Annotated in this window: 49 protein-coding genes and 5 pseudogenes (2 of these 54 running past the window's edge); 22 read left to right on the top strand and 32 right to left on the bottom strand. The window is 63.6% G+C overall.

The annotated features are described in order from the left end of the window. The 4 genes and pseudogenes from JG739_RS04590 to JG739_RS04575 form a co-directional block, all read left to right on the top strand. On the top strand, window positions 1-264 hold the 3' portion of the coding sequence (locus tag JG739_RS04590; RefSeq protein WP_202365446.1) for an ABC transporter substrate-binding protein. Its footprint begins 771 nt before the window's first position; the window shows 264 of its 1,035 coding nt (coding positions 772-1,035); its start codon lies off the left edge, out of view; it ends in the stop codon at window positions 262-264. A gap of 216 nt (window positions 265-480) precedes the next feature. After that, window positions 481-1,989: pseudogene (locus JG739_RS04585) on the top strand (sugar ABC transporter ATP-binding protein); the annotation flags it as partial. A gap of 25 nt (window positions 1,990-2,014) precedes the next feature. Next, a complete protein-coding gene (locus JG739_RS04580; protein ID WP_202365445.1) occupies window positions 2,015-2,986 on the top strand; it encodes an ABC transporter permease in 972 nt (323 codons plus the stop codon). A gap of 253 nt (window positions 2,987-3,239) precedes the next feature. Further along, on the top strand, window positions 3,240-4,220 hold the full coding sequence (locus tag JG739_RS04575; protein WP_202365444.1) for an ABC transporter permease: 981 nt from the start codon (window positions 3,240-3,242) through the stop codon (window positions 4,218-4,220). A gap of 107 nt (window positions 4,221-4,327) precedes the next feature. Here the strand turns inward: JG739_RS04575 and JG739_RS04570 are convergent, their stop codons facing one another. The 3 genes and pseudogenes from JG739_RS04570 to JG739_RS35215 all read right to left on the bottom strand — a co-directional run. Further along, entirely contained in the window at window positions 4,328-6,181 is a 1,854-nt protein-coding gene (locus tag JG739_RS04570) for a hypothetical protein (RefSeq protein WP_202365443.1), read from the bottom strand. Next, a complete protein-coding gene (locus tag JG739_RS04565) occupies window positions 6,133-7,977 on the bottom strand; it encodes an SIR2 family protein (RefSeq protein WP_202365442.1) in 1,845 nt (614 codons plus the stop codon). The genes JG739_RS04570 and JG739_RS04565 overlap by 49 nt, the downstream gene beginning before the upstream one ends. A 452-nt stretch (window positions 7,978-8,429) precedes the next feature. After that, window positions 8,430-8,662: pseudogene (locus JG739_RS35215) on the bottom strand (ATP-binding protein); the annotation flags it as partial. A 39-nt stretch (window positions 8,663-8,701) separates the two neighbouring features. Between JG739_RS35215 and JG739_RS04560 the strand changes: the two are divergent. Next, window positions 8,702-8,863 (top strand): annotated as a pseudogene (locus JG739_RS04560) (AraC family transcriptional regulator); the annotation flags it as partial. Window positions 8,864-9,043: 180 nt separating this feature from the next. Here JG739_RS04560 and ampH read toward each other — a convergent pair. The 14 genes and pseudogenes from ampH to JG739_RS04490 all read right to left on the bottom strand — a co-directional run bounded on the left by ampH (window position 9,044) and on the right by JG739_RS04490 (window position 21,661). Further along, window positions 9,044-10,168 (bottom strand): D-alanyl-D-alanine-carboxypeptidase/endopeptidase AmpH, encoded by a 1,125-nt coding sequence (gene ampH, locus JG739_RS04555; protein WP_244749698.1) that lies wholly within the window; start codon window positions 10,166-10,168, stop codon window positions 9,044-9,046. A gap of 469 nt (window positions 10,169-10,637) precedes the next feature. Next, window positions 10,638-12,137, bottom strand: a complete 1,500-nt coding sequence (locus JG739_RS04550; protein WP_202365440.1) for an ATP-binding protein — start codon at window positions 12,135-12,137, stop codon at window positions 10,638-10,640. Window positions 12,138-12,410: 273 nt separating this feature from the next. Then, a complete protein-coding gene (locus tag JG739_RS04545) occupies window positions 12,411-13,637 on the bottom strand; it encodes an MFS transporter (protein WP_202365439.1) in 1,227 nt (408 codons plus the stop codon). Continuing rightward, window positions 13,634-15,022, bottom strand: a complete 1,389-nt coding sequence (locus JG739_RS04540) for an NAD(P)-binding domain-containing protein (protein ID WP_202365438.1) — start codon at window positions 15,020-15,022, stop codon at window positions 13,634-13,636. The genes JG739_RS04545 and JG739_RS04540 overlap by 4 nt, the downstream gene beginning before the upstream one ends. Window positions 15,023-15,070: 48 nt before the next feature. Continuing rightward, on the bottom strand, window positions 15,071-15,391 hold the full coding sequence (locus tag JG739_RS04535; protein WP_202365437.1) for an ArsR/SmtB family transcription factor: 321 nt from the start codon (window positions 15,389-15,391) through the stop codon (window positions 15,071-15,073). Window positions 15,392-15,548: 157 nt separating this feature from the next. Then, a pseudogene (gene arsH / locus JG739_RS04530) lies at window positions 15,549-16,213 on the bottom strand (arsenical resistance protein ArsH). A gap of 52 nt (window positions 16,214-16,265) precedes the next feature. Continuing rightward, complete coding sequence (gene arsC, locus JG739_RS04525) at window positions 16,266-16,688, bottom strand: arsenate reductase (glutaredoxin) (RefSeq protein ID WP_202365436.1); 423 nt, start codon at window positions 16,686-16,688, stop codon at window positions 16,266-16,268. Then, a complete protein-coding gene (locus tag JG739_RS04520) occupies window positions 16,685-17,374 on the bottom strand; it encodes an aquaporin (protein WP_202365435.1) in 690 nt (229 codons plus the stop codon). The genes arsC and JG739_RS04520 overlap by 4 nt, the downstream gene beginning before the upstream one ends. A 4-nt stretch (window positions 17,375-17,378) precedes the next feature. Then, the gene (locus JG739_RS04515; protein ID WP_202365434.1) at window positions 17,379-17,885 is read right to left on the bottom strand and encodes an arsenate reductase ArsC; all 507 of its coding nucleotides are present in this window, start codon (window positions 17,883-17,885) and stop codon (window positions 17,379-17,381) included. Window positions 17,886-17,901: 16 nt separating this feature from the next. Then, window positions 17,902-18,234: an ArsR/SmtB family transcription factor gene (locus JG739_RS04510; RefSeq protein ID WP_202365433.1), complete on the bottom strand. Its 333-nt coding sequence runs from the start codon at window positions 18,232-18,234 to the stop codon at window positions 17,902-17,904. Window positions 18,235-18,389: 155 nt separating this feature from the next. Beyond that, the gene (locus JG739_RS04505; RefSeq protein ID WP_202365432.1) at window positions 18,390-19,361 is read right to left on the bottom strand and encodes an energy transducer TonB; all 972 of its coding nucleotides are present in this window, start codon (window positions 19,359-19,361) and stop codon (window positions 18,390-18,392) included. Further along, window positions 19,361-19,819, bottom strand: coding sequence for a TonB system transport protein ExbD (gene exbD, locus JG739_RS04500; RefSeq protein ID WP_202365431.1), 459 nt, complete (start codon window positions 19,817-19,819; stop codon window positions 19,361-19,363). Before exbD ends, JG739_RS04505 begins: the two co-directional genes overlap by 1 nt. A gap of 15 nt (window positions 19,820-19,834) precedes the next feature. Then, a complete protein-coding gene (gene exbB / locus JG739_RS04495; RefSeq protein ID WP_202365430.1) occupies window positions 19,835-20,809 on the bottom strand; it encodes a tonB-system energizer ExbB in 975 nt (324 codons plus the stop codon). 28 nt (window positions 20,810-20,837) lie between these two features. After that, window positions 20,838-21,661 (bottom strand): annotated as a pseudogene (locus JG739_RS04490) (ATP-binding cassette domain-containing protein). Window positions 21,662-21,861: 200 nt separating this feature from the next. Here JG739_RS04490 and JG739_RS04485 point away from each other — a divergent pair. Genes JG739_RS04485 through fhuB form a run of 3 tightly spaced genes read left to right on the top strand, consistent with a single transcriptional unit; the run spans window position 21,862 to window position 26,925 of the window. Next, window positions 21,862-24,033, top strand: a complete 2,172-nt coding sequence (locus JG739_RS04485) for a TonB-dependent siderophore receptor (protein ID WP_244749694.1) — start codon at window positions 21,862-21,864, stop codon at window positions 24,031-24,033. 25 nt (window positions 24,034-24,058) lie between these two features. Then, window positions 24,059-24,922 carry an ABC transporter substrate-binding protein gene (locus tag JG739_RS04480; protein ID WP_202365428.1) on the top strand — a complete coding sequence of 288 codons (864 nt, stop codon included), beginning with the start codon at window positions 24,059-24,061 and terminating at the stop codon, window positions 24,920-24,922. After that, the gene (gene fhuB / locus JG739_RS04475) at window positions 24,919-26,925 is read left to right on the top strand and encodes a Fe(3+)-hydroxamate ABC transporter permease FhuB (protein ID WP_244749692.1); all 2,007 of its coding nucleotides are present in this window, start codon (window positions 24,919-24,921) and stop codon (window positions 26,923-26,925) included. Before JG739_RS04480 ends, fhuB begins: the two co-directional genes overlap by 4 nt. 158 nt (window positions 26,926-27,083) lie before the next feature. On the opposite strand, the gene JG739_RS04470 is transcribed toward fhuB, so the two are convergent. Continuing rightward, complete coding sequence (locus tag JG739_RS04470; protein ID WP_202365427.1) at window positions 27,084-27,239, bottom strand: hypothetical protein; 156 nt, start codon at window positions 27,237-27,239, stop codon at window positions 27,084-27,086. 203 nt (window positions 27,240-27,442) lie between these two features. Continuing rightward, window positions 27,443-27,835 (bottom strand): hypothetical protein, encoded by a 393-nt coding sequence (locus JG739_RS04465; protein WP_202365426.1) that lies wholly within the window; start codon window positions 27,833-27,835, stop codon window positions 27,443-27,445. A gap of 280 nt (window positions 27,836-28,115) precedes the next feature. On the opposite strand from JG739_RS04465, the gene JG739_RS04460 reads away from it, so the two are divergent. Then, complete coding sequence (locus tag JG739_RS04460) at window positions 28,116-30,266, top strand: DUF294 nucleotidyltransferase-like domain-containing protein (protein WP_244749691.1); 2,151 nt, start codon at window positions 28,116-28,118, stop codon at window positions 30,264-30,266. Window positions 30,267-30,271: 5 nt separating this feature from the next. On the opposite strand, the gene JG739_RS04455 is transcribed toward JG739_RS04460, so the two are convergent. Next, window positions 30,272-30,904 carry a hypothetical protein gene (locus tag JG739_RS04455; protein WP_202365425.1) on the bottom strand — a complete coding sequence of 211 codons (633 nt, stop codon included), beginning with the start codon at window positions 30,902-30,904 and terminating at the stop codon, window positions 30,272-30,274. Between the two features lie 303 nt (window positions 30,905-31,207). Here JG739_RS04455 and JG739_RS04450 point away from each other — a divergent pair, with 303 nt between their 5' ends. The 4 genes from JG739_RS04450 (at window position 31,208) to JG739_RS04435 (ending at window position 34,084) form a co-directional block, all read left to right on the top strand. Beyond that, window positions 31,208-31,462, top strand: a complete 255-nt coding sequence (locus tag JG739_RS04450) for a DUF4212 domain-containing protein (RefSeq protein ID WP_029349195.1) — start codon at window positions 31,208-31,210, stop codon at window positions 31,460-31,462. Window positions 31,463-31,476: 14 nt separating this feature from the next. Beyond that, window positions 31,477-33,342, top strand: coding sequence for a sodium:solute symporter family protein (locus JG739_RS04445; protein WP_202365424.1), 1,866 nt, complete (start codon window positions 31,477-31,479; stop codon window positions 33,340-33,342). Between the two features lie 108 nt (window positions 33,343-33,450). Beyond that, the gene (locus JG739_RS04440) at window positions 33,451-33,759 is read left to right on the top strand and encodes a YggT family protein (RefSeq protein WP_202365423.1); all 309 of its coding nucleotides are present in this window, start codon (window positions 33,451-33,453) and stop codon (window positions 33,757-33,759) included. 4 nt (window positions 33,760-33,763) lie between these two features. Beyond that, window positions 33,764-34,084: a hypothetical protein gene (locus tag JG739_RS04435; protein ID WP_202365422.1), complete on the top strand. Its 321-nt coding sequence runs from the start codon at window positions 33,764-33,766 to the stop codon at window positions 34,082-34,084. A 19-nt stretch (window positions 34,085-34,103) separates the two neighbouring features. Here the strand turns inward: JG739_RS04435 and JG739_RS04430 are convergent, their stop codons facing one another. From JG739_RS04430 to JG739_RS04395, 8 genes are all read right to left on the bottom strand, one after another. Further along, the gene (locus JG739_RS04430) at window positions 34,104-35,048 is read right to left on the bottom strand and encodes an ABC transporter permease (RefSeq protein ID WP_202365421.1); all 945 of its coding nucleotides are present in this window, start codon (window positions 35,046-35,048) and stop codon (window positions 34,104-34,106) included. Next, complete coding sequence (locus JG739_RS04425; RefSeq protein ID WP_202365420.1) at window positions 35,045-36,100, bottom strand: ABC transporter permease; 1,056 nt, start codon at window positions 36,098-36,100, stop codon at window positions 35,045-35,047. Before JG739_RS04425 ends, JG739_RS04430 begins: the two co-directional genes overlap by 4 nt. Next, window positions 36,100-37,590: an ABC transporter ATP-binding protein gene (locus JG739_RS04420; RefSeq protein WP_202367336.1), complete on the bottom strand. Its 1,491-nt coding sequence runs from the start codon at window positions 37,588-37,590 to the stop codon at window positions 36,100-36,102. The genes JG739_RS04425 and JG739_RS04420 overlap by 1 nt, the downstream gene beginning before the upstream one ends. A gap of 264 nt (window positions 37,591-37,854) precedes the next feature. After that, window positions 37,855-38,886, bottom strand: coding sequence for a BMP family protein (locus JG739_RS04415; RefSeq protein ID WP_202365419.1), 1,032 nt, complete (start codon window positions 38,884-38,886; stop codon window positions 37,855-37,857). 172 nt (window positions 38,887-39,058) lie between these two features. Beyond that, window positions 39,059-40,348, bottom strand: a complete 1,290-nt coding sequence (locus JG739_RS04410; protein WP_202365418.1) for an NAD(P)/FAD-dependent oxidoreductase — start codon at window positions 40,346-40,348, stop codon at window positions 39,059-39,061. Further along, on the bottom strand, window positions 40,348-41,700 hold the full coding sequence (locus JG739_RS04405; protein ID WP_244749689.1) for a glutamine synthetase family protein: 1,353 nt from the start codon (window positions 41,698-41,700) through the stop codon (window positions 40,348-40,350). Before JG739_RS04405 ends, JG739_RS04410 begins: the two co-directional genes overlap by 1 nt. Before the next feature lie 37 nt (window positions 41,701-41,737). After that, complete coding sequence (locus tag JG739_RS04400; protein ID WP_202365416.1) at window positions 41,738-43,021, bottom strand: glycosyltransferase; 1,284 nt, start codon at window positions 43,019-43,021, stop codon at window positions 41,738-41,740. Between the two features lie 17 nt (window positions 43,022-43,038). After that, complete coding sequence (locus JG739_RS04395; protein ID WP_202365415.1) at window positions 43,039-43,977, bottom strand: GntR family transcriptional regulator; 939 nt, start codon at window positions 43,975-43,977, stop codon at window positions 43,039-43,041. Window positions 43,978-44,202: 225 nt separating this feature from the next. Between JG739_RS04395 and JG739_RS04390 the strand changes: the two genes are divergently transcribed. The 9 genes from JG739_RS04390 to JG739_RS04350 all read left to right on the top strand — a co-directional run bounded on the left by JG739_RS04390 (window position 44,203) and on the right by JG739_RS04350 (window position 53,474). After that, the gene (locus JG739_RS04390; RefSeq protein WP_202365414.1) at window positions 44,203-45,267 is read left to right on the top strand and encodes a polyamine ABC transporter substrate-binding protein; all 1,065 of its coding nucleotides are present in this window, start codon (window positions 44,203-44,205) and stop codon (window positions 45,265-45,267) included. 239 nt (window positions 45,268-45,506) lie between these two features. Continuing rightward, complete coding sequence (locus JG739_RS04385) at window positions 45,507-46,349, top strand: ABC transporter permease (RefSeq protein ID WP_202367335.1); 843 nt, start codon at window positions 45,507-45,509, stop codon at window positions 46,347-46,349. 247 nt (window positions 46,350-46,596) lie between these two features. Continuing rightward, complete coding sequence (locus JG739_RS04380) at window positions 46,597-47,760, top strand: IS4 family transposase (protein ID WP_202362951.1); 1,164 nt, start codon at window positions 46,597-46,599, stop codon at window positions 47,758-47,760. A gap of 81 nt (window positions 47,761-47,841) precedes the next feature. After that, the gene (locus JG739_RS04375) at window positions 47,842-48,633 is read left to right on the top strand and encodes an ABC transporter permease (RefSeq protein WP_202365413.1); all 792 of its coding nucleotides are present in this window, start codon (window positions 47,842-47,844) and stop codon (window positions 48,631-48,633) included. Continuing rightward, a complete protein-coding gene (locus JG739_RS04370) occupies window positions 48,630-49,703 on the top strand; it encodes an ABC transporter ATP-binding protein (RefSeq protein WP_202365412.1) in 1,074 nt (357 codons plus the stop codon). Before JG739_RS04375 ends, JG739_RS04370 begins: the two co-directional genes overlap by 4 nt. A 16-nt stretch (window positions 49,704-49,719) precedes the next feature. After that, window positions 49,720-50,994 (top strand): glycosyltransferase, encoded by a 1,275-nt coding sequence (locus JG739_RS04365; RefSeq protein WP_202365411.1) that lies wholly within the window; start codon window positions 49,720-49,722, stop codon window positions 50,992-50,994. A gap of 232 nt (window positions 50,995-51,226) precedes the next feature. Then, on the top strand, window positions 51,227-51,577 hold the full coding sequence (locus JG739_RS04360; RefSeq protein ID WP_202365410.1) for a cupin domain-containing protein: 351 nt from the start codon (window positions 51,227-51,229) through the stop codon (window positions 51,575-51,577). Between the two features lie 24 nt (window positions 51,578-51,601). Further along, a complete protein-coding gene (locus tag JG739_RS04355) occupies window positions 51,602-51,946 on the top strand; it encodes a cupin domain-containing protein (RefSeq protein ID WP_202365409.1) in 345 nt (114 codons plus the stop codon). 19 nt (window positions 51,947-51,965) lie between these two features. Then, window positions 51,966-53,474 (top strand): aldehyde dehydrogenase family protein, encoded by a 1,509-nt coding sequence (locus JG739_RS04350; protein ID WP_202365408.1) that lies wholly within the window; start codon window positions 51,966-51,968, stop codon window positions 53,472-53,474. Between the two features lie 35 nt (window positions 53,475-53,509). On the opposite strand, the gene JG739_RS04345 is transcribed toward JG739_RS04350, so the two are convergent. The 4 genes in view from JG739_RS04345 to JG739_RS04330 are tightly spaced (at most 33 nt apart) and all read right to left on the bottom strand, a layout consistent with a single transcriptional unit that may run on beyond the window. Next, window positions 53,510-54,457: an ABC transporter permease gene (locus JG739_RS04345; protein ID WP_202365407.1), complete on the bottom strand. Its 948-nt coding sequence runs from the start codon at window positions 54,455-54,457 to the stop codon at window positions 53,510-53,512. Between the two features lie 4 nt (window positions 54,458-54,461). Continuing rightward, on the bottom strand, window positions 54,462-55,442 hold the full coding sequence (locus tag JG739_RS04340; RefSeq protein WP_202365406.1) for an ABC transporter permease: 981 nt from the start codon (window positions 55,440-55,442) through the stop codon (window positions 54,462-54,464). Between the two features lies 1 nt (window position 55,443). Further along, window positions 55,444-56,958, bottom strand: a complete 1,515-nt coding sequence (locus JG739_RS04335) for a sugar ABC transporter ATP-binding protein (RefSeq protein WP_202365405.1) — start codon at window positions 56,956-56,958, stop codon at window positions 55,444-55,446. Window positions 56,959-56,991: 33 nt separating this feature from the next. Next, window positions 56,992-57,241, bottom strand: partial view of a substrate-binding domain-containing protein gene (locus JG739_RS04330; RefSeq protein ID WP_202365404.1) — the final stretch only. 764 nt of this gene lie beyond the right edge of the window; 250 of the gene's 1,014 nt are visible here — the last part of the coding sequence; its start codon lies beyond the right edge, outside the window; it ends in the stop codon at window positions 56,992-56,994.

Here is a 57,241-nt window from a genome sequence, read left to right as displayed (position 1 = left end):
GGCGCGGCGGTGACCAACCCCGGTTCGATCGGCGGCGCCGGCGTGACGCTGGCGCTGCAGATCCTGAACGGCAAGAAGCCGGCGGAGCAGACCGTGCTGGTCGAGCCGCAGCTTTGGGAGAACGTCACCGAGGAGGGCAAGGCCAAGCTGAAAAGCGTCGCCGATCCGTCGCTGAGCCCGGAATGGCCGGTCTCGATCTCCATCCCGGACTGGACCACCTATACCAAGGACCAGATCATCGCCTGCAAGGGCCCGGGCGAGTAATTCGCTGCTTTGACGAGCCGCGCTTCTGCCTTCTCCCCCTGTGGGAGAAGGTGGATCGGCGCGCAGCGCCGAGACGGAAGAGGGGTGCTGGAAGGAATGAGATGTTGGTGTTCCCTGGAGCACCCCTCATCCGACCTCGCTTCGCGAGGCCACCTTCTCCCACAAGGGGAGAAGGGAGGATCGCCATTTACTACTTGGAACGAGAGCAACGCGATTTTGACCACCAACCCCCTCCTGGACGCCACCGGCGTCGTCAAGACCTACGGCGCCGTGGTGGCGTTGCGCAATGCCTCGCTGTCGGTTCTGCCGGGCGAGGTTCACGCCTTGATGGGCGCCAATGGCGCCGGCAAATCGACGCTGGTCAAAATCCTGACCGGCGCCATCCGCGCCGACGCCGGACATATCCTGATCCGCGGCGAGGCCCGCGACGTGCGCTCGCCTGCAGATGCGCGCCGCGCCGGCCTGCTTCCGGTTTACCAGGAACCGTCGCTCATCCCCGATCTCGACGTCGCCTCCAATCTTCGCCTGACCGACACGCCGGTCGAGCCGTTCCGCGCCTGGGTGCGCGAACTCGGCATTCCCGACCTCGAGATTCGCGACACGGCGCGCGACATCCCGCTTGCCGTGCTGCGCGTGCTCGATCTGGCGCGGGCGCTGGCGGTCGAGCCCGACGTTCTGCTGCTCGACGAGATGACCGCCGCTCTGCCGGCCAACCTTGCCGAAAAGGTGCTTGAGGTCGTCCGCCGCCAGGGCGACAGCGGCCGTTCGGTGATCTTCATTTCCCACCGTTTTGTCGAGATTTCGGCGCTTTGCGACCGCGCCACCGTGCTTCGCGACGGCGAGACCGTCGGTGTCGTCGACATCGAGCCCGGCGTCGAGGAGCGCATCGTCGAGATGATGCTCGGCGCCAGGATCGAAAAGACGCAGCGGACGGCGCGCCAGGCGAGCCAGGCCGCTTCGCCTGGGGACCGCCGTCCGCGCCTCGGCGTGGCGAACCTTCGCGTCGGCACGAGGCTCAATGACGTGTCATTCGACCTGGCCAACGGCGAGGTCGCCGGCGTCGTCGCGCTTGAGGGCCAGGGCCAGGACGAGCTGTTCGCCGCGCTGGCCGGCTCGATCCGGCCGTCCGGCGGCACGATCGAGGTGGACGGCAAGCCGGTGAAATTCGCGCATCCGGCGGATGCGATCCGCGCTGGAATCGCCTATGTGCCCGGCGACCGCACCGAAGCGCTGACCATGCAGCGCTCGGTGCGCGAAAACATCGCGCTGCCGTTCAGCGCCGCCTTGCGAAACTGGGGGCCGACCAACATGGCGCAGGAACGATCCAGGGTCGTCAGTGCGATCGAGCGGCTGCAGATCGACACGCGCGCCCAGCGCGAGGTGCAGCGGCTGTCCGGCGGCAACCAGCAGAAGGTGACGATCGCCCGCTGGATCGCCGCTGAAGCACAGACCATCCTCTGCTTCGACCCGACGCGCGGCATCGATGTCGGCACCAAGCAGGAGATTTACAAGCTGCTGCGCGAACTCGCCGACCAGGGCAAGTCGGTGCTGTTCTACACATCCGAACTCGAGGAGGTGCAGCGTGTCTGCGATCGTGTCATCGTCATCTTTGGGGGGCGCGTCGTCGATGTCTTCCCAGTCGAACTCGCCGACGAGCCGGCACTGATGCGCGCCGCGTATGGCTTGCCGCGCGGCGCCAAGGTGGACGTCGGCATCCTTGCCGATATCCATTCGAGCCGGTGGCGAAACCTTGACCCGCCTCGTCCGCAGTCAGGGCTGGGTGGTCGGCCTGCTCGTCCTGTTCGTGGCCCTGTTGGTGATCACCAGGCTCATCCAACCGGGCTATGGCAGCGGCGATTTCGGCTCGCTGGTGCGTGCGGTGCTGCCCTACGCCTTTGCCGTGGCCGCCCAGACGATTGTCGTCATCGCCGGCGGCATCGACCTTTCCGTCGGCGCCATGATGGCGCTGACCAGCGTCACCGCCGCCTCGATGATGGACAGCGCCAGCGAGGAATACGCGCTTTTTGTCGTGCCGTTCGTGCTGGCCATGGGGCTGGTGCTGGGCGCCGTCAACGGCATGCTGATCGTCGTCACCCGCGTGCCCGATATCGTCGTCACGCTGGCCACCCTCTTCGTCCTGCAGGGCGCGGCGCTGCTCGTCCTCGCTGCGCCCGGCGGCGCGGTGGCCGAATGGCTGCGGGCGACCATCGTCGGCACCGTCCCGATCCCGGGCTTGCCCGGGATCTCGGCCTGGATACCGAAGGCGCTGGTGCTCCTCGTCGTCTGCCTCTGCATTATCTGGATACCGCTCAAGCGCTCAAAGCTCGGCCTGTCGATCTACGCCATCGGCAGCAGCGAGCTCGCGGCGTTTCGCAGCGGCGTGCCTGTCGCGCACACCAAAATCATAGCCTATGCCCTGTCGGGGCTTTTCGCTGCCATGGGCGGGCTGGCGCTGACCATGAGCACCGGCATCGGCGCCCCCATTCCCGGCCCTTACCTTCTCGCCAGCGTGGCGGCGGTCGTGCTCGGCGGCGTCGCACTTGGCGGCGGCAAAGGCGGGTTGCTCGGCCCGATCGTCGCCGTCTTCGTGCTGCGGCTGGTGCGCACCGACCTGACGCTCATGGCGATCGATCCCAACGTCACCGCAATCATCGAGGGCGCGATCATGGTCGCCGTCGTCATGTTCGGCGCCTTCATCACCATGCGGAGCCGGCAATCATGAGCAATGGCGTGAGGCTGGTTTATGGGGTCGGCGCTCCACGGCGCCCCCCTCTGTCCTGCCGGACATCTCCCCCACTTGGGGGGAGATTGGACGGCGCGACGGCTTTCGCCAATTGTCGGCGTTCCAAGAATGAGCGAGGCGCCGAAGCTGCCAATCTCCCCACCCGTGGGGGAGATGTCCGGCAGGACAGAGGGGGGCGCCGTAGAGCACCATCCTCTCGCGGCATCGCGCCACCCCAATCGCGAGCAACGTCATGAGCATTACCGCGATCCAGCCTACCCCCTTCGGCCGCCGCCTCAAGCGGTTCATGGCCGACCGGCCGCTGATTCCCCTGATCATCCTGCTCGTCATCCTGGTGCTGGTGCTGCAGATCCTGCGTCCCGGCATCGTCAACGAGCGGTGGCTCGCCAACACCATAAAATTCGCCATACCGCTGGCAATTCTTGCCGGCTGCCAGACCATGACCATGCTGACCGGCGGCATCGATCTGTCGGTCGGAACCGTGGCGACGATGAGCGCCTTCATCATGGCGACGCAGGTGGTCAACCATGACCCGGCGGTGGCGATTCTCATCGCCTTGGTGCCGGCAGTGCTCATCGGCCTGGTCAACGGCATCGGCGTCGGCGTGTTTCGCGTGCACCCGCTGATCATGACGCTCGGCACCAGCCTGATCGGCACCGGATGCCTGCAGGTTTACCAGCGCACCGTCATCGCTTCGGGCGCCAAGATTCCGCCCTTCCTGGCCTGGCTGGGCACCGGTCTCACCTATGGCGTGCCCAACGCGCTGCTGCTGTTCGTGCCGGTGGCCGTTCTCATCGTCTTCACCTTGAACCGCACCGGTTTTGGCCGTCTTCTTTACGCAGTCGGCGACAATGAGGGGGCGGCACGCCTGTCCGGCGTCCGCTACTGGCAGGTCATCACAGCGCTCTACGTCATTTCGAGCGTGCTCGCCGGCATCACCGGGCTGCTCTATATCGGCCTGATCAAGGCGCCGTCGCTGTCGCTGGCCGAACCGCTGGTGCTGCCCTCGGTGGCAGCCGCCGTGATCGGCGGAACCTCGATCTTCGGCGGCCGCGGCGGCTACACCGGCACCATCATCGGGGCGCTCATTCTCACCGTGCTGACGACCCTGCTGACCATCCTGCAGATGCCCGAAGGCGCGCGGCGGATATTGTTTGGGCTGATCGTGCTGTTCGTGACGGCGGCGTATTTGCGGATTATTGAGGATCGTTAGGGGCGCTGAGGCGAGGCGAATGGCTGGTTTTGGATCTAACCCGACTCCTGTTGCGCTGATTAGAGTTTACGAGAAGCCGACATCGGCTCCGGCGTCGCTGTTGGAACTCATCTCGCGTCCCACCGACGCTTCAAGGAAAGGAGCCTGGGATCATTGCTCAAGCGACTGTCTCCTTTTCCAATGCGGTCAATAGTGCTCTCGATCCCATAGGGCCAAGCCGCAGCATTCTCTGGAAGGATTACATCAAGAATTGCGAGTGTCTGTTCGGGATAGATATCTACGATGTTGTCCTTCGATTTTCTAAGGTTCGGCATCCTGACTGAATCGCCTTCCGCCTTGCTCAACAGCGGAAGAACGATGTTGGCTCTTTTAACAAAGCGGTCTTTGCTGGAAAAAGCAAAGTTGCAGAGGCGCGCAGAGATGCGGGGGGACTTTGCCGCAATTTGCCGCGGCCACACATGTTCAAGCAGCCTCTCTATTTCATCGGACCAACTAACTCCTGTTGCCTCCTTCTTTGCTTCGGACCACCGCTCGGCCTGCCACAGAACATGAGACCTAAATTCGTCGTCCGATTTGAGTAGCAGATCGCGCATTTCATCGTCGGAAACGCACGCCTTGCCCTCAGCGGGATCAACATTGGCCCAGCCGGATAAAAGAATGCCGGCCAAAACCTGCTCATGTGAGCGCTTGGAAAGCGTGTCACTCTTAGCGATAGCAAGGAGATCATCTTTCAACACCCGATAAAGTGTCGGATGCGGAATCTTCGCAGCCCAAAAGAAGCCCGCCCAAGCCGCATCTCTGTCGTCTATGTCATCGTTTTTCAGGGCGGCGATAAGGTGCTTCCGCGTCCATTCAGGATCAACGAAATCGAACCATAGGAGATTGTGACAGAAGATCACGAGCGAATGGCATCGCGGCTCCCCTTGGACAAGCAGAAGTCGATTGACTTGGCTAAGCCAATTCTCTGAAAGGCCTTTTCCTTTCTTCACTCCCTCCGTCGAAGGAGTATTAAAAAGGGCTTGAGAAATCTTGCCGGCTGGCGAATTCAGTGCCTCTGTCGCCCAATCACGACTTCCGGTCCCTCGTATAATCGCCGAAGCGCCTGCGCGGGGATCGGAGCCAATGATGTCAGCAATTCTGGTCACTATTTCGTAGAAGACTGCCTCATGATTTCTGGAAAGGGTCTTTGCGACTTTTAAAACCCACTCCGACAACGAGTAAATCAGCTCAGAAATATCTTGTCGTCGATAAGACAGAAGCCGCTTGGCCGTCAGCCAAATGAGTTTAGGGTCGTCATTTTTCCGGGCATCCGAGCCTAGGAACGCACGCCATGCCCATTCGGGGAACTCTCCACCTTTAGCGGCGAAGTGCAAAGCCGCCAGTGCTCTAACCGGCTTCTCTTCGACCAGTCCGGAGAATGGCGCGTTTTCTACGAATGCGTCGTCGCGTCCACTTATTTCTCTAGCTTTCGATATGACTCCCGATAGTGGCAGCGCGAGCAAAGCCGAGAAGTCTTTTTCTGTTCTCACCCAGCCAACGCGCCCCTCCAACGAAGCTGCCGCCGATTTGGAATATTCTGTTTTCCATTTCGGAGCGAGTGGCTGAAGTTGCTCAGAAAGAGTTTGCAAATCAATCGTCAGAAGGCATCCTTGATCGCGGAACCAATGGAGGCGATTCAGAACATCAAAGGCAGATCTCTCTTTAAAGTGATCCTCTTCTTCATCCTTCCAGCGTGAAGGACCTCGGACGAGCCTTTCCTCAATAGCTTGCCTCGTCTCTGCCTTAAGGCCGTTCCATCGGCCTTTGAGAGAAAGGAGAAGGTCTCTCTGGTCGCGGGAACCCCAAAAAGAGTCATCGCTCAAGCGTTGCAACTCTTTCGTGAATTCGCTCTCGGGAAGCAAGTTCTCGTCGCCTAGCGCCCAAATCCGGAGCGATTGAATACCGCGTCTCCAATAGGCCATGCGCTCAGTTCAGATTTTGCTGCACTTGGATCGAGGGCTACTAGCCGTTTCAAAATTACAACATACTCGATCACATGGGCAGAAAGCCCATGACTGCGCTCGTACTGATCATCACCCACAGTTTCGTCAGCAACAATTGGGCTGATTGAAAGCAAGCCATAGCCGCCAATTTCATTCTCTAAAGCAACGGCTAATTCCAAATTCAGGCGGAGCGCTTTTACAGTTTGTGACAGCCAGCCATCGGGGATGTTAATAGGATCGTGCCTTTCTGGATACTTGACGTCGAGCCGAATTAGATTGCCAAGACGAATTTCTGCACCGTCGTCTGGTGGCTTTGGCCCTCCCCAATAGGCGTTTCCGGCAGAGAAATAGGGCTTCCTTATCGCCGCATATTGCCTGACGGCGGTATCGTCCCAGCCATCCTTGGCTACCTGAGCCGCTAACTCATAAATGCCCCTGTGAAATTCTCCACGATAGGAATCCCAGCTTTCGAATAGGAACCTCCAGGCCTTTCGGATTTCGGGCGCCGACGCCTCGTCCGCCCGCTCCAACCGCCAGCGGATACGGTCGCGAATATCGGGATGGAGGGCAGACTGATGGGCGGCCCACCAGACCGCAGCCGGCTGATCCGATACCCGTGTTAGCCAGCCAGCCAACTGAAAGATGCGAAGTACCAGGCGCGGTGCGTTTCTTGCCCAGTGTCCCCGCAGAGCAATGACGTTCTCGTCGTTGAGCGCCTGGCGATCTAAGCGATTGATAGAGAAGGCGTCCCAAGCCTCATTCGGCACGTCTCGTCGCGCATAGTGATCTTCGGGATTAGGTTTGGCCGGAGCAACGTCGGAATCCAAACAGTACAGGTCGAACGGATCGACGTAGTCTCCCCTCTCTAACATCGTACCCAAATGTCCCGGTCGTTCGTAGCGTCGATAGGGATCGAAAACACACAGCCAGTTTGCCGGAGGTGGCGACGCTGCTTCGGTGAAACGCTTAGCACCTTCGTAGGACGAGACAATGTGAGCTACCTGTCCCCGTTCATGAGGCATCATCGGTTCAGGGCCTCGCTGCGCCAAGTCAATCACATCGTTGTACCAGCCATCTATATTTCGTGCCCTAGCAGACCAGGCCTCCAATGTTGCCCACAAAGCCGTATGACTATTCGCCGGGTCGTAGGCGATCGCATTAACACCCTTATGTCGCCACCGGGCCGTGGCGTCGCTCTCGTCACCAGATTGGAAGGCGTAGACGTTTTCAATACGACCAGACGCCTTGGTCAGCGCTTCGAGCAAATATTGGACTGGGGGGTCGTCCGCTGTGTAGCCAACGAAAACGACTACGAATTTCCCTAGAATCGCCCTGAAGAAATCAGTTGCCCAGCCATCTGCTAAATACGCCTTACCGAACTCCGAACTTGAAAGCACAAACCCATCGCCTTCTGCACCATCATAGTTTGGCGTGACCCTGCCATGCAGGTAGACGATCCCCGTTAGCTCGGCCGGTCTTCGAGGGTCAGGTAAACGCGGCGGTTGCCACGTCTGAAGTTGACGGCTGCATTCATCGAACAACCGGTCGAAGTTAGTCGTTACGATACGAACCGTACCATCTGGACCGGTCGCCAAGTCCAGCAAGACTTTGTGGGCACTCACGTCGCACGGCGCCTCCGGCTTTAAAGCGCCGGCCACAGCGGCTTCGATATCTCGCGACAAGAACTCGCGTTCCAACAAGCCAAATACCCTGTCGGCAGATATTACTCCCGCAACACCGACACGATCATCGATTTGGCGTGCTTCCTCAATCAATCGGCAGGCAGGGCTCTCCTTTGAAACGCCGAGGGTCGAGATTACTTTCTCGGCTAATCCAAAGAAGTCGGGAAGCTTCGCACGGGCTCGCGAAACTCCGGCGCCGCAGAAGAATATTACGCGACCCTGATCCCGAGCCCATAGCAAGTCATCGGGGATAGATGGACCGTCCGAGACAAATCGCAATTTCTACCCCTTGGTAGCGCCGTGAAATCAGAATCATCTGAGGCATCGCCGATCATCAGGTCATACCTATAGAGTAGCAATTCCATCTCGAATACTGACTCTAAGCAACAAAGTTTCGCATACTACGCCTCTGGAACTCTACTCCGTACGCTGCACATGGCGGCTCGGGCTCGAAATCTGACACAAACCCGCGTCGGCTTCTGGCAGAAACCGGCTTGTCCGCTGCATCTGCCGTTTAACTATAGCCAACGCCGCTTGCCACCCCATCACACCGCCAAGCTCCCCTGCTCGGCCCCTGCGGATCCGCCGGCGCCGTCGCCCAGGCGAGTTCCACCAGCGTCACCGTCCGCCGTCCAGTCCCGTCGAGCTGGCAGACGATCATCCCCTGCTCCTCGATATAGGTCAGCAGGCGCCGGGCGCGGGGCAGCGAGTGTGAGCCATAGGCGCGGGCGATCGCCGCGTCGCTCGGGCAGGGCCAGCCCTCCTTCGCGGCGCGGGCACGCCGATGACACGGAACCCCGCGTCGGGCTGCGCCAGGAGGCGGCTGATGCTGTCGGAGGGAAAGACTGCGAGCAGCGCGGCGTTCGCGATCGGCTACGAAAGCGTGTCGCAGTTCACCCGGGAATATCGTCGTCTGTTCGGCCGGGCGCCTGTTCGGAATGCCAAAGAGGCAAGAGGCAGAACCTTGGCCACCGCTTGAGCAGGCCGTGAGCAGCGATGAAGCGGGTCGGCGCGCCGGCAAAGGTCGTCCTCAGGGGGGTAGCTAAGCGGTCGGCCGGAAATAACCGATGTCGCGCTTGCCTTGCCACGAAACATGCCGTCCGTCAGGCCCCTCCACAGCGCTAATCATCGCGCACGTTCCCCCCGATCAGCGCGGAAATTAGCGTGGAGCGATCTCTGCGACGAGATCGTTCGTCGTCTTGACCCCAGCCATGAAGCCGGCGGCATTGAATTCGCTCATGACAAAGAAAGCGCCGACGCCGCGTGTCGGTGCAATCGCAACATAGAGAAACATCCCTTGCAGGCCGCCGCTCTTCTGGAGGATGAGCGGGCGATGCTCGTTGGGGAGCATGATGACCCATCCGAGACCCATGGCGTCCATCGGGCCGCCATCATCCAGCCCCACCACCGACGCGAGCCCGTCCCGGTACAAAAAAGCCGCGTGGTTCAAAAGGCGGAACTCGGCGTCGGCCGCGGAAGGCTCCTTGTCGACATGCCAGTTCATCCAGCGCAGCAGGTCGTTCGCCGTCGAGTACAATCCACCGGCGCACTCGATGGCTGTGCTCGTCGGCACGATGGGCATGGCACCGCCGTCGAAGTTATGGCCCTGCATCAGGCGCGGCTCGTCCTCCGGTCTTGGGTTGAAAACCGTGTCTTTCATGCCGAGGGGATCGAGGACACGCTCCCGAAGGAGCTCGGCATAGGGCTTTCCAGAGACATTCGCGAGCGCCGCTCCAAGGAGGTCGTATCCGAAGTTCGAATAGAGAACGGCGGTGCCCGGCGCGAAGAGCAGCGGATTGTCCTTGAGGGCGGCAATCTGCGCCTCCTTGGTGTTCGTAGAGAAGGGGTCGGAGGGGGGCGCCTCGGCCACTGGCACCTCCCGCGGAAGGCCGGAAGCTTGCGCGACGAGATCGATCAGGCGGAGGGCGCGGCCATCCTTCTCAGGGAGCGTGACGTCCCAGCCAAGGCGATCCTGCAGCCGGTCGGTGAGCTGTACCTTGCCGTCGATCGCCAGCGAGGAAAGCACGCTGCCGCAGAACACTTTGCTCACGGACGCGATGCGGAACATTGTGTCGCCGTCGGGCACTTTTTCACTCCCGTCGGCAATCTTGCCGAAACCGGCCAAGGCCGTCTCGCCGTTGCGCACGGCGCCGAAGATCAGGCCAGGCACCTTGGTGGAGAGATACAGGATCGTACCGTTGAACTGCACCGCTTCCGTCAGCAGCTTGTCCTCGGCATGTCCATAAGAGGGAACGGCTGCGATTGCCGTCAAAGCGACGGCCATAAGTCGGCGCGATCGAGACAAACGCATTGCCAAAATCCTTTGATAAGCTGAAGAATAAAATCTTCGGAAAAAGGGCCGCCGCGTAGTATCTTACCATCTCTCGAGAAGCAGGAGATGTCAACAGAACGAACCGAAGGGGTAATCGGCGGCGGTAGCGTAGTTTCGGCGGCTATTTGCGCTACAGTCCTGCCGTATTTCTTGTCCTTCGTCAGTTGATCGTGGCTGATCTCTTCATTAGAAAACCGACCCGCGGGTAATTTACAAGATATGTAAAGCGCCGTCGGCAGGAGGGAGCGCTATAGCATCGAACACCTTACAATAGGCGGATCGTCGTCGCGCCAATCGTCGTCGTATGATGAAGACGGGCCAGCGAGGCCCTATCTGCGCAAAAAAGACTCGACGCTGTACCTGCCGCTAGCCATACATCGCCTTGATGCGTTGCATTCCCCTTGCGCGCTCGGCCGCCGCCTCACACCGCCAAACGCCCCTGCTCTGCCTGCTCGGCATTCGGATCGCCCGGTGCCGTTGCCCAGGCCAGTTCGACCAGCGTCACGATCCGCCGGCCAAGCCCGTCAAGCTGGCAGACGATGAGGCCCTGCTCCTCGATATAGGTCAGCAGGCGCCGGGCGCGGCGCAGCGAGTGCGAGCCATAGGCGCGGGCGATCGCCGCGTCGCTCGGGCAGGGCCAGCCCTCCTTCGCCGCGCGGGCGATCATCATGAACACGCCCTGCATATCCTCGGGCAGCAGCGAGGCGCGGGCCGAGACATCCTGCCACGCGTCATCGCCTGCCATGTCGGAGCCGAGGCCGGCGCGGGCGTGCGTCAGCATGCGGCGGAAGGCGGGCAGGTCCGGCACGACCGAGGCGAGGCCTTCGATCCGGCAGCGGACCACGAACTCCTGATAAAGCACGCCGATGACACGGAACCCCGCGTCGGGCTGCGCCAGCACGGCGCGCAGGACGCGGTCCACCCGCTCACGCCGCTCCGCCAGGTCCTCGGCGCTGATTGGCGGCGCCGCCGCTTCGGGGCGGATTTCCAGCGCCGCCGACTTTGCTGCCATCAGCTGATCGAGCAGGTCCGGCGACGACCGGCGCTGCGGCCGGACAGTTTCCGGCGGCGGGGCTGCCAGGATGATGGCGCGCGCGTCCTCCAGTGCCGCTTCCGGCAGCGGCATCAGCCGCGGCGTTCCATTGCGCGGACTTGTGTCGGTCGGGCCAATGCGCAAGCCCAGCGGACGGCGCGACAGCGCCGGGCCCAGTGCCATGAACTGCCCGCGCTCCAGGTCGCGAAAAGCCTCCGCCTGTCGCCGCTCCATGCCCAGAAGGTCGGCGGCGCGCGCCATGTCGATATCGAGAAAGGTTCGGCCCATGAGGAAATTGGAAGCCTCGGCGGCGACGTTCTTGGCAAGCTTGGCCAGCCGTTGGGTGGCGATGATCCCGGCCAGCCCACGTTTGCGGCCACGGCACATCAAATTGGTCATGGCGCCGAGAGAGAGCTTGCGCGCCTCGTCCGAAACTTCACCCGCAACGGCCGGCGCGAACAGCTGCGCCTCGTCCACCACCACCAGCATCGGGTACCAATGGTCGCGGGCGACTTCGAAAAGCCCGCCGAGGAAGGCGGCGGCGCGCCGCATCTGGTTCTCGGCGTCGAGCCCTTCGAGATTGAGCACCGTGGAGACGCGATGGATGCGCGCGCGCTCGCCGGCGCTCTGCAGGCCGCGCTCGGTATGCTCCTCGGCATCGATCACCAGATGGCCGAAACGGTCGCCGAGCGAGACGAAATCGCCTTCCGGGTCGATAATGGTCTGCTGCACCCAGGGCGCACTCTGCTCGAGCAGGCGGCGCAGCAGATGCGATTTGCCCGAGCCCGAATTGCCCTGCACCAAAAGGCGCGTCGCCAGCAGCTCCTCAAGGTCCAGTGCCGCCGGCGCGCCTGCGCTCGTGTGGCCCATCTCGATCGCAACGGTCATGTCTCGACTCTCCTTGAGGAGAGGGCTTATCAACCGCATCACAGCCCGTCGAGCGCCGATGGCCGGCGGCTCGGTGTTGCGCACAGCTGGACGAACGCTGCCCGCCCCGATGGAGCGCAAACATCGGACGCATCCCGACCAGCTCACGACGATGTTCTGGCGCCAGAGCTCAAGCGAGGCTAGGGCGGGCGATCACGGCGAATGAAGATCGGCGACACCACCTCGCAAGCTCTCACATCTTTCGCATGGCCGGCCGCCGAGCGCGGTGCGCGATCAAGGAACAGACTCTATTCCCGTAGATCGAGGCCGGAAAAGCAGCAGCGTGAGCGTGCCGACCAGCACCACATTGATCACGGCAAGTGCCGACAGGACGGCAAGCATGCAATGCGCACCGAGCTGTTCGACCAGCAGCGCGCCCACGGAAGGGGCGGCTGCTTGAGCAATCAGGCTTGGCATGGCCAGGCGCCCCATAAGCCTGGCGTAGCCGGAGTCGCCGAACAGGGCCAGTGGCAACGTCCCTCGGGCAATTGATTCCAGGCCGATGCCGGCACCGTAAAACGCCAGGGCCAACGGGACGATCGGCATTCCCATCCAGAGAGCCGACACCCCGATCGCGACGCATCCGACCGATACGACCTTGGTCCATATCGGGTGGTGATAGCGGGCAACGACCATCTCGATTGCGCGAGCGCCGACCTGCGACGGACCGACAAGCGCGCCCAGTCCCACCGCGGCGGCCAGCGCCATGCCAGTCGACTGGAGGACAGTCAGAAGGTGGACGGAGAGGGTCGAAGAAATGACCGCTGCGAGCGTTATGGTCGCCGCCAGGATGACCATAACCGGCGTCGACCTCGTCACCGGCGCGGGAGCCACGACCGACTTCTGATCGGACTGGCTGGCGGGCCGGGCGACGCCCCGCGGCAGGATAAGGAGATACAGCGGCAGAGCGACCAGCAATTGCACGGCGGCATAGCCCAGACATGCCCCTCGCCATCCGATCTCGCCCATCAAAAAAGCAGAGAGCGGCCAGCAAACCGTGCTCGCGAAGCCGCCGAACAGAGTGAGCGTGGTGATGGCAGAGCGCGCGCCATGGCCATAGAGCCGGCCCAGGGTTGCAAAAGCGGCATCGTAGAGCCCCGCCCCCATCCCAAGGCCGATAATAAGCCAGGCAATGATGTAGACCGCTAAACTTGGAGCAATCGCCAGTCCGATCTGGCCAGTCCCGATGCACGCGGCGCTGAAGGCCAGCACATTCCGGCCGCCATGTCGTTCGATCGAGCTACCCACGCGTGGAGAAATCAACCCGCCGACGAGCAGGCCAAGGGATAGGCCTCCGACAACCCATGCCAGAGGCCAACCCGTGTCGGCCACTACGGCCGGCGCAATCACGGCCGGGAGATAGTACGAAGACCCCCACGCCATGATCTGCGTCATGCCAAGCGCAGCGATGATCGTGCTGCGACTGGGCGCTCCGGACGCCGTAGGCGGGGAAAGGCTCATGCCGCGACGCTGCAGCCGCAGCCGCTCTTGCCGCTCGCCTTTGCCTTGGCGTCGTCGACACAGCAGGCATCGACAGCAGCCGGCGCCGGTCCGCCGCAGCAGCCTTCGGATAAGGTTCCGAACGCGGACACCGGCACCGTGCAGACGCCGGTCTCGGGCAACACCAGCTGCACGGCATCGGCAGCAGCCATGTCGCCGGCGAGCGCCGCGGCGACCGAGCGGACCTGTTCATAGCCGGTCAGCAGCAGGAAGGTCGGCGCCCGGCCATAGCTTTTGACGCCGACCGTGTAGAAATCGGGCTCGGGGTGGCTGAGCTCGCGGTGACCATGTGGCGGGACGTCGCCGCAGGAATGCTCATTTGGGTCGATCAGCGGCCCCAGCGCCTTGACGCCTTCGAGCCACGGATCGAGGTCCAGCCGAAGCTCCCGGGTCAAGCTGAGATCGGGGCGCTGCCCCGTCGCGGCGACGATCCGGTCGACGGGGCCGAGCGTACGCAATCCGTCCTTGGTCTGCCCTTCCACCACGAGACGGCCGTCGACCTCGCGGATGGCAAGCGTGGCAAAGCCTGTCACCAGCCGCACGCGGCCGCTCTCGGCGAGCTGCCGGACATCGGAACCAAGCTCGCCGCGCGCCGGCAGGGCGTCGGCATCGCCGCCGCCGTAGATGCGGACAAGGTCGGTGCTGCGCGTCACCCATAGTGCCGAGGTGCCGGGTTCGGTTTGCGCGAGCCGGTCCAGTTCCAGCAGGGCGGTGGCGGCGGAATGGCCGGCGCCAACCACCAATGTCGTGCGGCCTGCATAGAGATGACGGTCGCGTCCCAGGATATTTGGTATGCCGTAGGCGATGCGATCGCCAAATTCCGTTTCACCTTCGGCCGACAAGCCGCCCGCACCGAGCGGGTTCGGCGTTTGCCAGGTGCCGGAGGCGTCGATGACGGCACGGGCGCTGTCCCGCCGCGTGCCTTCCGCCGTTTCGACCAGAAGCATGAACGGCCGCGTCTCCCGCCCCTTGCTCAAAACCTTATCGGCTCCCCAGCGGGAAATAGCCACAACGCGGGCATTGGTCTCGATCGACGGCGCCAGTTCGGCAAGCTTTGCCAGCGGCGCGAGATACTGGGCGACGATCTCATCGGCCGTAGGGAAAGCCTCCGGCTCCGGCATTCGCCAGCCATGGCTCTCGAGAAGTTTTCGGGCGACCGCATCGACGCAATAGCGCCACGGCGTGAAGACCCGCACATGGCCCCAATCCAGAAGGTTCGACCCAACCGCGGAACCTGCCTCGTAAACCTTGACCGGAAGGCCGCGGCTGACAAGTTGTGCGGCCGCCGCCAGACCGACAGGTCCGCCGCCGATGATGGCGACCGGGAGGCTGTTTTGAGGAACCATGATGCACCTTCTAAGTTTCCAGAATTATCGAAGTTTGGCCCAAAAAAATTACGCCGCCGACTCGCCGACAGCCGGGCCGCATGCGGCATCGGCACAACATTCATCGGCAAGAAAGCCGAGGAGATCGTTCATGACAGGGTAATTGGCACGGCAGATCAGCGTCGTTGCCTGGCGTTCCTGGGTGACCAGACCGGTCAGGATAAGCCGGTGCAGATGATGCGACAAGGTCGACGCAGCGATGCCGAGAGCTTCCTGCAGATAACCGACCGGTCGCCCGGCCTGACCTGCCCTCACCAGCGTGCGATAAAGCTTCAGCCGGGTCGGATTGCCGAGCGCCTCGAGCTGTTTTGCAGCTTGTTCGAGTTTCATAGAAATAACGTAGCGCCGAGACAGCGCCGCGTCAATGCAATTTCGAAAATTTTCGAATTAATGCATGTCGCGCAAAAGCACGCCCTTGGGCCTGACCCGAGGGTGTGCAGCGGTTTTGCGATAACGACATGTATAAAACAAGCAGACGCACACCCCCTCAAATCGACCGCTGGTTGACCCGCTTCGCCACCCCTTCGGCGCTTTCGACGCGCTCCGAATAACGGTCCGTGAGATAGGCAGACCGATCGCGAAGAAGCAGCGTGAATTTCATCAGCTCCTCCAGCACGTCGACGATCCTGTTGTAATACGGTGACGGCTTCATGCGGCCGGCCTCGTCGAACTCGTTGAAAGCCTTGGCCACCGACGACTGGTTGGGGATGGTGACCATCCGCATCCAGCGGCCGAGGATACGAAGCTGGTTGACGGCGTTGAAACTTTGCGAGCCACCGGAAACCTGCATCACCGCGAGCGTGCGGCCTTGCGTCGTTCTGACGCCGCCGGCCGAGAGCGGCAGCCAGTCGATCTGCGCCTTCATCACTCCGGTCATCGAGCCATGCCGCTCCGGCGAGCACCAGACCTGCGCTTCCGACCAGATCGACAGATTTCGCAGTTCCTGGACTTTGGCATGATCGGCCGAGGTCGAATCCGGCAGCGGCAAGCCGGATTGTAGATCCGCACCTCGGCGCCGAGGCGGCGCAAAATGCGAGCCGCCTCCTCTGTCGCGAGCCGCGAGTAGGACCGCTCGCGCAGCGAGCCGTAGAGCATCAGCACGCGAGGTTTTTGGATCGACCGCGGCACGTCGAGCAGCGCCCGCAGGTCGATCGGCCGGAACTGGTCTTTGTCGACGTTCGGCAGCGAGTCTTCGGGCACCAGGTCAGGCAACGCGCTTGCCCTGCGCGTCGATGACGACTTCGCCGTCTTCCTTGGTGAACGGCCCGATTTCAGGATTGGGCAGGATGTCGAGAACGGCTTCGGACGGCCGGGCCAGCATGGTGCCGAGCGGTGTGACGACAATCGGCCGGTTGATCAGGATCGGATGCGCCAGCATGAAATTGATGATCTCGTCATCGGTCCATTTGGGGTCGCCGAGATTGAGCTCAGCGTACGGCGTGCCCTTCTCGCGCAGCAATTGGCGCGGCGTCATCCCCATCGCCTTGATCAGCTCGACCAGCCGTTCGCGCGACGGCGGGTTTTTCAGATACTCGATCACATCAGGCTCTTCGCCGGACTGCCGGATGATCGCCAGCGTGTTGCGCGAGGTGCCGCAGTCGGGATTGTGGTAGATGGTGATGGTCATTTCGCGGCTCCCATCTGTCTGATTGGCTTGGGATCAGCGAGCAGCCATCCTGCCAAGGCCATGGCAAGCAGCGCGCCCAGCAGCTCGGCCACGATGAACCCCGGCAGGTCTATGGGACGGATGCCCGCGAAGGTGTTGGAAACCGCCCGCGCGATGGCGACTGCCGGATTGGCGAACGAGGTCGAGGCCGTGAACCAATAGGCGGCGGTGATGTAGAGCCCGACCAGCCAGGGGATGGCATCCGAGCGGAAGCGAAGGCCGGCCAGAATGGTGAAGACCAGGCCGAAAGCGGCCACCAGCTCCGCAATCCATTGTCCGTTTCCGGTCCGCACGGTTTGCGATATCTGTAGGATCGGCAGTTCGAACATGGCGTGCGCCAGCAACGTCCCGGTGATGCCGCCGGCAATCTGGGCGACGGCATAGGTCAGTGCAGCGTTCGCTTCGATTTCCCGCCGAAGGGCAAAAACCAGTGTCACCGCCGGATTGAAATGCGCCCCGGAAATCGGTCCGAGTATGGTGATCAGCACCACCAGGATCGCTCCAGTCGGCAAGGTGTTGCCGAGCAGGGAAACAGCGACGTCGCCCGTCAGGCGATCCGCCATGACCCCGGAGCCGACGACCGTCGCGACGAGCATTGCCGTGCCGAGCGCTTCCGCGACCATGCGGCGGGACAGGTCGGCCGCCATGAGGTCAGCCGGCCTTCGGCAGATCGCGGCCGATTTCATCGAGCCGTTTCTGCAAAGCGAGCTTGTCGATGGTGTTCATCGGCAGGCTGACGAAGATCGAGATCCGGTTGTTGAGCATGCGATAGGCTTCGGCAAAGGCCAGATGCTTTTCGGCGTCGGTGCCGTCCACGGCGGCCGGGTCGGGCACCCCCCAATGCGCCGTCATCGGCTGTCCCGGCCAGACCGGGCAAGCTTCATTGGCCGCGTTGTCGCAGACGGCGAACACGAAATTCATCTCCCGGGCGCCAGGAGCCGCGAATTCCTGCCAGTCTTTTGAGCGGGCGAAGGAGGTGTCGTGGTTGAGGGTTTTCAACAGCTGGAGCGCGTAGGGATGGACCTCTCCCTTCGGCCGAGATCCGGCCGAATAGGCCCTGAACTTGCCGGCGCCGACACGGTTGAGGATCGCCTCGGCGAGGATCGACCGTGCCGAATTGCCGGTGCACAGGAAAAGCACGTTGTATGGGTCATTCATGGGGTGGTCCTCCCTTCTAACAGTTGCAAGTCACGGCCTGAATGACCGGCTGGCAGAGTTCTGGCGCGCCGTTGCAGCAATCCTCCATGAGATAGGCCAGAAGATCGCGAAAGCCGGTCATGTCGGCGATGTAACGGACTGTCCGGCCGTCGCGCTCGGCGCGGACCAGGCCGGCATGGTCGAGAACCTTCAAATGCGCCGACATGGTGTTCTGCACCGCACCGAGGCGCGCGGCGATCTCGCCGGCCGGAACACCGTCTGCGCCGGCCCGCACCAGCAGGCGAAACACTTCCAGCCTGGTGTCCTGGCCAAGCGCTGCCAATGCGAGAAGAGCGGTGTTCTTATCCATGTATCCTTAAATCCGGAGATATGGATGTATAGGACGGGTATGTGACAGCCGGATGACGATCGGCATTCGGAAATCGTCGCCGAATGCACGGTGCAATGGCGTGCAAACACCATGTAGAATCGGAAGCGGCAAATGGCTCTCGGCCTGCGGCCGAATCACCGCAGGTCGAACCTCAACGGCACATTGACACGCGAGCTAACGCCTTCTGGCGGCGCCGGCACTGTAGCGCCCTGTAGCAGGTCCAGGACACTGCGGTCGAGATCAGGGTCGCCGGAGGAACCGGTGATGCGAACGGACGTCACTCGACCGGAGCCGGCCACCATGAAGGAGACGCTCACAGTGCCTTCCGAACGGCGGGCTTTCGCGGCCCTCGGGTAGCGCTTGTGCCGATTGAGCCACCTTGTCAGTTGCGAGTTCCACTTCTTGGCGTCGCCTCGGGACGCAGCCGCCGCTTTGGCCGCCTTCGGTGCGGCCGCCCTAGCTGCGGATGTCGCAGCGACACTGGCTGTTGTCTGGGGCCGTGCGGCCTTTTCCTTTTTCGGGGGCTTTTTGGCCTCTTTGACAGGCTTCTTCGCCTTGACCTCGGCCGGCTCCTTCACCTCAGTCTTTGCCTGCCTGGCTGGCTTGGCCTCGACGGGCTTGTCGACCGGTTTCGGCTGCGGCAGTGGGATGACCACTTCCGGCGTGACCGCCTCGGCAATGTCGGGCACGACTTCCTCGAGCGGCGGCTGGTCGACCCGTTCGGCCACGGTCGGCGGGGTCGGCTCGACCGTGTCGGTCGGAGCGGCTTCCGACGGCTCAATGACCGGCTCTGCCTGCTCGACGGGCGGTGCGGGCGCAGGCTCCGTTTCGGTTGTCTCGGGCTCCTCGACCGGCTCCGGCTGATCGGGGGCTATGACATCCGGCAGCGGCGCCGGTATGGCCGGTGCAACCGCCATCGGCGACAGTTCGATCACCTGCGCCTGCGGCGGGCCGCCATCGGGCTCGGCCGGGCGCCAGCTCTGCATCGCATAGCCGATCGCCGCATGCGCCACCAGAACCAGCGCAGCCGCGCCCGCCCACCAGGCAATCTCGCGCGCGCCAAAACGCCGCTGATCGGCCATCGGCAGGGCGGCTGCCGGCGACATTATTGGCCGGTCCCGACTTGCGGCGCCGCGGCATCGTCGGGCGCCGCCTCAAGGCCAACCAGCGCGATCTTCAGATAACCGGCGCCGCGCAAAAGGTTCATCACCTCCATCAGCTCGCCATAACCGACCGCCTTGTCGGCGCGCAGGAAGATGCGCGTCTGCCTGTCGCCTTTTGTCCTGCCGACCAGCGCCGCGGCGAAGGCTGCGCGCGGCAGGGTGTCGTTGCCGATCGCCAGGCTGAGATCATCCTTCAGCGTCAGGAACAGCGGCGTCTCCGGCCGGGGGGCAGGCGTTGCTGTCGAGCCCGGCAGGTCGACATTGACGTCCACCGTCGCCAGCGGCGCCGCGACCATGAAGATGATCAGCAGGACCAGGATCACGTCGATGAACGGCGTGACGTTGATCTCGTGGTTTTCCTCGAGATCGCCGTCGATGTTCTCTCGAATCCTAGCCGCCATGGCCTCGCTCCGTGTTCATTCCGCGGCCATCTGCTTTGCCGGCGCGACCGTGCGGAAATCCAGATCCCGGCTGACTAGCCGTTCGACCCCTGCCGACGCGTCGGCGAGGATTTGCCGGTAGCCGGCTATCGATCGCGCAAAGACGTTGTAGATGACCACCGCCGGAATCGCCGCGACAAGGCCCATCGCCGTGGCCAGCAAGGCTTCCGCGATGCCCGGGGCAACGACGGCGAGGTTGGTGGTCTGCGCCTGCGAGATGCCGATGAAGGCGTTCATGATGCCCCAGACCGTGCCGAACAGGCCGACAAAGGGCGCGGTCGAGCCGATCGTCGCCAGCACGCCGGTGCCGCGCGACATGCGCCGCGCCGCCGCCGCCTCGATGCGCGACAGGCGCGAGGTCACCCGCTCCTTCAGCCCCTCGCCGGACACATGGTCGAGCGAGCCGGCCGAAAGTGCTGCCTCTTCTTCGGCTGCCCGCACCAGCAGGGCGCCAGGACCGTTATTGTGGCCAAGCGCGCGCCCGGCCTGGTTCAGCGTCGCGGCATTGCCGATCGCTTGTGCCGCGCGGCGGGCGCGCAGCTTGCCGCCAAGGATCTCCAGCGATTTGGCCAGCCATATCGTCCAGGTGACGAAGGACGCGAAAGCCAGCCCGATCATCACCGCTTTCACGACGATGTCGGCCGCCATGAACATGCCCCATGGCGACAGGTCGCGCGGCAGGGTCAGAGAGGTTGCCGTCGAAGGACCCGTCTCGGTGGGCGTTGTCTCGATAGGCGTGGCCTCGGGGGGCGTCGTCACGCCGGGCTGCATCGCCGGTGGCGCGGCCGCGTCTGGCGCAGCCTGCCCAGGCGCGGGAGCCGGTGCCTCGATCGCCGGGGCGGCGGCCGGTTGCTCCTGGGCGGCCGTGCCCGGTTGCTCCTGGGCGGCTGCGCCGCCGGCCGACAGGATGACCGATGCGAGCAACGCCGCGAACAAACCATGTCTGGACAAGGGCTTCTTCCTCATTCTCACAGTGGCCTCATTGCACATAGCCGATGGGCTGGCCGGTGAGGGGATGCGCAAACACGCCCATCTCGACACCGAAAATTCCTCTAAGCACCTCGCCCTGCATGATCTGGTCCGGCGTGCCGCGCGTCAGCAGCCTGCCGTCCTTCAGTGCGATCAATTCGTCGCAGTAGCGCGCCGCCATGTTGGGATCGTGCAGCACGACGACGACGCACAGGTCGCGCTTGCGGCTGAGGTCCCTGACCAGCCCCAGCACCTCGACCTGATGGGCAATGTCGAGCGCTGAGATCGGCTCATCGAGCAGCATGACGCCGGCATTCTGCGCCACCATCATGGGCCAGCCATGCGCGCTGGCGCTCGCCGCCGGACAATTCGTCGACCATCCGGTCGGTGAAATCCGCCATGTCGGTCAGAACCAGCGCCTCCTCGACATGGCGCCTGTCCTCATGCCCGAAACGGCCGAGCGCGCCATGCCAGGGATAGCGCCCGAGCGTCGCCAGTTCGCGCACGGTCAGGCCGGTCGTCGCCGGCGTCGCCTGCGGCAGATAGGCGAGCGCGCGCGCCAGTTCACGCGCGCCCCACTGCACCAGCGGCCGCTGCGAAGGTTATGCCGCCCGAGCTTGCCGCCTGCTGGCGCGCCAGAAGCTTGATCAGTGTCGATTTGCCGGAGCCGTTGTGCCCGATCAGCCCATAGATGCGCGAGCGTTGCAACTCGAGTGAGAGAGGACCGAGCAGCGTCCGCTCGCCGACAGCGAACCGCACCGCGTCGATTTGGAAGGCAGTCTGGGCATGAATGCCTGCCACGGTCTCGGCCTCTCTCCAGCTTTGCGCGCGCATTTCGAAATCCGGTTTTCGGCAATCCGGTTAGCGGGCGCCGATGTCCGGTTGACTATGAAACATGAGTTTACTAGTCAACAATGAAGATGACTTTTTGAGTCAACAAAATGTCGTGACGCGCCGGATTTGCGTCGAAATTCGAAAAAGCGGAGCGCGTCGAAATGGTGACTGGTTTTGGTCGCGGAAGAATTCAAAACGAGATGGCTGCGTTCCGAAACCTGCTGATCGCGACGATGTCGTCGGTGCTGCTCGGCGGCGGTCACGCCGTCGCGCAGGAGGCGACCACCACCCTCGACCCGATCAACATTCAGGAACGCGTCGAAAGCGCCTTTGGGACGGTCGACGGCTATGTCGCCACCCAGGGCTCCACGGCCACCAAGACGGACACGCCGCTGATCGAGACGCCGCAGTCGATATCGGTCATCACCAAAGACCAGATGGAAGCGCAGGCGGTGGACAGCCTGAACAGTGCGCTGCGTTATACGCCAGGCGCCACCGGCAATCTCTACGGCACCGACAATCGTGGCCACGGCTTGCAGATGCGCGGTATTTCGAACTCCAGCGGCGTCTTCTACAAGGACGGGCTTCAGCTCAAGGAAAGCAATTTCACGCTGTTCACGGCGCTCGATTCCTACGGCGCCGAACGCTACGAAATCCTGCGCGGGCCGGCGTCGGTGCTCTACGGCCAGGCAAGTCCTGGCGGCATCATCAACTATGTCAGCAAGCGCCCGACCGAGGAGAACCTCCGCGAGATCGAGCTCGGCGCCGGAACTTTCGACCGCTATGAAGGAAAGTTCGATTTCAGCGGGGCTGTCAACGCCGACAAGTCGCTGCTATTCCGCCTCACCGGCGCCGCCCACACCGGCGATACGCAGACCGACTTCGTCGAGGACGACCGCATCTTCATCGCGCCGGCGCTGACCTGGCAGCCCGATGCCGATACCAGCCTGACCATCCTCGCCAACTATCAACGCGACCGGTCTGGCTGGGCGATGCAGTATCTGCCGGCTTTCGGCACGATCAGGCCGGGCAAGGACGGAAAATATCTGCCGAACAGCATGTTCGTCGGCGAACCGGGCTTCGACACCTACGACAACGACCAGGCGTCGATCGGTTACGAATTCGATCACCGTTTCAACGAGACATGGCAGGTTCGCCAGCATGCCCGCTACGTCTATCTGAAGCATTATGAGGAAGGCGTCTTCGGCGGCGGGCTTCTGAATGATGACGGCGACTATTCCCGCTATGCCGATGCCGGCGGCACCAGGCTCAGCGGCTTCACCATCGACAACCAGGCGCAGGCCGATTTCGACACCGGGCCGCTCGCCCACACGCTGCTTCTCGGCCTCGACTACAAGCGCTACACCTACCGCGACTATGCCGCCAGCAACGATATGCCCGGGGACGATTTCAATATATTCGACCCGGTCTATGGCTACCCGGTCGGCGAAATGACGCCCTATACAGACACCGACACCACCCAATCGCAGGTCGGCATCTACGCGCAGGACCAGATCAAGCTGGGCAACTGGCGGCTGACGCTGGGCGGCCGTCAGGACTGGGCGGACGCGAAAGTCCACGACAATCTGACCGGCGCTTTCGATCCCCGCCAGAAGGACGACGCCTTCACCAGCCGCGCCGGCCTGCTTTATCTCGCCGACAACGGCCTTGCCCCCTATGTCAGCTATTCCGAATCGTTCCAGCCGGTGTCCGGCCCCGACAGCAACGGCAATCCCCTCGTGCCCGAGACCGGCAAGCAGTACGAGGTCGGCCTGAAATACCAGCCGGTCGGCTGGAACGCCTTCGTCACCGTCTCGGCGTTCGACCTGGCCCGGCAGAATGTCGTGCGCTATGGCGGTGTTGGCGCGCCCAACGACATCTTCCAGACCGGCGAGATCCGCTCGCGCGGCATCGAGCTGGAAGCTGTTGCGAGCCTTGATTCAGGCTTCGATTTCCGGGCGGCCTATACATATCTCGACACCGAGATCACCAAGGCCACCTCGATCACCGTCGATGACGATAGCGGCGAGACGGTCAGCGATGAGGGCAACACGCCTTTCGGCGTGCCGGAACACGCGGCTTCGCTGTGGGCGAACTACACCTTCGGCAGCGGCAGATTGGAAGGCTTCGGGCTCGGCGCCGGCATCCGCTATGTCGGCTCGACCTTCGGCGACGACGCCAACACTTTCAAAGTGCCGGCGGTCACGCTTGTCGATGCCGCACTCCGCTACGAATGGCGGAACGCCGAGCTGAACCTCAATGTCAGCAATCTGTTCGACAAGCGCTATGTCGCCTCCTGTTACGCGGAAAGCTTCGGCTGCTTTTATGGCGAGGGTCGCCGGATCAAGGGTTCGGTGAAGTATACATGGTGATCCTCGGGTGCAGGCGCGGACCCGATTGGCACCCCTGACGCGGCGCCAGTGCCTTGCCGGCCTGGCCGTGGCGAGCCTCGGTCTGCGCGGCGACCCGGCGCATGCGGCGCGGCCGCCGCGGATCGCCTGCCTCGAATGGACCTCGGCCGAGATGGTCACCTCGCTCGGCATCGGGCCGGTGGCGGTCGCCGACACCAAGGGCTACCGCGACTGGGTCGCGGGTCCGGCTCTTCCTGCCTTCTGCCTCGATCTCGGCTCGCGCGGCGAGCCCAATCTCGAACTGCTCCTGGAACTAAAACCCGACCTGATCACCGGCGCCTATGGCTACGGGTTGGACGAAGCGCCGTTCAAGCGGATCGCGCCACTGCACACCGTGCCGTTCTACGACGGTAGCGAAGCGCCTTATAGGCAGGCTGAGGACGAGACGCTGAAACTTGGCGCGCAGCTCGGCCGCAAGGCTGAGGCTCAGCGCCTCATCCAGGAGACCGCGGCGACAATCGCCCATGTCAATGCGCAATTTTCGGGACGGGCAGACCAACCGCTCGCTGTGGTCAGCATGTTCGACGACCGTCATGTCCGCGTCTACGGCAAGGGCAGTCTGTTCCAGGACGTACTCGACCGGCTGAGCCTCACCAATGCCTGGACGGCGCCCACGAAAAGCTGGGGCTTTTCCATGGTGGGCATCGAACAGCTGGTTGCGATCGGCGAGGCACGGCTGATTTCCCTCGATCCGATCCCGCCGCATGTGAAGATCCGGATCGACCAGAGCAGCCTCTGGGCGAACCTTCCCTGTGTCAAAGCCGGCAACGTCAGGACTATCCCACCGGTATGGCCGTTTGGCGCGTTGGCTGCCGCTGCCCGTTTTGCGACGTTGCTGGCCCGGGCATGACCACGATGCAGTCGACGGCCGGCCATCGCGCGCGTTTCATGGGAGGGATGCTCGTCGCGCTCGTCGGCGTGCCGGCGGTGCTTGCCGCATATCTCACCGCTGCCGGGCTTTTGCGCCTGTTGCCCGCCGACATGTGGTGGCAGTCACTCGGGGCCGCGGACTTTGCCGACCCGCGGCAGCTGCTTTACCGGCATGCCTTTCTGCCGCGTCTGGCGATCGGTCTGCTGGCCGGCGCGGCGCTCGGCCTGACCGGCACTCTGCTCCAGCAGGTACTGCGCAATCCGCTCGCCGAGCCGACGACCATAGGCACCAATGCAGGCGCCACCGTCGCCCTGACGGTCGCCACACTCTACGCGCCGTGGCTGCTGGAGCAAGGTCGCGAATGGGTGGCGCTCGCCGGCGGCGCCCTGTCGACGCTGGCGGTTTTGGCTCTGGCCCAAGGCCGGAGTTTCTCGCCGGTCGCGATCATCATTTCCGGCCTGGTGGTCAGCCTCACATGCAGTTCGGCGAGCGCCCTGCTGATGGCGGCCAATCGCGAATATTCCGAGGAGCTCTTCATCTGGCAGAGCGGTTCGCTGATCCAGAACGGCGATGCGGTGGTGCTTGGGTTCGCGCCATGGCTGGCGGTGGCCGGCATCGCTGCCTTCCTTCTGCTCCGGCCGCTGCGGCTTCTCGACCTGAGCGACGAGGGAGCCGAAAGCCTCGGCACGAAACCCGTGGTGACACGGCTGGCGGGGATGACTGTCGCCGTCGCGCTGAGCAGCATGGTGGTCGCAGCCGTCGGCGTCATCAGCTTCGTGGCGCTTGCAGCACCAGCGCTGGTCAGGCTCGCCGGCGCACGGACCTTGCGCCAGCGCATGATCTGGGCGCCGCTTGCGGGCGCCGCGCTGTTGTGGCTCACCGACCGGCTGGTGCAGGTCATGCCATTTACCGCTGAAATCCCGGCCGGTGTGGCGACTGCATTCTTCGGTGCGCCGCTGCTGTTGCTTCTCCTGCCAAAATTGCGCATCAGCCCGGATCGGCACGGCGCCATGCTGTCTTCGGTGCGCAGGCGAAGCGGGTGGAGCTATCTGCTGGCAGGGCTCCTCGCGATGGCGGTTCTTCTCTGCGCCGCGCTTGTCGTCGGGCGAAGTGCGGCCGGCTGGCATCTGGCCTCGGCCGCCGAAGTTGCGGATCTGCTGCCGCTTAGGGCGCCTCGCATCGTCGTCGCGGTTTGCGCTGGCATGATGCTGGGCGTGGTCGGCACGCTGATGCAGAGGATGACCGGCAATCCGATGGCGGCGCCCGAGGTGCTGGGTATCTCCGGCGGCGCCTCGCTGGGCATCCTGCTGCTGTTCGTCGCGACTTCTGATGTTAACCGTCCGGCGATGATCGCGGCCGGTCTCGTCGGGGCTCTGGCCAGCCTGGCGATGATTTCGCCGACCGGCCGCCGGCAGCCGATCGCGAATGACCGGTTGCTGCTCTCAGGTGTCGCCGTGGCGACGATGGCGTCGGCATTCTCGGCAGTGATGCTGGCCAGCGGCGATCCTCGGCTGGATACGCTCATCGGCTGGCTATCCGGCTCCACCTACCGGGCCACCGCCGCCGATGCCACGATCGCCGCCGTGACGGCGACTGCGCTGCTGGCCATCGTGCCGCTCACCAGCCGCTGGCTGGAAATCCTGCCGCTTGGCGAAGCCGCCTCGCGCGGGCTCGGGCTGAGCCTCTTTCGCGTGCGGGTCGTTCTCCTGGTGCTTGTCTCGGTGCCGACGACTATAGCCACGCTGGTCATCGGGCCGCTGAGCTTCGTCGGATTGATGGCGCCGCACCTGGCCCGCATGCTCGGCTTGCAACGCGCCTTGCCGCAGCTTTTCGCATCGGCGATGCTTGGCGGCATGATGCTTGTTTCGGCCGACTGGGCCGGCCGGATGCTGATTTTCCCGTGGCAGATTCCGGCGGGTTTGCTAGCTGCCCTGGTTGGCGGGCCATATTTCATGGTGCTGATGTGGAAAGGTCGGCAATAAGCGATGTCTGAGCGCATCATCGGCATCGCCACCTCCTCCATCACGTTGGGGTCAAACGGGTGCCAAAGCGCACCGGCATTCGGTTCATTCAACTCCGATATTACGAAACGGCAGATCGCTATCCCTTTAGCCGGCCCTGCTGACTCGAGCCCCCATGATCAGGGAACAAAGCCCAGAACGACTGCCCCGGTGAACACGAATGCAAGGGCAAAGATGAGATAGGCAAAGGCTCCCGCATAGGCCGGCCGCCAAATCTGCTCAGAACCGAGTGTTTGGCCTTTGCGGGCAGTCCGGGCGTTCTGGAAATAGGACATATTCGACCTCCGTCTCGGCGATTAATCTATAAAATTAGTAGACTTTGTCGAGTGCTATTTTCCAGCGATCCTTGGAACGTTTTTCTCAATCCGGACGGCAATTTGGTTTGTTTGCTGCTTAGCACGGCACTTCCGAGGCCGATCGGCCCGATGGCAAAACGCCGAGCCCATGCAGGCGGAGGGCGCGAATGGGAGAGCGGCCGCTATTTGCTGGGTGGCCTGTAAGCTTCCAGCCCGAACAGCATCAGCACGATCGACACCAGGAAGAACCCAACCGCCACGCCAAGCGCGATCCGGGCGTAGAGTTTATAAACGTCGCCCATGATGGTGCCGAACACCCGTCGCGCCGGACCATCGGCTGGGCGCCATTTCTCATCGAGGTAGAGCCAGACTTCAGTGTCCTTGGGATTCTTGCCGGCCGCCGTCATGGCTTTCCACATCAGGGCAAGAACCATGGTCAGCGTGAGGAACGCGCCGGAGCGAAAGGCAGATACCGGATTGAAGGAGAAACCGACCATGACGCAGCCGATGGCAAGCGAGCCGAACATGACGGCGCGCCCGATGCACCCCACAGCAACCCGTCTGATCTCATCCATCAGCGCCTCGGCAACAAACTCGCCGACAATGTGCGAGCGCTGCGACCGTATCAAATCACTTTAAGGCGAATGCGCCGCCAGGACGGGTATACCCTCGAGATTCAACATGGACGTGCAGGCGCGGAACTGCCGGCGCAACTTTGCGAACGCAACAGCCTGAAATACGGCCATCGACGCGGCCCGCCGGCGCGCTCTATGTTGCAGGGCAAGCAGGATCGAACCGTTCCGGCATCGACAGGCCGTCTCGGCGAAGACATCCGGCAGAGGAAGGCTATCGGCTATGCCGAAGGAGACGGAATTGAAGCCGGTGAGCGGCGCGACACCGCTGATAGCCGTTGCGGCTGCCGCGGTCGACACCGAAACAACCGGGCCCGACGCTACCAAGGCGCGCGTGGTCCAGATTGGCGCGATCGGCATCGCGCATGGCAAGGTTGTCCGGGAACCTCAGCTTGATCTCCTCATCAATCCTGGTGAAGCAATCCCATCCGAGGCTTCGCTCGTCCACGGCATCACCGATGCCGATGTCGACGGAGCCGGCAGCTTCCCGGATGCATGGGCACAATTCCAGGCGTTCGTCGGGAACCGCATCCTCGTCGGCCATTCGATCGGATTCGACCTGGCGGTCTTGGAGCGCGAATGCCGGCGCGCCCGCTTGCCCTGGAAAAAGCCTCGGGCGCTGTGCGTCCGGCTTCTTGCAACCATAGCAAATCCCAATCTGGCAGACCATTCGCTGGAAACGATCGCCGCCTGGCTTCGCCTGCAGATAGTCGGCCGGCATTCGGCTCTGGGCGATGCGATCGCCGCGGGAGACATCTTTGCCGGGTTGATTCCGGAGTTGCGCAAGCGCAACATCCGGACACTCGGAGAGGCCGAGGTTGCCTGCCTTGCCCTTTCCGACGCTCTCGAAGCCGGCCATCGTGCGGGCTGGGCCGAGCCGGTGTCGCGACCCCAGGCTCCCGCGTTCCAGCCGGTCGATCCCTATGCCTATCGCCATCGCGTCGGCAGCCTGATGAGCAGCCCGCCAGTCGTGGTGAAGTCGAACAAACCGACAAGGCAAGTCATCGACCTCATGGTGAAGCGCAAGATCAGCTCGGTCCTGGTGTCCGAGCGTGGAACGCCGGATCAGCCAATTGAGGAGTACGGCATCGTTACCGAGCGCGACCTGCTGCGCCGCATATCGTCCGACGCCGAGCGGGTTTTTGACATGCCGGTCGCAAGCATCGCAACGCGCCCGTTGATAAGCATCCGCGCCGCCGCTTTCGCTTATCGGGCGATCGGCCGCATGGATCGGCTGAAAGTCCGCCACCTCGCGGTCCGCGACGACGGGGGTGTGCTGGTCGGCGTGCTTTCGGCGCGTGACCTGCTAAGACTGCGCGCCGCCGCCGCCATCGATCTCGACGACACGATCGAACATGCCAGGGACGCCGCCGAACTGGCGGACAGCTGGTCGATGCTGCCGGGCGTGGTACGTTCGCTCCTCGGCGAGGCGATCGACCCGCGCGTGGTGGCGGAGATCATCAGCGACGAACTTTGCTCGCTTACCCGCCGCGCCGCCGTGCTTGCCGAACAGCAGATGCAGATCGAAGGTCACGGCCCGCCGCCCTGCGCCTATGCCGTGCTCGTGCTCGGCTCAGGCGGCCGTGGCGAAAGCCTGATGGCCCCCGACCAGGACAACGCAATCGTCTTTGCCGATGGCGAGCCGGATGGACCCGAAGATCGCTGGTTCAAGAACCTCGGTGCCAAGCTCGCCGACATGCTCGACATCTCGGGCGTGCCGTATTGCAAAGGCGGTGTAATGGCCTCGAATGCCGCATTCCGCGGAAGCCTCGACACCTGGAAGCGGCGCGTCGAGGATTGGGTTCGCCGCCTGCGGCCTCAGGACCTGCTCAACGTCGATATCGTCTACGACCTGCGGCCGGTGCATGGCGACACGATCTTGGCCGCGCAGTTCGTCGAATATGCGTATGACCGCGCCTACGCCGAGCCGGTGTTCGCGAAGCTGCTCGGCGAGCAGATGACGACCGGCAATCCCTTCACGGTCTTTGGCGGCTTTCAGCTTGAAAATGGCCGGCTCGACATCAAGAAGCATGGCCTTTTTCCAATCGTCGCAACCGCACGCACGCTTGCAATTCGCCACGGCATCCGCGAGCGGAGCACGCGTGCCCGGCTCGAGCGACTGATCGCGCTGGATATTGGCGGCGAGCCCGACATGAAGGCGATGCTGGCCGGCCACGCCATGCTGATTGGCTTGCTGCTCGCTCAGCAGACGCATGACATCTACGCCGGTATACCGGTATCCAACCAAGTCGAGATCAATGCGCTGGCGCGCGAGCAGCAGGCACAGCTCAAAACACTCATCAAGCGCCTTCAGTCGGCACCCGACCTGGTGCGGGACCTGATGTTTTCATCGCCGGCGACGCTCCAACGGTAACGAACTCAGCTGCGCGCGGCGCCAAGCAGTTGGTCGACGAGGGCGCTGCGGTCGGCCTGCACCAGGAAATCCTCATGCGCGCGCAGCAGATTCATTCTCAGGAAGTTGAAAATATAGTCGTAATCGTTGGTCAGCAGATTGGGGTGGATCGGGACCATCTCGAAAACCGTTCGCGCCAGCGGCTCGGGGATCTGGCGCACCGGGCGCGGCGGACCGATCTGCGTGGCAGCGAGGCGCTGACGGGTGAACTCGGCGGCGTCCTCCCAGAAAGTGGGGGGCGAGCCCTCCGGAACGGCATATTTGGAGAAGCTTGCCAGGGCCACTTTTTCCAGCGCCGCTGGCAGGCCTCGCTGGCGCAACCCGGCGGGTTCGCGCAGCGCACCCTCCACCATTTCCGCCACGATGGCATAGCACGCAGGGTAGGCGCGCCAGCGTGAATGGTTCAGCGCCGCCTGGAACTCCTTCTCGCTGAACAGCTTCTGCCAATAAACCCCTGCCCTGACCCGGCAGAACTCGACGATGCTTTTCTGCGCCAGGAAGGCGGCGCGCGAATCCATGAAATCAGCCAGATCATCGACGCTGACGATCGGCTGCGGCTTGCGCAGGAACGCGGGCAACAGGTCGTTCAGCAGGCCCATAGCGCTCTCCTTTCGGTTTTGTTTCCAACCGATGTTGACCGTGTAGCCCCCACGACGCCGCACGGCTAGTCCTGTTGCTGATTCAAGTCCTCTTGCCGATTCTCCAGGTCCTCTCTCCGATTCTAAAGTCGTATGAACAGCTGCGACAAAAAGTGATACTCCTGCAAAGTTACGGTCGGCTGATTCTATATCTGGCCGTAACATATGCCGGAGGGCTTCTGCATCAGCGGAAGAGGCAAGCTTTAAACGGCGCCTTGCGGTCGAGACGGTTCGCAAGCTGCCAACCAAGGGAGGGTTCTAGCTATGGCGACTCCAGACCGCGTAAGTTACTGGAACAAGACCAAGAGCCTCATGTTCACCATGCTGGGCCTGTGGGTGTTCTTCGGTTACGTCATCCACATGTTCGTGGAGCAACTCAACACCATCGTCATTTTTGGCTTTCCGCTCGGCTTCTACATGGCCGCTCAGGGTTCGCTCATCGCCTTCGTCGTCATGCTGTTCTGGTTCGCACGGCGCCAGAACGCGATCGACGAAGAGCACGGCGTCCATGAAGATTGATCGGGGGAACTTCAATGGCTAACACGACAGCGACTTCGGCAGGCGGAGGCGACTTCACCTCAAATCTCGGCCGCATCTACGGCATCTACACCGGCGGCTTCATAGCCTTCATCATCCTGATGGCTGTCTTGAGCGCCATGGGCGTCGAGAATGTTGTCATCGGCTACCTGTTCATGGGCTTTACCATCGTCATCTACGCGGTGATCGGCATTCTGAGCCGTACCATGCATGTCGGCGAGTACTACGTCGCCGGGCGTCGCGTACCGGCGCTCTACAACGGCATGGCGACCGGCGCCGATTGGATGTCGGCGGCTTCCTTCATCGGCATGGCCGGATCGCTCTACCTGCTCGGCTATGACGGCCTCGGCTTCGTGCTCGGCTGGACCGGCGGCTACGTGCTCGTGGCCATCCTCGTTGCGCCCTATCTGCGCAAGTTCGGCGCCTACACGGTTCCCGACTTTCTGTCGGCGCGCTATGGTGGCAATCTTGCCCGCTTCATCGGCGTGGTCGTGCTGTTCTCCTGCTCGTTCACCTATGTGGTCGCGCAGATTTTCGGCACCGGGCTGATCTCGGCTCGCTTCCTTGGCATCGACTTCAACGTGGCGGTCTATGTCGGCCTGGCCGGCATTCTCGTCTGCTCGATGCTGGGCGGCATGCGCGCCGTCACCTGGACGCAGGTCGCCCAGTACATCGTGCTGATCATCGCCTACCTGATCCCCGCCATCTGGATGTCGACGGTGAAGACCGGCGTGCCGATCCCGCAATTGATGCAGGGCCAGGCGTTGGCGAACATCACCGCGCTTGAGACGGCGCAGGGCATCACGTTGCATCACATCACCCCTTTCGCGCATGGCGGCTATGATGCCAAGAACTACTTCCTGCTCATCCTCTGCCTGATGGTCGGCACCGCGTCGCTGCCGCACGTCCTGATGCGCTACTTCACCACGCCGTCGGTGCGTGAAGCGCGGGTCTCGGTCGCCTGGTCGCTGCTGTTCATCTTCATCCTCTACTTCACCGCGCCCGCCTATGCGGCGTTCGCCAAGTGGACGATGCTCGACCTGGTGGCGTCGGGCCTGACGCCTGAAAACATCGCCGAGAAAGCCGGATGGATGATGCGCTGGGCCGCTGCCGACAATACGCTCGTGCAGATCTGCGGCAAGGCGGCGACGGATACCGCGGCGATCGTCGCGGCCTGCGGCGAAAAGGGCGTGACGGCACTTTCCTTCGCCGACATCAACCTCAACGCCGACATGATTGTGCTGGCCACGCCGGAAATGGCCGGCATGCCTTACGTCATCTCCGGCCTCGTCGCCGCCGGCGGTCTTGCCGCCGCGCTGTCGACGGCGGACGGCCTGCTGCTGGCCATCGCCAACGCACTCAGCCACGACATCTATTACAAGATGATCGACCAGAATGCGCCGACGTCGCGGCGCCTGATCGTGTCCCGTATCCTGCTGGTTATGGTCGCGGTGCTGGCCGCCTACGTCGCGTCGACCAAGCCGTCGGACATCCTGTCGATGGTGTCGTGGGCGTTCTCGCTTGCCGCCGGCGGGCTGTTCCCGGCGCTGGTGCTCGGCGTCTGGTGGAAGCGCGCCAACACGGCGGGGGCTGTCGCCGGCATGATCGCAGGCTTCGGCATCACCCTGTTCTATCTGGTGATGACCCAGTACGGCGCCGATTTCGACAAGGCGACACCCAACATGGAACTGTGGTGGGGGGTGAAGAACATCTCGTCGGCGACCTTCGGACTGCCGGTCGGCTTCGCCGCAATGGTCATCGTCAGCCTTGTCACCAGGGCGCCGGCCCGGGAGATGCAGGATTTCATCGAGGAAATCCGTGTGCCGCGCGGCAAGCAGTTGATGGAAGAAAAGACTGCCTGATCGCGCATAGCAACCGGCGCTCAAGGCGGGGTCCGGCGACGGGCCCCGCTTTCATTTCCGGGATGTAGATAGCATAACGCGTCGCCGCCGCTGCTTGGAAAATTTCCCATGAACGATTTCTGGTCCTATTGGTATTTCCACATCCCGAATTTCATCCTCGCCGCGGTGATGTACACGCTGATCGGGCGTCTCGTGCTCGGTCTCTTCGTGCCCGAAAGCTGGGACAACTACATCTGGCGCTTCTTCAAGACCGTCACGGACCCGTTCCTGCGGATCGTGCGGACCATTACGCCGTCTATCCTGACCCAGCCGGTGGTGATCGTCTTCGGCGTGCTCTGGCTTATGGCCTTGCGCGTGTTCTATCTCGTCTTGCTGATCAGTTTCGGCATTGCGCCGATGGCTTCACAGGGGGGTTGAGGCAATGGACAGAAACGCACTTGTGCCGGTCATGGCGGTCGCCATCGTCAACGGCATCTTTTCGCCGTGGGTGCTGATGGTGTTCCTGTTCTATCCTGTCTGGTATCCCGGCTGGGCGCCCCCCCTAAGCCAGATCGTCTACATGGCAAGTGCGCTGATCCTGTCGACGATGACCATCATGCTCGCCGGCGTGCCGGCCGCGCTCTATGAGCGCTGGTCAACGCGCCCCAGAAGCATCGTCGTCGCGTCGATCTGGCTTGCCGGCACGGTTTTGCTGACGCTGCCGGCGCTGCCGAATGTGATGCGGGCGCTAAGCGGCGGCTGAGAATTTCCCTGCCGGCCGGTCAGCGTTCTTCGCGGCGGAACGGCTTGAGCAGCGCCGAAGGCGCGACGGCATTGCGCGACATCACTGCCATGGCGACGATGGTGAAGATGAACGGCAGCATCAGGAACGCCTCATAGGGGATGTGGCCGAGCCCGCTTGCCTGCATGCGCAGTTGCAAGGCATCGACAAAGGCGAAAAGCAGGGCAGCCCCTGCCGAACGCCAGGGATCCCAGCGGCCGAAGACGACCAGCGCGATCGCCACCCAGCCACGCCCGGAGACGAGGCCGAAGGTGAAGGCGTTGAACTGCACCATCGACAGGAAAGCCCCGGCCAGCCCCATCAGGGCGCCGCCAAGGATCACCGCCTGGAAGCGCGTCGCGATAACGCCGACGCCGGCCGAATCGGCGGCGCGCGGATTTTCGCCGACCATGCGCACCGACAGGCCCCACGGCGTCCGGTAAAGCACGAAGGCGGCCAGGGGAACGGCTGCCATCGCCATGTAAACCAGCGAAAACTGGTTGAACACCGCCAGTCCGAGCACCGGAATGTCGGAGAGAGCTGGGATCGGCAGCGTTTCGAAACTCTTGATGCTGGGCGGCACCGATTGCTGGCCGAAGATCAGCCGGTAGAGAAAATAGGCGAGGCCCGACGAGAACAGCGTCACACCGATGCCGCAGACATGCTGGCTGAGCCCGAGAGCCACCGTGAACAGCGCATGCACTGCGCCCATCAGCGCACCGGTCAGCACTGCCGCAAGCACGCCGAGCCACAGGCTGCCGCTAAGGCTCGTCGCGGTGAAGCCGGTCATCGCCGACAACAGCATGATGCCTTCGATGCCGAGATTGAGCACACCGGCCCGCTCGGAGAACATCTCGCCCAGTGTCGCAAAAGCCAAAGGCGTGGCGATGCGGATGATGGCGGCGAGGAAGCCGACCTGGAAAATTTGTTCGAGCACGACGCTCATCGTGCGGCTCCGACGCGGCGGATGCGATAGGCCGTGAACAGCAGCGCCACCAGCATGGCGAGCAGCGCCGTTCCCTGGATGACATCGCTGAGGAAGGCCGGAACGCCGGTGGCCCGCGACATCGCCTCGGCGCCGGTCATGACGGCGGCGAGGAACAGCGCCGCCGGCACCACGCCGAGCGGGTTGAGCCTCGCCAGCATGGCGACGACGATGCCGGAATAGCCATAGCCCGGCGAGATGTCGCTCATCACCTGGAAATGCACGCCACCGACCTCGCCGACGCCAGCGAGCCCGGCGAGCGCGCCGGACAGCAGCGCCGTCGAGATCAGCACCCGTTCGACATGGATGCCGCCATAGCGCGCGGCCTCGGGATTTTCGCCGATGACCCTGATCCTGAAGCCGAGCGTCGTGCGCGCGATCAGGAACCAGATGACCGGTGCGGCCAGGAACGCCGCCACGACGCCGAGGTGCAGCCGTGTGCCTTCGAGCAGCACCGGGAAATTGGCTGAATCCTCGATCGGCGGCGAGATCGGGTAGCCACTGAAACTGTCTTTCCACGGGCCTTCGATCAGCGCCATCAGCGCGTAGAAGATGATCGAGTTGAGCAGCAGCGAGCTGACCACATCGTCGACCTTGAATTTCACCCGCAGCGTCGCCGGAATCAGGGCGACCGCCGCGCCGGCGGCGGCGCCGGCGAGCGCCATCAGCAGCATGGCAAGCGGCCCCGGCATCGGGATGGCGCCGACCGCGCAGCTCGCCACTGCGCCGGCAAGCAACTGCCCCTCCGCGCCGATGTTCCAGAATTTGGCGCGGAAGGCGACCGCTACGGCAAGCCCGGTGAAGATCATCGGTGTTGCGCGCACCAGCGTTTCGGTGATCGCGTAGCTGTCGCCCAGCGACGCCGAAAACATCACGCCATAGGCCTCGATCACCCCGGCACCGGCCAGCGCGATGAGGCCGCTGCACAGCACCAATGTCGCGCCGATGGCCAGCAACGGCAGAGCCAGGTTGAACCAGGCGGGCGTTGAGGTGCGGGCTTCGAGGCGGAACATCAACTATGGCCCTCCGCCCCGGTCATCATCAATCCGAGCCGCGCGATCGTGGCGTCGGCGCTGTCCAGCGTGCCGACGATGCGCCCCTCATACATCACCGCGATGCGGTCGCAGAGCATCAGTAGTTCTTCGAGGTCTTCGCCGATGACGACGATGCCGCAGCCCCTGGCACGCATGTCGAGGAACTTTTCGTGGATGAAGCGCGCCGCACCGATGTCGAGACCGCGCGTCGGCTGCGACACGATCAGCACCTTTGGCTCGAAGGCGAGCTCGCGCGCCAGCAGCGCCTTTTGCAGATTGCCGCCGGAAAGCGCCCCGGCCCGCGTCATCGGCCCGGGGCAGCGTATGTCATAGGCCTTGATCTGCGCCTCGGCGAAGGCGCGGATCGCGTCTGGCCTGAGCAGGCCATTGCGGCTGAACGCCCCGGTGCCGATGCGCGGCAGCACCATCGAATCCGCCAGCGGCAGATTGGTGACCAGTCCTGTCGTCATGCGGTCTTCCGGAATGCGCCCGAGACCGAGCGCCTGCACCTCGCGCGGCGAGAACCGTGAGACAGCTTTGCCGGCTATCGTCATCCGGCCGGCATCGGGCGCGCGAACGCCGGAGATCACCTCGGCAAGCGCCCGCTGGCCATTGCCCGAGACACCGGCAATGCCGAGGATCTCGCCCGCGCGGACAAAGAGCGAGACATCGGCGAGCGCCATGCCGGAATGCCGCGATGTCGAGATGCCGTCCAGGGTCAGCACCGCGGCACCCGGCGTCGATGGTCCCCTGGCCGGCGGAACGATCTCGTGGCCGCACATCAGCCGCGCCATCTCCGATGAGGTGGTGCTGGCGGGTGCGTCGACGCGCCCGGTCACGCGGCCATGCCGCAGCACCACGCAGCGATGGGTCAACGCCCTGACCTCGTTAAGCTTGTGCGAGATGAAGATGATGCCAAGGCCCCGGGCCGCCATCGATCGCAGCGCCGAGAACAGCCCATCGACCTCTGTCGGCGCCAGCACCGCCGTCGGCTCGTCGAGGATCAGCAGCCTTGCGCCGCGAAACAGCGCCTTGACGATTTCGAGCCGCTGCTGCTCGCCGATCGAAAGCGCCGAGACGGGACGGTCCGGATCGAGCGTGAGCCCATGTTGGCGGCCGATCTCCGCCAGTCGCGCCAGCCCGCCGGCGCGGTCGATCCGGCCTGATTTGCCGGGAATGCCGATCAGCAGGTTTTCCAGCACCGACAGCCGCGGCGCCAGATGAAAATGCTGGTGCACCATGCCGATGCCGGCGGCGAGCGCATCGGCCGAGCTGTTGATCGTCACCGGCCGGCCCTGAACCAGGATCTCGCCGGCGTCGGGCGCATAGGCGCCGAACAGCACGTTCATCAGCGTCGTCTTGCCGGCGCCATTTTCACCGAGCAGCCCTAGGATCTCACCGGGTGCCACGCTGAGATCGACGGCTTCGTTGGCCATGACGGCGCCGAAACTCTTGGAGATGCCGCGCATTTCGATGAGAGGGGCGGGCGTTGACAAGGGTGCTCCTGATCGGAATTGGCTCTACGATTCAGCTTTGATCGAGGGGAAGCGCTGCACCCCCCTCTGGCCTGCCGGCCATCTCCCCCTCAAGGGGGGAGATTGGATGTGATCTCGACTTTCGCCAATCTCCTAAAGTTGGCTGAAGAGCACGGCCGATGAAACTGCCAATCTCCCCCTTGAGGGGGAGATGGCCGGCAGGCCAGAGGGGGGTGCAGCGCCAACCCCAAAGACCGCTCAATCCGAAACCGGCGTGTTCTCGTCGACGACGACGCGGAAATTGCCTTCGAGGATTTCGGCCTTCTTCTTCTCGACCAGTTCCTTGACATCGGCGGGCAGCGTCTTGTCGAATTTGTGGTAGGGCGCCAGAAAGGAGCCGCCCTTGGCCATGCGCGAGAAATCGCCGTAATCCTGGGCGGTGAAGACGCCGGCCTTGACCAGTTTGATCGCATGCTCGACCGTCGGATACATGTCCCAGACCGGGCCGGTGATCACCGTGTCCGGGCCGAGGCTGGACTGGTCGGACATGTTGGAGATGGCGAGGATCTTCCTCTCGACCGCCGCTTCGATGACACCGAAACGTTCGGCATAGATCACGTCGACGCCGGCGTCGATCTGGGCGATTGCCGCTTCCTTGGCCTTTGGCGGGTCGAAGAAAGAGCCGATGAAAGCGACCTTCCTCCTGATGTCAGGATTGACCTCCCGGGCGCCGGCAAAGAAGGCATTGACCAGCCGATTCACTTCCGGAATGCCCATCGCCGCAACGGCGCCGATCGTGCCTGATTTCGACATCTTTCCGGCGATCAGGCCGGAGAGATAGGCCGGCTCGTGGATCCAGTTGTCGAAGACGGCGAAATTCGGCTCGGCCGGCCCGGCGCCGGAGCCGAACAGGAAGGCGACCTTCGGAAATTGCTTGGCGGTGCGGCGGGATTCGCGCTCGGCCGCAAAAGCGTCGCCGAGCACCAGCTCATAGCCGCCTTGCGCGTATTCGCGCATGACACGGCTGAAATCGGCCGACTGCACCTTCTCCGACCATTTGTATTCGATGCCGAGTTCCTTCTCGGCCCTCTGCAGCGCGACATGGATCTGGTGGACCCATGGCTCCTCGGTCGGCGTGGCGAAGATCGCCGCCACCTTCAGCTTCTTGTCCTGTGCCAGGGCCTGGCCCGGCAGCATGGCTGCCGCCAGGCCGAGCGCGCCGAGTTCCAGCACATTGCGCCGCGAAAGTCCTTCGCGTTTCGACTGGATTTTGCTCTTCCCGTTTTCCATTGCATGCCCCTCTGATTGGCGCCGTGTCGAGCCGGCTGTTTCTTTGGATATCAGCGAGAGAACTATGGAACGGCGCCCGACCTTTGTCCACATGGTCAAAATTGTCGAGAAGCTGCGGCTAGCCACACGTCGCGGCAAACCGCGGCCGACACCAGCTCTCTTTCCCGGTTCCTCAAAGCTTGATCCGGTCGCGCATGGCATACCAGAGCATGCCGAGCACATAGAGCGGGCCGCGCAGCGCCGTGCCGCCGGGAAACGGCATTGGCCTCAGCGTCGAAAACAGATCGAGCCGCGAAGTATCGCCGGTGATCGCCTCGGCGAGCAGCTTTCCCGACAGCGTCGACAGGATCACGCCCTTGCCGGAATAGCCATGCGCAAAATAGACCTCGCCATAGTGGCCGACATCCGGCAGGCGCGATGTCGTCACCGAGACCAGCCCGCCCCAGGCATGATCGATGCGGCGGCCGCGCAATTGCGGAAAGGTCTTTTCCATATGCGGCCGCACGAAGCCGGCAATGTCTGCGGGCGGCGACGGCGTGTAGCGCTCGCCACCGCCGAACAGCAGGCGACCGTCTGCCGACAGCCGGTAATAGTTGACGACGAAGCGTGTGTCGGAAACGGCGGCATTGCTTGGGATGACGTCGCTGGTGTCGTCCAGCGGTTCGGTGGCGACGATGTAGTTGCCGACCGGCATGATGCGGCTGTTGACGCGCGGCTCGAGCCCCTGGAGCAGGGCGTCGCCCGCAAGCACGACATGGCTTGAGCGGACCGAGCCCTTGGCCGTCGAAATCCGGATGCCAGGTTCACGCTCCAGCCGCAGCGCCACCGAATTCTCGTGGATTGTGACACCTGCCGCTGCCGCGGCGCGCGCAAGACCCAGCGTGTAGTTCAGCGGATGCATATGGCCGCCGAGCTTTTCGTACATGGCGCCGTGATAGGGCGTGTTCACCATTCCACGCGCCTGCTCCGCCGACAGCATCTCGACGTCATGAAAATTCATCACGCTGGCTAGGCACTCGACCTCTTCCTCGAGATCGCGTAGGTCGGAGCTGTTGACCGCACCGGCCAAATGGCCGGTGAGCCGGAGGTCGCAATCGATGGCATGGCGCTCGATCAGGTCGAGCACCAGCCCGCGCGCCTCGAGGGCGAGATCGAAAAGCGCCCGCGCCCGTTCGGGCCCATAAAGCTTGACCAGGCTCTTGGCGCCCTTGCGCAGTCCGGGGATGATCTGGCCGCCATTGCGCCCCGACGCTCCCCAGCCGATCTTGCCGCCTTCCAAAAGCACCACCTTCAGCCCGCGCTCGGCGGCATGAAGGGCTGCGGACAGGCCGGTGCAGCCGCCGCCAACCACCACCAGATCGGTGTCGACGTCGCCCTGCAGCGCCGGATGATCAGGAGCCGGATTGGCGGTCGCGACATAGTAGGATTTGCCGATATCCAGGCCGGAATTGAAGCCCATCATCAGACCTTGAGCAGCAGGTGGTCGCGTTCCCAGCTGGTGACGACGCTCTGGAACAAGTCGAGCTCGACGCTTTTGACCCGTAGATAGGTCTGGACGAAATCCTCGCCGAGCAACGCCCGAACCGCACTGCAGGCAGCGAAACGGTCGAGCGCCTCCTCCATGGTTTTCGGCAGCGTGCTCTTGCTGCGATAGGCGTTGCCCGATGCCTCGGGCGAACGCGACAGCTTTTCCTCGACGCCGAGATAGCCGCAGAGCAGCGAGCCGGCCATCGCCAGGTAGGGGTTGGCATCGGCGCCGGGCAACCGATTTTCCACCCGCCGCGCGGCCCGTCCGCCGGCCGGCACACGCAGCCCGCAGGAACGGTTGTCGTGCGACCACTCGATGTTGGCGGGCGCGCTGTGGTTGGGCCGGATGCGGCGGAACGAATTCACGTTCGGCGCAAACAGCGGCATCACCTCGGGAATGTATTTCTGCAGGCCGCCGATGAAATGCCCGAACATTGCGGTGTCGGCGTCGTCACTCCCGGCAAACAGCGTATTGCCAGCCTCGTCGACGACCGACATATGGAGATGCATCGAGCTGCCGGCTTGTGCGGCGATCGGCTTCGCCATGAAGGTCGCATGCATGCCGCTTTCCTGCGCGGCCTGGCGCGGCATCCGCTTGAACAGCAGCACCTTGTCGGCCAGCGGCAGCGCGTCGCCATGCAGGAAATTGATCTCCAGCTGCCCCGTGCCCGATTCGTGGATCAGCGTGTCGAGCGGCAGCCCGGCCACAGCGGCATAGTCGTGGAGCCGCCGGATCACCGGCTCGAACTCCTCCAGCGCCGCCATATCATAGGGGTGCTGCACGGTTTCGGAGCGGCCATTGCGCCCGACCGGCGCGAGCAGCGGCCGATCGGGATCGGGATTGGGCGCGGTCAGGTAGAATTCGAGCTCCGGCGCGACCACCGCCCGCCAACCGCGCTGGCGATAAAGATCTAGTACAGCCCTCAGGAGATGACGCGGCGAGGCCATCCATGGCCGGTCGTCCATGTGAAACGCGTCGGCGAAGACGTAGGCTTTGCCCGCTCCGGCGCCCGGTGCAAGGCAGAGCGTCGCGACATCCGGCACCATCCGCATGTCGGGGTCCTGATAGGCGAAACCCTCGTCGTTGGAACCGGAATAGCGGCCGTCGATGCAAACCAAGAAGGCGCTGCTCGGCAGGTAGAGCGCGCGGTCCTCAAGCGACTTCAGGAACTTGGCCGTCGGCAGGGTCTTGCCGCGCAACACGCCGTTCACATCCGGCACCAGGCACTCGACTTCCCTGACCCCCTGCTGCTCCAGCCATCGCTTCGGATCGTCCGTCGGGGTCATTTGCGGTGCATCCGTTGTCGTTGTGTTGAGCATCAGGTCACGTCCTTGCGAGGGCGAGAATGGCTTCGGCGGCGGCGTCCGTTCCCGGCGCCCGCGCCATGGTGGCCGCATTCTCCTTGAGACGAAAGCGCATCTCGCCGTCGGCCATTAGGCCAAGGATAGAATGTTCCAGTTCGTCGTCGCTCCAGCCGTCGCGGCTGAGGTGGCGGCCGACGCCGGTTTCCTCGGCGCGTTGCGCGTTGTCGTGCCCGTCCCAGCAATAGGGCATGATCAGCGACGGCACGCCGAAACGCAGCGCCTCGCAAAAGCTGTTGTTGCCGCCGTGATGGATGAAGAGATCGGATTTCGCGACGACCGACGGCTGCGGAAACCAGGCGTCGAGATAGACGTTGTCCGGAACCGCGCGGTAGCTGTCGCGCAGACCGCCGACATTGACGATGAAGCGGGCCGGAAGCCGGTCGAACACGGCGAGCATGCGCTCGATCAGGCCGACATCCATCGCGCCCAGGCTGCCGAAGCTGAGATAGACCAGCGACCCGTCATTGCGTGGAAAGACCGGCACGTCGAACGGGCCTTCCGAACGGACGCAGCCTTCGAGATAGACGAAGCGGGCCGGGTCGAGCGGCTCGGCGCGCTGCCTGCGCACGATGGTTGGGGTCAGCAGCAGATTGAGATCGGGCGAAGCTTCGAGAAAAAGCCCCTTCGGCAAGGGCGCAAGACCGGCGTCGGTGCGAAGCCGATTGAACCGGTCATGGGCCGGAGCGACGGCTGCCAGGTAGCGCGCCTCGAAGGCCGCGCGACCGGGGTCGTCGGCGGCGAGGCCGGAGAGATAGGGCGGTACATCGGCGTCGGGAAGCTCGGTTTCGGCGCAGGAGACGACGCGCACCCATGGGCAGCCGGCGGCAGCAAGTGCTGGAAACATGATGACATTGTCGAGCACCAAGGCGTCCGGCTTCAACCGGGCCAGCAATTGGCGCAGCGGCGCCTCGGCATCGACCGCGGTATCGACGATCGCTTCCCAGGTCGGGGCGACATAGGTTTCGAGCTGGTCGATCGGGCTCAGCCTGAAATGCGGCAGATGCCGGCGCACGAAAGCCTGCCAGTAGCTCTGGCGCTCGCTGTCGGTCAGCGGATCGTCGGTTGGCAACTGGTATTCCTGAAAACCGTAGTCGGCGAACACGCCGGAAAAGCCGGCGTGACAGATGAACACCGGCCGGGCGCCACGGGCGCGCAAGGCCTGCGCGATGCCGACGCAATTGAGCGCCGCGCCGAAGCTCGCTTCGGGAAACAACGCGATGGTCGGGCTGGCTTTGCGCGTCACTGCTCTCGTGGTCCTCGTCAATCCGGCCGGCTGATCATGCCGAACAATGCGGGGGCCCCGCGGCTGGCCGCCTGCGGTCGCTGGCTGCGGGACAATCGCAGATGGACGCGAAGCAGATCGGCTGCAACCTCATACTGCCGGCTTTCCAATTGGTCGAGTATGGTCAGGTGCTCACGCAGCGATTGCTTCAGCCGGAAGACGTTGACGCCGGCATAGGTCCCCGGCAACCGGCGCAGCCTGAGATGATCGAACAGCGCCTCGGTGACGAACCGGTTGCTGGAGCCGTCGGCGATCATGCCGTGAAAGTCGATGTCCAGCCGCTGGAACTCTCTGATCTCGAATGCGGCGTCGGGCAGCGCCAGCAGCGCCTCCATGCCCTGGCGCAAGGCTGCCGCGCGGGTTCCGTCCAGCCGAAAGCCAGGCGCCAGAATGGCGGCGGGTTCCAGCATCAGGCGGAACTCATAGCTTTCCCCTTGTGACTCCGGATCGTCAGGCGCTCGCCTGAACAGCCAGGACTGTCCCGGTGCGCGATCCAGGAGATTTTCGTCTGTCAGTTTCTTTAGCGCTTTTAGTACCGTCTTTCGTTCGGCGCCATAGCGCCGCATCAGCCCGCCAATGGTCACCGTCTGATCCAGCCGGCGCGCCGAGCGATCACGCAGGATCATCTCGGCGAGCTCGTCCTCCTCGGTAACCGGCAGGTCAGCGGCAAGGGTCGCCTGGCTGGTGAGGTCGATGGCCAGCCGATAGCCGGAATCAGCTTCCCAGCGCACGACGCCTTTTTCGGTGAGGAGGCGCAGCGCGGCCCGCACCGGAGTCCGCGAGACGTTGCAGAGCGAGGCGATCTGCTGTTCCGGGAGATGCGCGCCGGCCTCGAAGCCGCGCTGCCTGGCCACATCGAGAATGCGCTGCGCGAGATCGAGATGATTGGTGCGCGGGCGTCTGGCAACGGCTTGCATGGCGATTCTCGTGAAACGGGCTCGACCGCTGCGGTCCGACCGATTGCCTTGCGGACGCAATCGGCGATTTCGCAGCGACGTGACAAATTATGGATTGACGTACTTTTTTCTGCAATAGTACTGTAGGTGCAATCGGCAATAAAAAGACCGGGGAACGGGATCGAAGCGCGTCGCCAGCGCTGGTCCGACGATTGAATTGACGATCAACCAGAATGGGAGTCTGTCATGACCGCCACCACCCTGCGGCGCCGTTCGTTCAGAACCTCCGCGATCGCACTTGGCCTCGCCTTGGCGCTGTCGGCGCCGGCGGCCGCCGCCGACCTCGTCATCTCCAACTGGGACGGCTACATGGCGCCGGACGCGATGGCAGCCTTCAAAGCAGCGACCGGTGTTTCCGGCGAGGTTGTCGTTCACGCAACCAATGAGGAGATCATGGGCAAGCTCGTTGCTTCGGGCGGCAAGGGCTATGACGTGGCCTTCGTTTCCTCGCCCTTCGCCGAAGTGCTGAACAAGCTCGGCCTGATCGAGACGATCGACCACGCCAAGATCCCCAATCTCGCCAATCTCTATCCTGAGGCGACCAAGCTGCCGCATGACGTCGGCAACAATTTTTCCGTGCCTTATACCTGGGGCACCACCGGCCTCTGCTACCGCTCGGATCTGGTGAAGACCGAGCCGGCCAGCTGGAACGATCTTCTCGCCCCGTCCGATGAGCTCAAAGGCAAGACCACGATGCTGGCGACCGACCGCTGGCTGCTTGCCGCCGGCCAGCTCGCCAAGGGCTATTCGGTCAACGAGACCGATCCGGCCAAGCTCGCCGAGGTCAAGGACCTGCTGATCTCGGCCAAGAAGACCTTGCTCGCCTATGACGACACCACCTTCTATGCGAAGCTGGTCTCCGGCGAGGCACTGATGGTGCAGGCATGGGATGGCTGGTGCAATTATGGCATCGCCGAGAACCCGCAGATTAAGTACGTCATCCCTAGGGAAGGCTCGGACCTGTGGGTCGACACGATGGTGGTGATGAAGGCATCGGCCAACAAGGACGCAGCCTTCCAGTTCATCAACTTCATGCTGGACGCCAAGAACCACGCCTGGGCGGCCCAGAACATCGACTACAAGGTGCCGAACAAGCCGGCTATGGAAAGCCTGCCTGCGGATTTCCTCGCCAAATTCCCCAATATGCGCATGCCGGTGGCCGAGCTGGTCAAGTTCGAGCAGTTGCGCGACGTCGGCGACGCCCAGCGCGACTATTCGAAGATCGTCAGCGAGATCAAGGCGGCGCAATAGTTTCGGCATCTGGAATCAGGCTTGCGTTCCTTCACGCCCCCCTCTGGCCTGCCGGCCATCTCCCCCTCAAGGGGGGAGATTGGGCGCGGCACCGCTTACGCCAATCTCCAACGCCAGGAGGTGAACGGGACGTTGGGGGTGTCAATCTCCCCCCTTGAGGGGGAGATGCCAAGTTTTGGCAAAGAGGGCAGGCCAGAGGGGGGTGCGACTTGACGCGAACCTCCCGTTCCTCATTGCTGATGGCGCCGGCACTGGCCTGGCTCACTGCCTTGATGGTGGTGCCTTGCGCGCTGGTGCTGGCGCTCGCCTTCTTCCGGCGCGGCATTTATGGCGGCATCGAATACAGCTTCACTCTGGAGAATTTCGGGCTGGTGCTCGACCCGCTCTATGCCGGCATCTTTCTCAATTCGGCGCGCATCGCCGGCACGGCAACCCTGATCGCCGTGGTGATCGGCTATGCCGCGGCCTATGCGATCGCGGCGGCACCGCGCCGGCTGCAGCCGGTGTTCCTGTTCTTCGCCGTCTTGCCTTTCTGGTCCAATTACCTGATCCGCACCTATGCATGGATCGTGCTGCTCAACCGCGAAGGCCTGATCACCCAGCTCTTGCGCTGGTTCGGTTACACCGGCGAGCCGCCGTCGATGCTCTATACCGAAGCCGCCGTCATCGCCGGTCTGGTCTACAATTACCTGCCTTTCGTCATCCTCGCCTGTTACGCGCCGCTGTCGCGGCTCAATCCGGAGCTCGCCGAGGCCTCGCGCGATCTCGGCGCTTCGGCCATGACCACATTTCGCCGGGTGATCCTGCCGCTGACCGTGCCGGGCATCGCCGCCGGGGCGGTTTTCGTCTTCGTGCTGTCGATCGGCAATTTCGTCACGCCGGCACTGCTCGGCGGCGGCCGCTTCCAGATGATCGGCAATCTCGTCTACGACCAGTTCCTGACCGCCAATGACTGGCCGTTCGGCGCCGCTCTGGCGATGGCGCTGATCGCCATCATGCTTTTGGTGCTGACGGCGCAGGCCTTGGCCGCAGATCGCGCCGCGGGCCGTATCGCCGAGGCGAAAGCAGGCGCCGATGACTGAGCGCGGCCTCCTTTCCTTCTCCCCGTTCACGGGGAGAAGGTGCCCCGAAGGGGCGGATGAGGGGCGGCGCGATCTTCTGCTCTGTTGGGCGCTGCCCCTCATCTGCCTGCCGGCATCTTCTCCCCGTAAACGGCAGGGCTGTCCGGGGAAAGTTTTGAGTGAATCGAAATGCCACATGTGCATGCCCCGTAAAACGGGGTTTGTCCGTCTTTTCTCTGGTTGTCGAGACTCAGAAAAGGAACGGGGCATGCGCTTTGCACCTAGCATCTTCGGGCAGCTTCTTGAACCCATCGATCGGCGTCAATTCCAAGCAATTGTGGATCGCCACGACGGGGATGCGTACGACAAATCGTTCAGAAGCTGGGATCATCTGGTGGCGCTGATCTATGCCCAGTTCTGCGGCAGCAGCAGCTTGCGTGGCCTGGAAGCCGGCTGGAACGCCAACAGCCAGCATCATTATCACCTGGGCAGCGGTCCGTTGATGCGTTCGACCTTGTCGGATGCCAACAGACGGCGTCCGGTCGCCATCTTTGCCGAGGCGTTCGGTCTGGTGGCGAACCTGCTCGACAGGCAAATGCGGCGCGAGGGCGAAGCAATGCTGCGGCTGATCGACTCGACCCCCATTCCGCTCGGCAAACTGTGCGATTGGGCCAAGTCGAACGGGCGCATTCGCGGCATGAAGGTGCATGTCGTCTATGACCCGAAGACCGACTGTCCGCGCATCCTCGACATCACCGACGCCAACGTCAACGACGCCCAGGTCGGTCGCCAGATCACGATCGAAGCTGGAGCGACCTACGTGTTCGACAAGGGCTACTGCCATTATGGCTGGTGGACGGCGATCGCCGAAGCCGGATCGATCTTCGTGACGCGGCCCAAATCCAACATGAGGCTGGCGCTGCTGCGTGATCGCCCTATAGCCGAGCCGCAGGGCGACGGCTTCCTGGTTGTGGAAGACAGTGAGGTAAGCTTGGTCAGCAAGGCTGCTTGCAAGCTGCCGATGCGGCTGCGTCGCCTGCGCGTTCAGCGCGAAACGGGCGACACCATCACGCTTTTGACCAACGATCTGGAGCGCTCTGCCGTCGAGATTGGACGGCTTTACAAAGGCCGCTGGCACATCGAGCTTCTGTTCCGATGGATCAAGCAGCACCTCAAGATCCGCAAGTTCCTCGGCAACAACGGCAATGCAATCCGCCTGCAACTCTTTGCCGCAATGATCGCCTTTGCGCTGCTGCGCATTGTCGCGCGCACCCGCCGCGTCACTATTCCTATCTTGAGGTTCACAGAACTGGTCGCTCAATACTTGTTCGGGCGGCGGAAACTGCACACCATCGATAAGCCGCCACCGGTCAATCCAAGCCGACCAAGGGACCGAGCCTCTCCCAATCAGATGGCCTTCATTTATGAATAACTTTCCCCGGACAGCCCTGCGTAAACGGGGAGAAGGACTCTTGCCGCTCGCTCACCATTATACTTTCAAGCGGCGGCCATCATGACCCAGTCGTTTGCCCGCATCCTCGGCCTGCGAGCGATTCTCGTCCTCGTCTTCGCCTTCCTCTACATTCCGATCGCCGTGCTGGTGGCGCTGTCCTTCAACCAGGGCGGGCTGCCGACCGTGTGGTCGGGCTTTTCGCTGAAATGGTATGCCTCGCTCGCCGGAAACGCCGCGATCCTTTCCGCCGCCCTCAACACGCTGATCGTGGCGCTGGTCTCGACAGCCATCGCCACGCTGCTCGGCACGCTGCTGGCGATCGGCGTCGAAATGCGCCGGCAATATGGAAGCGGCCTTGAGGCGCTGATCTTTGCGCCGATGATCATTCCCGACATCGTGCTGGCGGTCGCGCTGCTCAGCTTCTTTTCCATGCTCGATTTCACCCTGGGCCTGCACACCATCATCCTCGCCCATGTCGTCTTCAACCTCGCCTTCGTCTGCTCGGTGGTGCGCGCGCGGCTGAAAAGCTTCGACTGGTCGATCGTCGAGGCCTCCGCCGATCTCGGCGCCTCGGCCGTCACCACCTTCAGGCGGGTGACATTGCCGGTCATCCTGCCGGCGGTCGTCGCCGGCGCGCTGCTTGCCTTCACCCTTTCGGTCGACGAGTTCATCATCGCCTTCTTCACCGCCGGCGCCGGCCGCGCTTCGACCACGCTGCCGATGCAGATCTATTCGATGATCCGCTTCGGCATCACGCCGGAGATCAACGCATTGGCGACCATCGTCATGGCGGTCTCAATCACCGCGCTGACCCTGTCGCAGCGGCTCAACCGCGGAGTCGTCGGCCAATGAGCGAGCCCCGCACGCTGCTGGCGATCGACAAGGTGTCGAAGAACTTTGGCCGGGTGACGGCCGTCGACGGCATCTCGCTCGATATCCGCGAGAACGAGTTCTTCGCTTTGCTCGGACCTTCTGGCTGTGGCAAGACCACGCTGCTGCGCATGCTGGCCGGCTTCGAGACGCCCAATCGCGGCCGCATTATGCTCGACGGCCGCGACATCGCCAAAACCCCACCCAACAAGCGGCCGGTCAATCTGATGTTCCAGTCCTACGCGCTGTTTCCGCATATGAGCGTCAGGGCCAATGTTTCCTATGGCCTTGAAATGGAACGCTTGCCGGCGAAGGAAATCCGTTCCCGCGTCGATGCCATCCTGGCGACGACCGAGCTCGTCGCCTTCGCCGACCGCAAGCCGGAGCAATTGTCGGGCGGCCAGAAGCAGCGCGTCGCGCTTGCCCGGGCGCTGGTCAAGCGGCCGCGGCTGCTGCTGCTCGATGAGCCGCTCGGTGCGCTCGACAAGAAATTGCGCGGCGCCATGCAACTGGAGCTGAAGCGCCTGCAGCACGAGGTCGGCATCACCTTCGTCATCGTCACCCATGACCAGGAGGAATCACTTGTCATGGCCGACCGCATGGCTGTGCTGAGGGACGGCAAGCTGCTGCAATGCGATACGCCGCACGCTGTCTACGAACATCCGGCCGACCGTTTCGTCGCCGATTTCATCGGCGTGATGAATTTCGTGCCGGTCAAAGCCGCCGCCGACGGCGTGCTGGCAGCCGACGGCACGCGGATCGCTGGAACGGTTCCCTCGACTCTGATTCCCGGCGCTGCGGCGGTTGCTTCGGTGCGGCCCGAACGCATCCGGCTGTTCCCACCGCCAGAGACAGCCAACCGGATCGCCGGCACCGTCGAGGCGCTCGCCTATCACGGGCTCGACCTGCAGCTGCATGTCCGCACCGCTCTGTCACCAAAACCGTTCCTGGTGCGCGTCACCGCCGACGCCGCCGACCGCCGCCCGGTCGCGTCCGGCGATGCGGTCGAACTCGGCTGGGATGCCGCCGACGTCAGAATTTTCGCAGATTGATCGAAGGAGAACTTTCATGGCGCAGAAGACCATCGCGTTTTTTCCGGAAGCGGCCTACGGCCCGGCGCTCAACTCCGTCGGCATCGCCCAGGCAGTCGAGGCACGCGGCCACAGAGCGGTGTTCCTGTCGGATCCCGGCTTTGTCGACGTCTACAAGGGCTACGGCTTCGAGGCGCACCCGGTGAACCTGTCCGAACCGATGCCGCCGGAACAGATGGCCAAGTTCTGGGAGGATTTTATCAACGGTCAGATCCCGAATTTCCGCAAATCGCCCTACGACCAGATCGACAACTACGTGAAAGACTGCTGGACGGCGATCGTCGACAGCGCCAAATGGGCTGAGAAGGATCTGCCCGGCGTGCTTTCGACGATCAGGCCCGACGTGATCTGCGTCGACAACGTCATCCTGTTTCCAGCGATCAAGCAGTATGGCAAGCCGTGGGTGCGTATCATCTCCTGCTCGGAAAACGAGATCGAGGACGAGGACATCCCGCCGCATTTGTCCGGCTGCGGCGAGAACGACCACGCCTGCCATCAGCGCTATCGCGATCATTTCAACGCAGTCATCAAGCCGATTCATGACGACTTCAACGCGTTTCTGAAAGCGAACAACGAAGCGCCGTATCCGATCGGCCAGTTCTTCGAGGCCTCGCCCTACCTCAACCTGCTGCTCTATCCCGAGGCGGCAAAGTTCAAGCGCCGCCATCCGCTCGACCCGGCAAAATTTCAGTATCTGGAAGGCTGCGTGCGGCAGGAGAAACCCTACACCGTGCCGACCTTCGCGAAAAACAATGACGGGCCGCTGCTCTACGTTTCCTTCGGCAGCCTTGGCGCCGGCGATGTCGATCTGCTGAAGCGCATCGTCGCGACGCTGGGCAAGACGCGCTACCGGGCGCTGGTCAATGTCGGGGGATACAAGGACCAGTACGCGCAAGTGCCCGAAAACGTCATCGTCGAGAGCTGGTTTCCGCAGCCCTCGGTCATCCCGCAGGTCGATGCGGTGATCCACCATGGTGGCAACAACTCGTTCACCGAGTGTCTCTACTTCGGCAAGCCGGCGATCATCATGCCCTATGTCTGGGATGGCCACGACAACGCGACGAGGGTCGAGGAGACCGGCCAAGGCTTCGGCATGCCGCGCTACGACTGGAGCGATGCCGAGCTGATCTCGAAAATTGAAGCTTGCCTGACCGACCCGGCAATCAGGGCCAAGCTGGCGAAGACGTCGGCGCAGATGCAGGCGCAGAACGGCCCGGAGAAGGCGGCGGGGCTGCTGGAGCAACTGCTGTGAGCGCGATGCTCGGGGTGCCGAGCCAAGGCACCCCCCTCTGGCCTACCGGCCATCTCCCCCTCAAGGGGGGAGATTTGGTTGCAGCAACGCTTTCGCCAATCACAAGCGCTGCAGGAGCGAGCGGGGCGCCGGAACTGCCAATCTCCCCCCTTGAGGGGGAGATGTCCGGCAGGACAGAGGGGGGCGCCGTAGAGCGAGGACACGTCAAGCACAAGCATGGCGGAGCACCCGCATGACCTCCTCCGCGCCGCATCTCCGCCACGCCTCCACGCGCACCGACATCGTCGACTGGGGCGCCCAGCCCGACGCGTTGGAAGGTGCTTCGCACTCCACCGGCAGGCTCGTCCACAAGGGGCCGAACAACCAGCCGGAAGCCGGCATCTGGGTCTGCACCCCCGGCCGCTGGCGGCTGGCAATTCCGCGCGACGAATTGTGCCACTTCGTTGCCGGGCGCGCGACCTACCGATCGGATGACGGCGAGGTGGTGGAAGTTTCCGCTGCCACGGTGGTCATGTTCCCGGCCGGCTGGGCCGGCGAATGCACCGTCCACGAGACCATCCGCAACATTTACATGCTGGCCTGAAGCCAGCCGCTGGAGCTTCACGACATGCCGACACCGATCATGAAATCCCCGCTCGCCCTCACTGACCTCGTCGACTGGGGCGTCATCCCCACGATGATCGAGGGAGAATCCCGCACCTCCGGCAGGCTGCTGCACAAGGGGCCGGGGGGCCGCTCCGAATGCGGGCTGTGGGTCTGCACCCCAGGCAAATGGCACTGCCACGTCACCCGCGACGAATTCTGCCATTTCCTCGCCGGCCGCTGCACCTATGTCCACGAATCCGGCGAGGTGATCGAGATCGAACCGGACACCGCGGCGTTCTTTCCGCAGGACTGGAAGGGCGTCTGCACCGTCCACGAGACGATCAAGAAGGTCTACATGATCCGCTGAGCGGCTTGAGAGGACGACCATGGACTTTTCAACTGACCGGCCGGCCTTCTTCGTCAATCCGGATTATCGGCCGATGACCGGTGCGGCAAGACCGGTGATCGATCCGGCGACGCTGGAGACCGTCGGCGCGCTCGCGGATGCAACCGACGGCGAGATCGACGCGGTGCTCGCAGCTGGGGCCAGGGCGCAAGCTGCCTGGAAAAAGCTCGACGCCAAGAGCCGCGCCAGGCATCTGCATGCAGTCGCCAACGCCATCGAGGCAGCTGACTTCACGCGCTGCGCCGAACTGATGGTGCGCGAGATGGGCAAGCCCTATCCGGAAGCAATCGGCGAGATCGCCAATTGCGCACCGACCTTCCGCTACTACGCCGAAATGGCGCGCGACGACGCCGGCAAGATCGCCGGCACGACGCAGTCCGGTTCGTTCCAATATGCGCGCTACGAGCCCTACGGCACGTCGGTGCACATCATGCCCTACAACTTTCCGATCCTGTTGATGTGCTGGACCGTTGCCGCCTCGCTTGCCGCCGGCAATGCCTGCGTGATCAAGCCGGCCGAGGCGACGACACTGTCGACGCTGGATTTCATGACCGTGTTCCGCTCCCTGCCTGAGGGCCTGGTTTCCTGCCTGCCCGGCGCGGCGGCTACCGCGCAGGCGCTGATCGCCTCGGACCGCACGCATGCGGTCGCCTTCACCGGCTCGGTCGCCGCCGGCAAGGCTGTAGCCGTCGCTTGCGCTGAACGCATGAAGCCTTGCGTCATCGAGGCCGGCGGCAGCGATCCGCTGATCGTCAGCCGACACGCCCCGCTCGACGTGGCGGCGACCGGCAGCGTCACCGCCGCTTTCCATCTCACCGGCCAGGTCTGCACCTCGGCAGAACGGTTCTTCGTCGTCGATGCCGTTCACGACCGCTTTGTCGAGCTGTTTGCCGAGAAGACACGGGCGCTACGCATCGGCAACGGCCTCGACAAGACCGAGATCGGGCCGCTGGTCAGCGAGGCGGCGCGGGCAAAAGTCATGCGGCTGGTTGACGATGCGGTGCGCAATGGTGCCAAGGTGATCACCGGCGGGCGTGTTCCGCCGGCGCACAATGTCGGCTGGTTCTACGAGCCGACGATCCTGACCGGCGTCACCCCCGACATGGCGATCGTGCGCGAAGAATGTTTCGGACCAGTCGCCGCGATCTGCCGGGTCAAGGATTTCGACGAGGCGATAGAACTTGCCAATGACAGCCCTTTCGGGCTCGGCGCCTCGGTGTTCACCACCGATCTCGCCGAGGCGCATGAGGCTGCGGAGCGGCTTGAAGCCGGCATGGTCTGGGTCAACAATCCGCTGATCGACAATGACGCACTGCCGTTCGGCGGCTGGAAGGCGTCGGGCCTCGGACGCGAACTTGGACGCCAGGGGCTGGATGCCTTCCGCCGCTCCAAGATGGTCATCATCGATCACAAGCCGGCGATCCAGGACTGGTGGTATCCCTATCCCGACAGCTGGTTCCGCGAAGCCGGCGGTCGCAAGCACGTATGAGGTGACACAGGGGCAGCGCCGCCAAGGGTCGCTTGCTAGCGCAGCGCTTTCTGTCCGCCGGCGGCGGTGATGACACCGACGATGATCAGCCCGGTCAGCAGCAGCCGGACGCCGGCGCTGACGCCGAACGTGTTGAGCATGGTCAAAAGCAGCACCAGGAACAGCGCCGCGCCCCAGACGCCCGGCACGTTGGCCTTGCCGCCGGCCACCGACGTACCGCCGATGACGACGACGGCGATCGAGGCCAGCAGATATTCGTTGCCGATATCGACATTGGCGCCGCGGAAATAGCCGGCGAGCAGCGCCCCGTCGAGGCCGCCGAGCGCGCCCGACAGCGTGTAGGTGAGGAAGCGGATGCGGCCGACATTGACGCCGGCCAGCCATGCGGCGCGGATGTTCTGGCCGATCGCCAGCACCGAACGGCCATAGATCATGCGCTGCAGCGCGATCGCAGCGCCGATGGTGAACAGCACGGTGAGGATCGCCAGCACCGGAATGCCAAGGATCTGCCAGTTGGTAAAACTGGCGAAGCCGGGCGGCGGCTTGATCTGCAAGCCGCGGCCATAGCTGATGTCGATCGACTGGATGATGAAGCTCGCCGACAGCGTGGCGATGATCGGTGGAATACGCAGCGCCCAGATCAAGAGATAATTGGCGGCTCCGATCGCCATGCCGCAGGCCAGCGCCGCCAGCAGCCCGACGGCGATCATTGAATCATTGCCGTCCATCACCTTCATGGCGACGGCGCTGGCGAGGCCGATATTGGCGGGCAGCGACAGGTCGACATTGCCGGGACCGAGCGTGATCACGAACATCTGGCCGACACCGACGATGACGGTGAAGACGGCGAGCGAAAGTGCTGCCGTGATCATGCCGCCGCCGCCATATCCGCCGGTGAAGGTGATCGTCGCCAGCCACACCAGCAGCGCGCCGATAAAGGACCAGATCCAGGGTTTGGCGAGCAGCAATCGCAACGATGCCATCCCCTCACCTCTCTTTGCGGCTGATCAGCACGCGGGCCGCCAGCACGATGATGAGGATGGCGCCATTGGCGGCCACCTGCCAATCGGGCGGGATGTGCATGAAGGTCAGCAGCGGCGAGGCGGCAAGCGCCAGCGTCAGCGCGCCGATCACAGCGCCGATCGGCGATACCCGGCCGCCGACGAATTCGCCGCCGCCGAGGATGACGCCGGCGATCGACAGCAGCGTGTAGCCATTGCCGATATTGGCGTCGGCCGAGGTGGTGATGCCGATCAGGGCCATGCCGGACAAAACGCCGAACAGGCCGGTCAATGCGAACAGCACGATCTTGGTCTTGAGCAGCGACCAGCCGGCACGGCCGAGGGCCGCGGCATTGCCGCCGGAGCCGCGCAGGATCACGCCATACGAGGTGCGCATCAGCCCGAAGTGGACGACCGCGGCAATCAGCAGCGCCGCAATGATCGGGAACGGAACGAAGGGCGGCTTGAAGGCCATGAGCGACAGCAGCCAATCCGGCGCTTTGCCGCCGGGCTTCGGCAGGATGAGGATGGCGAGGCCCTGCCAGACAAAACTCATGCCGAGCGTCACGACAATTGAAGGCAGATTGCGCAGATGGATCAGCGCGCCGAGCAGCGCATAGACGCCGATCGAGCCGAGCAGGATCAAGACGCCGACCAGCGGCGCGTCCTTCAGCCACGTCGCCGTGACGCAGCCGACGAAACCGACGAACGTGCCGATCGACAGGTCGAGCTCGTTGCCGGCGATGACGAACATCTGCGCGATTGTCGCCAAGGCAATCGGGATCGCCAAATTGAGCATCAGGCTGAAGCCGAAATAGCTGATGGCGCGCGGGTTGAGCCAGGCGATCGCCAGCAGCACCAGCACCAGCGACAATGCCGGCAGCAGGCTGCGCAACAGGCGCGCCCGCGCCAGCGCGCCGCGCTCGGAAGAACTCTTGGGACCGGTCTCGACGGGTGCTGGCGTCATCTCAGGCCGCATCGCCGAACGAGGACTGGATGATCTTTTCCTCGGTCAGCTCGTCGCGACCAAGGTTGGCGACGATCCGGCCGTTCTTGAAGACATAGACTTGGTGGCAATTGTCGAGCTCTTCGGTTTCCGTGGTGTACCAGAGGAAGGTACGGCCGCGGCCAGCCTCTTCGCGCACGAGGTCGTAGACTTCGAGCTTGGTGCCGATGTCGACGCCGCGCATCGGGTCGTCCATCAGCACGATCTTCGCGTCGGAACCGAGCGCCCGGGCAAACAGGACCTTCTGCTGGTTGCCGCCGGACAGCGAGAAGATGTTGTTGTTCATGTCGGGGGTGCGGATGCCGATTTTGCTTTGCCAGAAGGTTGCGAGTTCGGCTTCGCGTTGAGGCGAGATCAGCAGGCCGTTGCGCAATCGCGCCAGCGAACGGATGCCGATGTTTTGCGCAATCGACCATTGCGGAAATATCCCGTCAGACTGGCGGTCGCCGGCCACCAGCGCCACCGGCGCGGTGACCTCGATGCCGGTCTTGGCGCGCGCCGCGGCGGCGAAAATCGCCAGCAGCAGATCGGTTTGGCCGTGACCGGCCAACCCGGCAAGGCCGATGATCTCGCCGGCATGCGCCACAAGTTCGTTGCCGTCCTCTTGCCGCGCCGGCCGGGCCCGGACCCGTAACGGGCCGGTCTCCGGCTTTTGGGTCGCGATTTCGGCCGCGATCTTCTCACGCGCTGCCGCTCCCCCCATGGTCGTCACCAGCCTGTCGCGGTCGAAAGCCTTCGCCGTGTCTGACGCAACGACCTTGCCGTCGCGCATCACCACGATGCGGTCGGCATTCCCGAGCACCTCGCCCAGAACGTGCGAGATCAGGATGCAGCTCTTGCCCCCGGCAACAAAGCGCCGGACGAAGGCCAGCAACTGGCCGGCCGTGTGCGCGTCGAGCGAGGATGTCGGCTCGTCGAGGATGACGAGCTCGAGCGGATCCTGCGTCACCGTGAAGGCGCGCGCCACCTCGACCATCTGCCGCCTGCCGATGGAAAGGTCGCTGGCGATATCGGCGGCGGAGATGCTGTGGCCCGGGAATATCTCGTCCAGCTTGGCGGCGATGAGATCGGCCGCCTTGCGCCGCCAGCCGAAGCCGCGCAGCGCCGGGTGGTTGATTCGGGTGTTCTCGGCAACGCTGAGATTCGGGCACAGCGACAGTTCCTGGAACACGCAGCGTATGCCGAGTTGTTGGGCGCGTGGCACCGAATAATTATCCTCGATGCCGCCACGCACCGCGATCCGACCGCTGTCGGGCACGAGCGTGCCCGCCACCATATTCATCAGCGTCGACTTGCCCGCGCCATTGTGGCCGACGAGACCGACGCATTCACCAGCACGGACGTGGAAATCCACCCCGGCGAGGGCCCGGACGGCGCCGAAATGTTTTTCGGCGCCGTCCAGTCTGATGATGTCGGCGGCACCGAAATGTTTTTCGGCGCCGTCCAGCCTGACAATGTCCGCGTCACCCCTGGGCATACCTGGCAATATCCGGTTGGCAACCTGCCAAGCTCACTTGATGTTGGCTTTGATCGACGCGATGGCGTCTTCCTGGGTGTATTCGTGGCTGGCGACGCCGCCCTTAGGGATTTTCGGCAGCGCAGCCTCGAAGGTATCCTGGGTGAAGGCGAGGTATGGCACCAAGAGGTCATGTGGCACGTCCGTGCGACCGTCGAGCACCTGCTGCGCCACCCAGAAGGCCAGCGACGACACGCCCGGCGCGATGGACGCCGACCAGGTCTGATAGCCGTCCTTGTCCTTC

The organism is Mesorhizobium sp. L-2-11 (assembly GCF_016756595.1).
Lineage (GTDB): Bacteria > Pseudomonadota > Alphaproteobacteria > Rhizobiales > Rhizobiaceae > Mesorhizobium.
The sequence above is the reverse complement of the archived record's forward strand: the minus strand, read 5'-3'. Positions and strand labels throughout refer to the sequence as shown.

What these genes read in the sequence shown, in the direction of transcription:
- JG739_RS04395 (WP_202365415.1), bottom strand. Translation starts at nt 43,977, where the DNA reads ATGCAAGCCGTTGCCAGACGCCCGCGCACCAATCATCTCGATCTCGCG.
- arsC (WP_202365436.1), bottom strand. Translation starts at nt 16,688, where the DNA reads ATGACCATCACCATCTACCACAATCCCGACTGCGGCACCTCGCGCAAC.
- JG739_RS04450 (WP_029349195.1), top strand. Translation starts at nt 31,208, where the DNA reads ATGGCGACTCCAGACCGCGTAAGTTACTGGAACAAGACCAAGAGCCTC.
- JG739_RS04375 (WP_202365413.1), top strand. Translation starts at nt 47,842, where the DNA reads ATGACCCAGTCGTTTGCCCGCATCCTCGGCCTGCGAGCGATTCTCGTC.
- JG739_RS04390 (WP_202365414.1), top strand. Translation starts at nt 44,203, where the DNA reads ATGACCGCCACCACCCTGCGGCGCCGTTCGTTCAGAACCTCCGCGATC.
- ampH (WP_244749698.1), bottom strand. Translation starts at nt 10,168, where the DNA reads ATGGCCGTCGCTTTGACGGCAATCGCAGCCGTTCCCTCTTATGGACAT.
- JG739_RS04380 (WP_202362951.1), top strand. Translation starts at nt 46,597, where the DNA reads ATGCGCTTTGCACCTAGCATCTTCGGGCAGCTTCTTGAACCCATCGAT.
- JG739_RS04550 (WP_202365440.1), bottom strand. Translation starts at nt 12,137, where the DNA reads ATGACCGTTGCGATCGAGATGGGCCACACGAGCGCAGGCGCGCCGGCG.
- fhuB (WP_244749692.1), top strand. Translation starts at nt 24,919, where the DNA reads ATGACCACGATGCAGTCGACGGCCGGCCATCGCGCGCGTTTCATGGGA.
- JG739_RS04345 (WP_202365407.1), bottom strand. Translation starts at nt 54,457, where the DNA reads ATGGCATCGTTGCGATTGCTGCTCGCCAAACCCTGGATCTGGTCCTTT.
- JG739_RS04505 (WP_202365432.1), bottom strand. Translation starts at nt 19,361, where the DNA reads ATGTCGCCGGCAGCCGCCCTGCCGATGGCCGATCAGCGGCGTTTTGGC.
- JG739_RS04405 (WP_244749689.1), bottom strand. Translation starts at nt 41,700, where the DNA reads ATGACCCCGACGGACGATCCGAAGCGATGGCTGGAGCAGCAGGGGGTC.
- JG739_RS04370 (WP_202365412.1), top strand. Translation starts at nt 48,630, where the DNA reads ATGAGCGAGCCCCGCACGCTGCTGGCGATCGACAAGGTGTCGAAGAAC.
- JG739_RS04410 (WP_202365418.1), bottom strand. Translation starts at nt 40,348, where the DNA reads ATGATGGGCTTCAATTCCGGCCTGGATATCGGCAAATCCTACTATGTC.
- JG739_RS04420 (WP_202367336.1), bottom strand. Translation starts at nt 37,590, where the DNA reads ATGCGCGGCATCTCCAAGAGTTTCGGCGCCGTCATGGCCAACGAAGCC.
- JG739_RS04535 (WP_202365437.1), bottom strand. Translation starts at nt 15,391, where the DNA reads ATGAAACTCGAACAAGCTGCAAAACAGCTCGAGGCGCTCGGCAATCCG.
- exbD (WP_202365431.1), bottom strand. Translation starts at nt 19,819, where the DNA reads ATGGCGGCTAGGATTCGAGAGAACATCGACGGCGATCTCGAGGAAAAC.
- JG739_RS04455 (WP_202365425.1), bottom strand. Translation starts at nt 30,904, where the DNA reads ATGGGCCTGCTGAACGACCTGTTGCCCGCGTTCCTGCGCAAGCCGCAG.
- JG739_RS04470 (WP_202365427.1), bottom strand. Translation starts at nt 27,239, where the DNA reads ATGTCCTATTTCCAGAACGCCCGGACTGCCCGCAAAGGCCAAACACTC.
- JG739_RS04540 (WP_202365438.1), bottom strand. Translation starts at nt 15,022, where the DNA reads ATGGTTCCTCAAAACAGCCTCCCGGTCGCCATCATCGGCGGCGGACCT.
- JG739_RS04350 (WP_202365408.1), top strand. Translation starts at nt 51,966, where the DNA reads ATGGACTTTTCAACTGACCGGCCGGCCTTCTTCGTCAATCCGGATTAT.
- JG739_RS04340 (WP_202365406.1), bottom strand. Translation starts at nt 55,442, where the DNA reads ATGACGCCAGCACCCGTCGAGACCGGTCCCAAGAGTTCTTCCGAGCGC.
- JG739_RS04465 (WP_202365426.1), bottom strand. Translation starts at nt 27,835, where the DNA reads ATGGATGAGATCAGACGGGTTGCTGTGGGGTGCATCGGGCGCGCCGTC.
- JG739_RS04335 (WP_202365405.1), bottom strand. Translation starts at nt 56,958, where the DNA reads ATGCCCAGGGGTGACGCGGACATTGTCAGGCTGGACGGCGCCGAAAAA.
- JG739_RS04385 (WP_202367335.1), top strand. Translation starts at nt 45,507, where the DNA reads ATGGCGCCGGCACTGGCCTGGCTCACTGCCTTGATGGTGGTGCCTTGC.
- JG739_RS04575 (WP_202365444.1), top strand. Translation starts at nt 3,240, where the DNA reads ATGAGCATTACCGCGATCCAGCCTACCCCCTTCGGCCGCCGCCTCAAG.
- JG739_RS04570 (WP_202365443.1), bottom strand. Translation starts at nt 6,181, where the DNA reads ATGGCCTATTGGAGACGCGGTATTCAATCGCTCCGGATTTGGGCGCTA.
- JG739_RS04355 (WP_202365409.1), top strand. Translation starts at nt 51,602, where the DNA reads ATGCCGACACCGATCATGAAATCCCCGCTCGCCCTCACTGACCTCGTC.
- JG739_RS04435 (WP_202365422.1), top strand. Translation starts at nt 33,764, where the DNA reads ATGGACAGAAACGCACTTGTGCCGGTCATGGCGGTCGCCATCGTCAAC.
- JG739_RS04515 (WP_202365434.1), bottom strand. Translation starts at nt 17,885, where the DNA reads ATGAATGACCCATACAACGTGCTTTTCCTGTGCACCGGCAATTCGGCA.
- JG739_RS04485 (WP_244749694.1), top strand. Translation starts at nt 21,862, where the DNA reads ATGGCTGCGTTCCGAAACCTGCTGATCGCGACGATGTCGTCGGTGCTG.
- JG739_RS04360 (WP_202365410.1), top strand. Translation starts at nt 51,227, where the DNA reads ATGACCTCCTCCGCGCCGCATCTCCGCCACGCCTCCACGCGCACCGAC.
- JG739_RS04430 (WP_202365421.1), bottom strand. Translation starts at nt 35,048, where the DNA reads ATGAGCGTCGTGCTCGAACAAATTTTCCAGGTCGGCTTCCTCGCCGCC.
- JG739_RS04365 (WP_202365411.1), top strand. Translation starts at nt 49,720, where the DNA reads ATGGCGCAGAAGACCATCGCGTTTTTTCCGGAAGCGGCCTACGGCCCG.
- JG739_RS04440 (WP_202365423.1), top strand. Translation starts at nt 33,451, where the DNA reads ATGAACGATTTCTGGTCCTATTGGTATTTCCACATCCCGAATTTCATC.
- JG739_RS04425 (WP_202365420.1), bottom strand. Translation starts at nt 36,100, where the DNA reads ATGTTCCGCCTCGAAGCCCGCACCTCAACGCCCGCCTGGTTCAACCTG.
- JG739_RS04545 (WP_202365439.1), bottom strand. Translation starts at nt 13,637, where the DNA reads ATGAGCCTTTCCCCGCCTACGGCGTCCGGAGCGCCCAGTCGCAGCACG.
- JG739_RS04445 (WP_202365424.1), top strand. Translation starts at nt 31,477, where the DNA reads ATGGCTAACACGACAGCGACTTCGGCAGGCGGAGGCGACTTCACCTCA.
- JG739_RS04415 (WP_202365419.1), bottom strand. Translation starts at nt 38,886, where the DNA reads ATGGAAAACGGGAAGAGCAAAATCCAGTCGAAACGCGAAGGACTTTCG.
- JG739_RS04460 (WP_244749691.1), top strand. Translation starts at nt 28,116, where the DNA reads ATGCCGAAGGAGACGGAATTGAAGCCGGTGAGCGGCGCGACACCGCTG.
- JG739_RS04510 (WP_202365433.1), bottom strand. Translation starts at nt 18,234, where the DNA reads ATGGATAAGAACACCGCTCTTCTCGCATTGGCAGCGCTTGGCCAGGAC.
- JG739_RS04520 (WP_202365435.1), bottom strand. Translation starts at nt 17,374, where the DNA reads ATGGCGGCCGACCTGTCCCGCCGCATGGTCGCGGAAGCGCTCGGCACG.